Annotated in this window: 55 protein-coding genes and 1 tRNA gene (2 of these 56 cut by a window edge); 40 read left to right on the top strand and 16 right to left on the bottom strand. The window is 64.0% G+C overall.

Annotated features, from left to right (window positions below; genetic code table 11):
* From V7D81_RS01485 to V7D81_RS01475, 3 genes are all read right to left on the bottom strand, one after another.
* Positions 1–49, bottom strand: partial view of a PepSY-associated TM helix domain-containing protein gene (locus V7D81_RS01485; protein ID WP_324314010.1) — the 5' portion only. 1,190 nt of this gene lie to the left of the window's left edge; only the first 49 of its 1,239 coding nucleotides appear in the window; its start codon is at positions 47–49; the stop codon falls past the left edge of the window.
* A gap of 16 nt (positions 50–65) precedes the next feature.
* A complete protein-coding gene (locus V7D81_RS01480) occupies positions 66–2,231 on the bottom strand; it encodes a TonB-dependent receptor (RefSeq protein ID WP_324314009.1) in 2,166 nt (721 codons plus the stop codon).
* Between the two features lie 179 nt (positions 2,232–2,410).
* Positions 2,411–2,497 (bottom strand) — tRNA-Leu (locus V7D81_RS01475).
* Between the two features lie 189 nt (positions 2,498–2,686).
* Here V7D81_RS01475 and V7D81_RS01470 point away from each other — a divergent pair.
* The 6 genes from V7D81_RS01470 to V7D81_RS01445 are packed head-to-tail and all read left to right on the top strand — an operon-like array spanning position 2,687 to position 8,228.
* Positions 2,687–3,307 carry an RNA polymerase sigma factor gene (locus V7D81_RS01470; RefSeq protein WP_324314008.1) on the top strand — a complete coding sequence of 207 codons (621 nt, stop codon included), beginning with the start codon at positions 2,687–2,689 and terminating at the stop codon, positions 3,305–3,307.
* A complete protein-coding gene (locus V7D81_RS01465) occupies positions 3,280–3,903 on the top strand; it encodes a hypothetical protein (RefSeq protein ID WP_324314007.1) in 624 nt (207 codons plus the stop codon). The genes V7D81_RS01470 and V7D81_RS01465 overlap by 28 nt, the downstream gene beginning before the upstream one ends.
* A 29-nt stretch (positions 3,904–3,932) precedes the next feature.
* On the top strand, positions 3,933–4,961 hold the full coding sequence (locus V7D81_RS01460; RefSeq protein WP_324314006.1) for a PDZ domain-containing protein: 1,029 nt from the start codon (positions 3,933–3,935) through the stop codon (positions 4,959–4,961).
* Positions 4,962–5,005: 44 nt separating this feature from the next.
* On the top strand, positions 5,006–6,025 hold the full coding sequence (queA, locus tag V7D81_RS01455; protein WP_324314004.1) for a tRNA preQ1(34) S-adenosylmethionine ribosyltransferase-isomerase QueA: 1,020 nt from the start codon (positions 5,006–5,008) through the stop codon (positions 6,023–6,025).
* Positions 6,022–7,161, top strand: coding sequence for a tRNA guanosine(34) transglycosylase Tgt (tgt, locus tag V7D81_RS01450; protein ID WP_324314002.1), 1,140 nt, complete (start codon positions 6,022–6,024; stop codon positions 7,159–7,161). Before queA ends, tgt begins: the two co-directional genes overlap by 4 nt.
* Positions 7,161–8,228 carry an AI-2E family transporter gene (locus V7D81_RS01445; protein ID WP_324314000.1) on the top strand — a complete coding sequence of 356 codons (1,068 nt, stop codon included), beginning with the start codon at positions 7,161–7,163 and terminating at the stop codon, positions 8,226–8,228. Before tgt ends, V7D81_RS01445 begins: the two co-directional genes overlap by 1 nt.
* A gap of 156 nt (positions 8,229–8,384) precedes the next feature.
* Here the strand turns inward: V7D81_RS01445 and V7D81_RS01440 are convergent, their stop codons facing one another.
* On the bottom strand, positions 8,385–9,665 hold the full coding sequence (locus V7D81_RS01440) for a hemolysin family protein (RefSeq protein ID WP_324313999.1): 1,281 nt from the start codon (positions 9,663–9,665) through the stop codon (positions 8,385–8,387).
* A gap of 172 nt (positions 9,666–9,837) precedes the next feature.
* Here V7D81_RS01440 and yajC point away from each other — a divergent pair, with 172 nt between their 5' ends.
* The 5 genes from yajC (at position 9,838) to V7D81_RS01415 (ending at position 14,940) form a co-directional block, all read left to right on the top strand.
* Positions 9,838–10,167 (top strand): preprotein translocase subunit YajC, encoded by a 330-nt coding sequence (gene yajC, locus V7D81_RS01435; RefSeq protein ID WP_324313997.1) that lies wholly within the window; start codon positions 9,838–9,840, stop codon positions 10,165–10,167.
* 32 nt (positions 10,168–10,199) lie between these two features.
* A complete protein-coding gene (secD, locus tag V7D81_RS01430) occupies positions 10,200–12,056 on the top strand; it encodes a protein translocase subunit SecD (protein WP_324313996.1) in 1,857 nt (618 codons plus the stop codon).
* 12 nt (positions 12,057–12,068) lie between these two features.
* The gene (secF, locus tag V7D81_RS01425) at positions 12,069–13,004 is read left to right on the top strand and encodes a protein translocase subunit SecF (protein WP_324313995.1); all 936 of its coding nucleotides are present in this window, start codon (positions 12,069–12,071) and stop codon (positions 13,002–13,004) included.
* Between the two features lie 85 nt (positions 13,005–13,089).
* The gene (locus tag V7D81_RS01420) at positions 13,090–14,049 is read left to right on the top strand and encodes a TerC family protein (RefSeq protein ID WP_324313994.1); all 960 of its coding nucleotides are present in this window, start codon (positions 13,090–13,092) and stop codon (positions 14,047–14,049) included.
* 129 nt (positions 14,050–14,178) lie between these two features.
* Positions 14,179–14,940 carry a TerC family protein gene (locus tag V7D81_RS01415; protein WP_324313993.1) on the top strand — a complete coding sequence of 254 codons (762 nt, stop codon included), beginning with the start codon at positions 14,179–14,181 and terminating at the stop codon, positions 14,938–14,940.
* A gap of 144 nt (positions 14,941–15,084) precedes the next feature.
* Here V7D81_RS01415 and V7D81_RS01410 read toward each other — a convergent pair whose 3' ends face one another.
* Both V7D81_RS01410 and V7D81_RS01405 read right to left on the bottom strand, forming a co-directional pair.
* Complete coding sequence (locus tag V7D81_RS01410; protein ID WP_324313992.1) at positions 15,085–16,563, bottom strand: amino acid permease; 1,479 nt, start codon at positions 16,561–16,563, stop codon at positions 15,085–15,087.
* 78 nt (positions 16,564–16,641) lie between these two features.
* Positions 16,642–17,451: an inositol monophosphatase family protein gene (locus tag V7D81_RS01405; protein WP_324313991.1), complete on the bottom strand. Its 810-nt coding sequence runs from the start codon at positions 17,449–17,451 to the stop codon at positions 16,642–16,644.
* A gap of 74 nt (positions 17,452–17,525) precedes the next feature.
* Between V7D81_RS01405 and V7D81_RS01400 the strand changes: the two genes are divergently transcribed.
* The 13 genes from V7D81_RS01400 (at position 17,526) to metX (ending at position 29,590) form a co-directional block, all read left to right on the top strand.
* Positions 17,526–18,275: an RNA methyltransferase gene (locus V7D81_RS01400; RefSeq protein WP_324313990.1), complete on the top strand. Its 750-nt coding sequence runs from the start codon at positions 17,526–17,528 to the stop codon at positions 18,273–18,275.
* Positions 18,275–19,435 (top strand): cysteine desulfurase family protein, encoded by a 1,161-nt coding sequence (locus V7D81_RS01395; protein WP_324313989.1) that lies wholly within the window; start codon positions 18,275–18,277, stop codon positions 19,433–19,435. Before V7D81_RS01400 ends, V7D81_RS01395 begins: the two co-directional genes overlap by 1 nt.
* The gene (locus V7D81_RS01390) at positions 19,435–19,809 is read left to right on the top strand and encodes an iron-sulfur cluster assembly scaffold protein (RefSeq protein ID WP_324313988.1); all 375 of its coding nucleotides are present in this window, start codon (positions 19,435–19,437) and stop codon (positions 19,807–19,809) included. Before V7D81_RS01395 ends, V7D81_RS01390 begins: the two co-directional genes overlap by 1 nt.
* Positions 19,810–19,910: 101 nt before the next feature.
* Positions 19,911–20,234 carry an iron-sulfur cluster assembly protein IscA gene (gene iscA / locus V7D81_RS01385; protein ID WP_324313987.1) on the top strand — a complete coding sequence of 108 codons (324 nt, stop codon included), beginning with the start codon at positions 19,911–19,913 and terminating at the stop codon, positions 20,232–20,234.
* Positions 20,235–20,533: 299 nt separating this feature from the next.
* Positions 20,534–20,965: a nucleoside-diphosphate kinase gene (gene ndk, locus V7D81_RS01380; RefSeq protein ID WP_324313985.1), complete on the top strand. Its 432-nt coding sequence runs from the start codon at positions 20,534–20,536 to the stop codon at positions 20,963–20,965.
* A 56-nt stretch (positions 20,966–21,021) separates the two neighbouring features.
* Complete coding sequence (rlmN, locus tag V7D81_RS01375; RefSeq protein ID WP_324313983.1) at positions 21,022–22,170, top strand: 23S rRNA (adenine(2503)-C(2))-methyltransferase RlmN; 1,149 nt, start codon at positions 21,022–21,024, stop codon at positions 22,168–22,170.
* Positions 22,170–22,928: a type IV pilus biogenesis/stability protein PilW gene (gene pilW / locus V7D81_RS01370; protein WP_324313981.1), complete on the top strand. Its 759-nt coding sequence runs from the start codon at positions 22,170–22,172 to the stop codon at positions 22,926–22,928. Before rlmN ends, pilW begins: the two co-directional genes overlap by 1 nt.
* A complete protein-coding gene (locus V7D81_RS01365) occupies positions 22,925–23,803 on the top strand; it encodes a RodZ domain-containing protein (RefSeq protein ID WP_324313980.1) in 879 nt (292 codons plus the stop codon). The genes pilW and V7D81_RS01365 overlap by 4 nt, the downstream gene beginning before the upstream one ends.
* A gap of 34 nt (positions 23,804–23,837) precedes the next feature.
* Entirely contained in the window at positions 23,838–25,151 is a 1,314-nt protein-coding gene (gene hisS, locus V7D81_RS01360) for a histidine--tRNA ligase (protein ID WP_324313979.1), read from the top strand.
* A gap of 71 nt (positions 25,152–25,222) precedes the next feature.
* The gene (locus V7D81_RS01355) at positions 25,223–25,885 is read left to right on the top strand and encodes a YfgM family protein (RefSeq protein ID WP_324313977.1); all 663 of its coding nucleotides are present in this window, start codon (positions 25,223–25,225) and stop codon (positions 25,883–25,885) included.
* Positions 25,882–27,090, top strand: a complete 1,209-nt coding sequence (bamB, locus tag V7D81_RS01350) for an outer membrane protein assembly factor BamB (RefSeq protein WP_324313975.1) — start codon at positions 25,882–25,884, stop codon at positions 27,088–27,090. Before V7D81_RS01355 ends, bamB begins: the two co-directional genes overlap by 4 nt.
* Before the next feature lie 4 nt (positions 27,091–27,094).
* A complete protein-coding gene (gene der / locus V7D81_RS01345) occupies positions 27,095–28,489 on the top strand; it encodes a ribosome biogenesis GTPase Der (RefSeq protein ID WP_324313974.1) in 1,395 nt (464 codons plus the stop codon).
* A gap of 3 nt (positions 28,490–28,492) precedes the next feature.
* Positions 28,493–29,590, top strand: a complete 1,098-nt coding sequence (gene metX / locus V7D81_RS01340) for a homoserine O-acetyltransferase MetX (RefSeq protein WP_324313973.1) — start codon at positions 28,493–28,495, stop codon at positions 29,588–29,590.
* Between the two features lie 6 nt (positions 29,591–29,596).
* Here metX and V7D81_RS01335 read toward each other — a convergent pair whose 3' ends face one another.
* Both V7D81_RS01335 and xseA read right to left on the bottom strand, forming a co-directional pair.
* Positions 29,597–30,421, bottom strand: coding sequence for a peptidoglycan DD-metalloendopeptidase family protein (locus tag V7D81_RS01335; protein WP_324313972.1), 825 nt, complete (start codon positions 30,419–30,421; stop codon positions 29,597–29,599).
* A 4-nt stretch (positions 30,422–30,425) separates the two neighbouring features.
* Positions 30,426–31,796 (bottom strand): exodeoxyribonuclease VII large subunit, encoded by a 1,371-nt coding sequence (gene xseA / locus V7D81_RS01330; protein WP_324313971.1) that lies wholly within the window; start codon positions 31,794–31,796, stop codon positions 30,426–30,428.
* A gap of 199 nt (positions 31,797–31,995) precedes the next feature.
* Between xseA and guaB the strand changes: the two genes are divergently transcribed.
* The 9 genes from guaB to V7D81_RS01285 all read left to right on the top strand — a co-directional run bounded on the left by guaB (position 31,996) and on the right by V7D81_RS01285 (position 42,431).
* Positions 31,996–33,465 (top strand): IMP dehydrogenase, encoded by a 1,470-nt coding sequence (gene guaB, locus V7D81_RS01325; RefSeq protein ID WP_324313969.1) that lies wholly within the window; start codon positions 31,996–31,998, stop codon positions 33,463–33,465.
* 109 nt (positions 33,466–33,574) lie between these two features.
* Positions 33,575–35,182: a glutamine-hydrolyzing GMP synthase gene (gene guaA, locus V7D81_RS01320; protein ID WP_324313968.1), complete on the top strand. Its 1,608-nt coding sequence runs from the start codon at positions 33,575–33,577 to the stop codon at positions 35,180–35,182.
* A gap of 112 nt (positions 35,183–35,294) precedes the next feature.
* A complete protein-coding gene (locus V7D81_RS01315) occupies positions 35,295–35,534 on the top strand; it encodes a type II toxin-antitoxin system Phd/YefM family antitoxin (protein WP_324313967.1) in 240 nt (79 codons plus the stop codon).
* On the top strand, positions 35,531–35,929 hold the full coding sequence (locus V7D81_RS01310) for a type II toxin-antitoxin system VapC family toxin (RefSeq protein WP_324313966.1): 399 nt from the start codon (positions 35,531–35,533) through the stop codon (positions 35,927–35,929). Before V7D81_RS01315 ends, V7D81_RS01310 begins: the two co-directional genes overlap by 4 nt.
* A 175-nt stretch (positions 35,930–36,104) precedes the next feature.
* A complete protein-coding gene (locus tag V7D81_RS01305) occupies positions 36,105–39,083 on the top strand; it encodes a TonB-dependent receptor plug domain-containing protein (RefSeq protein ID WP_324313965.1) in 2,979 nt (992 codons plus the stop codon).
* 10 nt (positions 39,084–39,093) lie between these two features.
* Entirely contained in the window at positions 39,094–39,981 is an 888-nt protein-coding gene (locus tag V7D81_RS01300; RefSeq protein WP_324313964.1) for a glycerophosphodiester phosphodiesterase family protein, read from the top strand.
* A gap of 111 nt (positions 39,982–40,092) precedes the next feature.
* Positions 40,093–40,404 carry a hypothetical protein gene (locus V7D81_RS01295; protein ID WP_324313963.1) on the top strand — a complete coding sequence of 104 codons (312 nt, stop codon included), beginning with the start codon at positions 40,093–40,095 and terminating at the stop codon, positions 40,402–40,404.
* Between the two features lie 19 nt (positions 40,405–40,423).
* Positions 40,424–42,103, top strand: a complete 1,680-nt coding sequence (locus V7D81_RS01290) for a PepSY-associated TM helix domain-containing protein (protein ID WP_324313962.1) — start codon at positions 40,424–40,426, stop codon at positions 42,101–42,103.
* Entirely contained in the window at positions 42,096–42,431 is a 336-nt protein-coding gene (locus tag V7D81_RS01285; RefSeq protein ID WP_324313961.1) for a DUF3325 domain-containing protein, read from the top strand. Before V7D81_RS01290 ends, V7D81_RS01285 begins: the two co-directional genes overlap by 8 nt.
* A gap of 17 nt (positions 42,432–42,448) precedes the next feature.
* On the opposite strand, the gene V7D81_RS01280 is transcribed toward V7D81_RS01285, so the two are convergent.
* The 3 genes from V7D81_RS01280 to V7D81_RS01270 form a co-directional block, all read right to left on the bottom strand.
* The gene (locus tag V7D81_RS01280) at positions 42,449–42,733 is read right to left on the bottom strand and encodes a hypothetical protein (RefSeq protein WP_324313960.1); all 285 of its coding nucleotides are present in this window, start codon (positions 42,731–42,733) and stop codon (positions 42,449–42,451) included.
* On the bottom strand, positions 42,730–43,149 hold the full coding sequence (locus tag V7D81_RS01275; RefSeq protein WP_324313958.1) for a putative toxin-antitoxin system toxin component, PIN family: 420 nt from the start codon (positions 43,147–43,149) through the stop codon (positions 42,730–42,732). The genes V7D81_RS01280 and V7D81_RS01275 overlap by 4 nt, the downstream gene beginning before the upstream one ends.
* A 98-nt stretch (positions 43,150–43,247) precedes the next feature.
* Positions 43,248–44,423, bottom strand: a complete 1,176-nt coding sequence (locus V7D81_RS01270) for an alpha/beta hydrolase-fold protein (RefSeq protein WP_324313956.1) — start codon at positions 44,421–44,423, stop codon at positions 43,248–43,250.
* 154 nt (positions 44,424–44,577) lie between these two features.
* On the opposite strand from V7D81_RS01270, the gene V7D81_RS01265 reads away from it, so the two are divergent.
* From V7D81_RS01265 to V7D81_RS01235, 7 genes are all read left to right on the top strand, one after another.
* Positions 44,578–45,228, top strand: a complete 651-nt coding sequence (locus tag V7D81_RS01265) for a DUF2975 domain-containing protein (protein ID WP_324313955.1) — start codon at positions 44,578–44,580, stop codon at positions 45,226–45,228.
* A gap of 20 nt (positions 45,229–45,248) precedes the next feature.
* Complete coding sequence (locus tag V7D81_RS01260) at positions 45,249–45,518, top strand: helix-turn-helix domain-containing protein (RefSeq protein ID WP_324313954.1); 270 nt, start codon at positions 45,249–45,251, stop codon at positions 45,516–45,518.
* A gap of 158 nt (positions 45,519–45,676) precedes the next feature.
* Positions 45,677–46,177 carry a tRNA adenosine(34) deaminase TadA gene (gene tadA, locus V7D81_RS01255; RefSeq protein ID WP_324313953.1) on the top strand — a complete coding sequence of 167 codons (501 nt, stop codon included), beginning with the start codon at positions 45,677–45,679 and terminating at the stop codon, positions 46,175–46,177.
* A 71-nt stretch (positions 46,178–46,248) separates the two neighbouring features.
* On the top strand, positions 46,249–46,491 hold the full coding sequence (locus tag V7D81_RS01250; RefSeq protein ID WP_324313952.1) for a DUF6364 family protein: 243 nt from the start codon (positions 46,249–46,251) through the stop codon (positions 46,489–46,491).
* Positions 46,481–46,924 (top strand): TA system VapC family ribonuclease toxin, encoded by a 444-nt coding sequence (locus V7D81_RS01245; protein WP_324313951.1) that lies wholly within the window; start codon positions 46,481–46,483, stop codon positions 46,922–46,924. Before V7D81_RS01250 ends, V7D81_RS01245 begins: the two co-directional genes overlap by 11 nt.
* 88 nt (positions 46,925–47,012) lie before the next feature.
* The gene (locus V7D81_RS01240; protein ID WP_324313950.1) at positions 47,013–49,283 is read left to right on the top strand and encodes a hypothetical protein; all 2,271 of its coding nucleotides are present in this window, start codon (positions 47,013–47,015) and stop codon (positions 49,281–49,283) included.
* The gene (locus tag V7D81_RS01235) at positions 49,280–50,509 is read left to right on the top strand and encodes an MFS transporter (protein WP_324313949.1); all 1,230 of its coding nucleotides are present in this window, start codon (positions 49,280–49,282) and stop codon (positions 50,507–50,509) included. Before V7D81_RS01240 ends, V7D81_RS01235 begins: the two co-directional genes overlap by 4 nt.
* Before the next feature lie 8 nt (positions 50,510–50,517).
* Here V7D81_RS01235 and V7D81_RS01230 read toward each other — a convergent pair whose 3' ends face one another.
* From V7D81_RS01230 to V7D81_RS01210, 5 genes are all read right to left on the bottom strand, one after another.
* Positions 50,518–52,068, bottom strand: a complete 1,551-nt coding sequence (locus V7D81_RS01230) for a DHA2 family efflux MFS transporter permease subunit (protein ID WP_324313948.1) — start codon at positions 52,066–52,068, stop codon at positions 50,518–50,520.
* Between the two features lie 12 nt (positions 52,069–52,080).
* A complete protein-coding gene (locus tag V7D81_RS01225) occupies positions 52,081–53,271 on the bottom strand; it encodes an HlyD family secretion protein (RefSeq protein ID WP_324313947.1) in 1,191 nt (396 codons plus the stop codon).
* A gap of 1 nt (position 53,272) precedes the next feature.
* A complete protein-coding gene (locus V7D81_RS01220; RefSeq protein ID WP_324313945.1) occupies positions 53,273–54,685 on the bottom strand; it encodes an efflux transporter outer membrane subunit in 1,413 nt (470 codons plus the stop codon).
* Positions 54,682–55,167 carry a MarR family winged helix-turn-helix transcriptional regulator gene (locus V7D81_RS01215; protein ID WP_324313944.1) on the bottom strand — a complete coding sequence of 162 codons (486 nt, stop codon included), beginning with the start codon at positions 55,165–55,167 and terminating at the stop codon, positions 54,682–54,684. Before V7D81_RS01215 ends, V7D81_RS01220 begins: the two co-directional genes overlap by 4 nt.
* A gap of 233 nt (positions 55,168–55,400) precedes the next feature.
* Positions 55,401–56,277: the 3' end of a GGDEF domain-containing protein gene (locus V7D81_RS01210; protein WP_324313943.1), read on the bottom strand. 935 nt of this gene lie beyond the right edge of the window; the window shows 877 of its 1,812 coding nt (coding positions 936–1,812); its start codon lies off the right edge, out of view; its stop codon occupies positions 55,401–55,403.

Here is a 56,277-nt window from a genome sequence, read left to right as displayed (position 1 = left end):
TCGACAGGCCGGCCCATCGATGCAGCAGCACCCACAGCGAACGCGTCATGCCGATCGGATGCGCGTCAGAAGTCCATGCTGGCGGACAGCTGGTAGGTTCGTGGCGTCATGAGAAAGAAGTTGTCCAGCGTCCCGCCGTCTTCATTGAAGACATTGTTGACGCCGCCGCGAAGCACGGCGGGCCTGTCCCACAGATGGAACGCGTAGCGAAGGCCGACGTCGACGAGCGTGAACCCAGGCGCCTTGCGCGTATTGGCGTCGTCGACGTAGGTCGATCCGCGACGCGAGACATCGCCCGTCACCGTCAGCCCGGAAACCGCGGGAACATCGGCTTCTGCCGACAGTGCGATCGAGAGCCGCGCCACGCCCGGCGCTTCATTGCCATCGAACGTGCCATCCTGGGTATCGATCAGCTTGGGCTCGAGATACTGCACGCCGCCATTCAATCGAACGATGCCGGCGAGTTCGCCGAAGACGTTGACTTCCATGCCGCGGTTGCGCTGCTTGCCGTTCACCGAAAAGACGTGCGTGACCGGATCCAGCAGGCCGCTGGGTCTGACGATCTGGAAGACGTCCGCCGTGGCGCCGAACTGTCCCCAGTCCACTTTCACGCCGGCCTCGGTCTGCCAGTTGCGGCTCGGAGAAAAGATCTCGCCGCGATTGATGGCCTCGTCGGGTGCGCTGGGGCCGCTTTCGAGCGATTCGATGTAGTTGCCGTAGATCGAGACACGATCGTATGGCTTGAACAGCACGGCCGCGGCCGGCGTGTAGGCCTTGTCGTCGTAGGCTTCGACGTAGGCGCCGCCCAGCGAAGCGTCGAAGTAACCCCAGGAGATGCGCTGCTGACGCACGCCCAGCGTGAGTTGCAGGCGATCCTCGAGCATCGCGAGCGTGTCGGCGAGCGCTATCGTCGGATTTTCGTTCCTGAATCCCTGATTCAGCGGGCCGTCCGCGTCGTCATAGTCCATGAAGAACAGATCGGTGGGCGGCGGCGGACGCGCCGGGTCGTACAGGTTGGAATGCACGGGAGCGACGCTGCCCTCCGCGCCATCGTAGATGCCGTACTGGGCGTTGCGTCCCTTGGCCTGCACGGCGCTGAAGACCAGTTCGTGTTCGATCGGCCCGGTGGTGAAGCGTGCGGTCAGCCCTGCCGTGAATGCGTAGGTATCGTCGACGGCGACGTAGTTCTGGAAGTACTCATCGAGCGTGCCGTCGGCATCGGTGATGACGCCGAAGGAGAGCAGCGCCCTGGCTTCCGAGTGCGCGCGGTTCGCCGAAGCGCGCAGCGTCAGGTGCTCATTGATGTCGTATTCCCCTCTGGCCACCACGTAACGCAGGCGCTGGTCGGAGAACGTGAACGGCTGTGCAAAGTTGCTGCCGAGACGGGGATTCTTCGGTAGCGGGAAGTCGCCGTCGATTCCTGCGGCCGTCGGCAATCCCCGGGTCTCGTAGCTGTCTTCGCCCAGATCCAGAAAGAGGCGGGCGCGGTCGGTGCGGTAGTCGAGCGCGACGGTTACCGTGTGACGATCTTCGTTCGCATCATCGATCGCGGTCTCGCCTTCCTGGGCGAAGGCATTGACGCGCATGCCGAACTGATCGGCGCTGCCGAAGCGTCGGCCGAGATCGCCGGAGATTCCGTACTGCGAGTGCGAGTCGTACTGCGTCGTCAGCGAAGTGACGGGCGTATCGGTGGCGCGCTTTGGTACGAGATTCAGCGCGCCGCCGATCGACAGACCGGACAGACTGACGCCGGAGAGCAGGGTGTTTGCGCCCTTGATCACTTCGACCCGCTCGATGCCGACCGAGGAGTTGCCGGCATAGGAAGGCAGCACGCCCGGGCCGCCATCGAAGCTGGAACTGGCGACGGTCGTACGCAGGCCGCGAATCAGGAAGCCCTGGTCGAAACTCGACGGGCTGTGCACCACCTGAACGGACGGATCGCGCTTGATGATGTCCGCCACGCGCGTGACCTGCTGATCGGCCATGGCCTGCGCGGTGAAGCTCGTGACATTGAAGGGTGTTTCGAAAATGTCGCGGCTGCCCAGCAGACCGAGTTCTGCGCCGCGTGCGACCTGTCCGCCGGCGTAGGGTTCGCTCACGTCGTCTTCGGTGGCTTCCACCCGCACTTTGGGCAGTACATCCGTTTTCCGTGAATCGTCGTCGGGGGATTGCGCAAGCGCGAGTGAACTCGCGCCGAATGCCAGGCCGAATGACAGCAAAACCGACTTCATCTGCATGCAATCTCACTCCGCAATGGGCCAGATACGCTGGAACCGGGCCGTGTCCACGGGGCCGCCCGGTTTCAGGGGGCGCGCAATCTAGCAAATAAGAGTGATTCGCATCTACAAAGATGCACGCGAGTGCGTGCGGGTCATCGATGGAAGACTGCGGATGTCCGCGGCAGGTGGCTTGGTGCCGGTAGAGGGAATCGAACCCACACTCTGTTGCCAGAAACGGATTTTGAGTCCGTCGCGTCTACCAGTTCCGCCATACCGGCACACGTGCAACCTGCATTCTTCGCGTCGGGAAACCAGGCAGTTTCCTCAGGAGAATCGGGACCTTGGCTGGGGAATGCCGGTCCGATCCGCAACGACGGGGCGCAGTATAAGGAGGCCGTAAGGCGCTAGCCAATTTTCTTTGCCGCGGCTGCGACCTTTTCTTCGCGTGTCGCATCTATACGCGCACGATGACGCAGTTCCAGGGAACGCAGATTTCGCCGGAGACGATCCGCGCCGCCGTCGATGGTGACGCGGCAGCGCATGAGTTCATCTACAGGCATTGCAGCCGGCCGGTCTATTCGCTGATACGCCGTCTGATTCCGAACGCTGCGACGGCCGACGACATCTTCCAGGACGTGTTCGTCGAAGTCCTGCGCAGCATCGGCAGCTACACGGGCGAAGGTGCTTTTGCAGGATGGGTGCGGACCATCGCGGTCAACAAGTGCCTGATGCATCTGCGCTCGCCGTGGCACCGCAGTCTGTTCTGGATCGATGCGGATGCCAGCGAAGATGATGCGAACTCGTTCGTGCCGATCGATCCGGCGCCGCGACCGGATGCGCAGGCGGCCGCGGCAGATCTGGAGCGCGCGCTCGCGACGTTGCCGGCGCTCTCACGCACGGTCGTGCTGCTGCACGACGTCGAAGGTTACAAGCACCACGAGATCGCCCGGATGCTCGGACGATCCACCGGTTTTTCCAAGTCGCAGCTCGCCCGCGCTCACATGCGCCTGCGCGGGCTGCTCGATCCGGGCCTGCCGAAATCGCAGGACGGGAGTCTGCAATGCACGCCGCTATCCACCAGCTGCTGAGCCTGCGCGACGGAGCGCCTGTTGATGCGCCGATCGCGCGTCACGTCGAACAGTGTGCGGAATGTTCCGCGGAGCTCGCGCGCCTGGAGCGTGTGCAGCAGCGATTGCAGTCGTTGCCGGCTATCGAGCCGCCTGCAGATGCGTGGCAGCGGATTGCGGATCGCGTTTCCGTGCCGGAAATACAGCGCCGCAGCCGCGTGTCGTGGGCCATTGCGGCGGCGATCGTCGTGGCGGTGGCGAGTGGACTCATCGTTCGCGAGGTTCGTGCGCCTGACGAGCCGTTGCCGGCCGTGCAATTGCAGACGCCGTCCGCGCCCGCGAAACCTGCGTCGATTTCGCTCGAGCAACTGGTGGCGCAATCGCAGGAACTCGACCAGATGCTGCAGTACCTGCCCGAGCGGCCTGTCGTGGAGCGAGTGGCGCTCGCGGCCACCCTCGACACGATCGAGGCGCGCGTGCAATGGCTCGACCAGCAGCTGTCCTACGACACCGATCTCGACGACGTGCGCGAGACGCAGTTGTGGCGCGAGCGGGTCGATCTGATGGATTCACTGGTGAAGGTGCGCTACGCGGAGGGCGCGCCGATGTCGTTCTGAATCGAATCATGACTTGCGGAGATCCGATCATGAAGAAAACAGCGGTGTGGCCGACGCGCGGATGGCTTGCAGCAGTGTCCTGCGTCCTGCTCGCCTGCGCAGCCCAGGCTGCGAGCGATGACGATGCGGCCGACAGGGCGCGTGCCGAGAACCGGCAGAAGCTGGAAGCTGCGCAGCGGCGGCTCGATGAAGCAGCGCGCGAAGTCGCGAACCTCAGCATGTCGAAGACGGGCGATGTGGAGAAGCATCTGGCGCGGGTGTTTCCGAAGGCCGTGCTGGGTCTCGTTGTGCCCGTTGGACGTGGCGATACGCGTGACGACGGCGCCGAAGTGCTCAGCGTCAGTCCGGGCGGCGGTGCGGCGGAGGCGGGATTGCGTGCGGGCGACATCCTGATGGAGATCAACGGCAAGCCCATGAAGCGTACGGGCGATCAGGGGCCGGGTGAGAAGGTGCGCGCCGCCGTGCTCGGATTGAATCCCGACGAAAAAGTCACGGTGAAATACCTGCGCGACGGCAAGCCAGCGACATCGATCGTCGTGGCGAAAGCGCCGTCCAACAGGCTGTTCAATTTCCAGATGGCCGAGCCCATGGCTCCGGGCCGGTTCGCGGGTGCATGGCCGCCCTTCGCGTTCAGGCGCGCCGACAGTCTCTTCGGTCAGGCCGAACTCGTCCCGCTGACGCCGAAGCTCGGTCAGTACTTCGGCACCGAGAAAGGCCTGCTGGTCGTGCGCGCACCGAGCGACACGCGCCTCAAGCTGGAAGAGGGCGACGTCATTCTCGACATCGACGGCCGCGTGCCTTCGAGTCCGTCGCATGCATTGCAGATCCTGACGTCGTACGAAGCGGGCGAGAAGCTCAAGCTCAATGTGCTGCGCATGAAGAAACGCATTACGTTCGACGTGACCATTCCCGAGGACGCTCAGCTACGGGGCTCGCGTGTCGCACCGCCTGCGGATGTCCTCATCCCGGTGCCGGCCATCGCGCCGGTACCAGCGGTGGAGGCGCCCGCGATGCGTCGCGAAATCCGGATCGGCAAACCCCGCGACGAGGCGGTGTAGTCCGACTTTCGCGCCGTCGGCCGGACTGTTACCGTGCGCGCCCCATGCGGCGCGCCGACTTTGCCTACGATCTTCCCGCGGAGCTGATTGCCCAGCGCCCGCCCGCGCAGCGCTCCGGCAGCCGTCTGCTGCGTCTTGCCCGCGACGCGCGCTGCGAGGACCTGCAGTTCACCGACTTCCCGGGGCTGCTGCGGGCCAACGATCTGCTCATATTCAATGACACCCGGGTCATCCCGGCGCGCGTCTTCGGGGTCAAGCCGACCGGCGGGCAGGTGGAAATCCTGCTCGAACGCATTCTCGACGGTCGACGCATTCTCGCGCACGTGCATGCGAGCAAGGCGCTGCGCGCCGAAGTGCCGGTGCTGTTGCAGGACGGCGCCGAAGCGCGGTTCGTCGCTCGACGCGACGACCTGTTCGAACTGGAACTCAACGTCGATCCGCTCGGGTTTTTCGAACGGCACGGTTCGATGCCGCTGCCACCTTATATAGAGCGATCCACCGAAGCCGACGACGCGACGCGCTACCAGACCATCTACGCGCGCGAATCGGGCGCCGTGGCCGCGCCGACCGCGGGACTGCATTTCGATGACGCCATCGTCGCGCGCTGTGCCGAAGTCGGCGCGCGAGCGGCGTATGTCACCTTGCACGTCGGCGCCGGTACGTTCCAGCCGATCCGGGTCGACGATCTCGACCGGCACAAGATGCATCGCGAGCGTGTGCAGGTGAGCGAGGAAGTCTGCGAAGCCGTCGCGCGGGCGCGGGCCGACGGCGGACGGGTCATTGCGGTCGGAACCACTGTCGTGCGCAGCCTGGAATCCGCCGCACAGGGCGGTTCGTTGCTGCCGTTTTCGGGGGAGACCCAGCTTTTCATCCGTCCCGGCTATCGCTTCAACGCGGTGGACGCATTGCTCACCAACTTCCACCTGCCCGAATCCACATTGTTGATGCTGGTGTGTGCCTTCGGCGGGTACGATGCCGTCATGAACGCCTATCGACATGCGGTCGCCCAGCGCTATCGTTTTTTCAGCTACGGCGATGCGATGTTCCTGGAGCGCGCCGCTTGAGTCTCAGGTTCGATCTGTTGAAGCGCGACGGGCGGGCGCGTCGCGGACGGCTCACGTTTCCGCGCGGCGCCGTCGAGACGCCGGTGTTCATGCCGGTGGGCACGTACGGCACCGTGAAAGCGATGACGCCCGAGGAACTCTCGGGGTTGGGCGCGCAGATCATTCTCGGCAACACCTTTCATCTCATGCTGCGGCCGGGCATGGACGTGATGCGGGCGCACGGCGGATTGCATCGCTTCATGCACTGGCAGGGTCCGATCCTCACGGACTCGGGCGGTTTCCAGGTCTTCAGTCTCGCGGCGATGCGCAAGATCACGGAGGAGGGCGCGCATTTCCGCTCGCCCGTGAATGGCGATCCCATCCTGCTGACGCCGGAGCGCTCGATGCAGGTGCAGCGCGATCTCGATTCCGACGTCGTCATGATCTTCGACGAATGCACGCCGTATCCGGCGACGGAAAGCGAAGCGCGGCGTTCGATGGAATTGTCATTGCGCTGGGCGGCGCGCAGCCGCGCGGAGTTCGATCGCCTGGAGAATCCGCATTCGCTGTTCGGCATCGTGCAGGGCGGCATGTACGACAGCCTGCGACTGGAATCGATCGCGGGGCTGACGCAGATCGGCTTCGATGGTTATGCGATCGGCGGCCTGGCGGTCGGCGAACCAAAGGCCGAACGCGAACGCGTGCTCGACACGATCGAGTCGTCATTGCCAGTCGATCGACCGCGCTACCTGATGGGCGTGGGCACGCCAGAAGACCTGGTCGAATGCGTGCGACGCGGCATCGACATGTTCGATTGCGTGATGCCGACGCGCAATGCGCGCAACGGTCATCTGTTCACCACCCACGGCGTCGTGCGGATCCGCAATGCCCGGTACGAAACCGATACGCGTCCGCTCGATGAATCCTGCGGCTGCTATACGTGTGCGAATTATTCGCGCTCGTACCTGCGGCATCTCGATCGCTGCGGCGAGATCCTGGCCGCCCGCCTCGGGACGATCCACAACCTCTACTACTATCTCTCGCTGATGCAATCGATCCGCGACGCCATCGAAGAGGCGCGCTTCGACGAATTCGCTCGCGAGTTTCATGCGCGGCGTAGCGCCGCTGCGGCTGTCGAAGCCGTCGAGGACCGCTGATGCTGGCCGATCTGCCTACCGCTCCCTGGTTCCGTCGCGTGCTGGTGTCCGGCCTGGTGCTGGGCATCGTACTGCTGACGTTCACCGTGCTGCAGCCCTTCATCGTGCCGCTGATCTGGGGCGCGATCCTGGCGTACGTGAGCTGGCCCATGCATCAGCGCATCATCCGCTGGTGCCGTGGGCGTGTCGGGCTGGCGTCGCTCATCACCACGCTGATCGTGACGATGGCCATCGTCGTGCCGATCGCCTGGCTGATCCTGATGCTGCGTGTCGAAGCCATCGGCGCTTACTCGACGGTGCAGAATTTCCTGGCGTCGAAGCCGACGCTACCCGACGCGATTCGCGATCTGCCCTGGGTCGGGCAGGTGCTGCAGGACACGTTGCAGCAGATGTCGGCCGATCCCAAGGCGCTGGGGCAGCGCTTCATGCTGGTGATGGAAGAGTCGCAGCTCGAAGTCACGCGCGTCATCGGCGGTGTCGGCCGCAACGTTGCCAAGCTGTTCTTTGCGGTGCTGTCGATGTTCTTTCTGTTGCGCGACGGTCCGCGATTGCTGCACGAGGCGCGATCCATTCTCGAGGGCATTCTCGGGCCGACCGTACGCGACTATCTCGATGCCGTCGGTTCGACGACGCAGGCGGTCGTGTACGCACTCATGCTCGGTGCGCTGGCGCAGGGTGTCGTGGCCGGTATCGGGTATGCCATTTTCGGCATCAAGGCGCCGGTGCTGATGGGCGCCGTCACGGTGCTCATCGCGCTGATTCCGTTCGGCGCGCCGATGGTCTGGGGATCGATGTCGATCTGGCTGATCGTCAGCGGCCATGTCTGGCCCGGCGTCGGCCTGATGCTGTGGGGCCTGGTGCTGGTGAGCTGGGTCGACAACATCGTACGGCCGCTGGTCATCTCGAATGCGACGCGCATGCCATTCCTGCTGGTCGTGTTCGGCGTGCTCGGCGGCGTGCTGGCCTTCGGCCTGGTGGGACTGTTCATCGGTCCGGTGCTGCTCGCCGTCTCGCTGGCGTTGTGGCGCGAGTGGCTGGAGCAGCACCAGAAGCCGATGCCGGATTAGTTCCAACGGCGTTGAGCGCCAGATGATTGAGTCGAGCCGGAGATCCACCAGCGAAGGGAGAAGGACAGGACGGGGGTTTCTGTAGGTCAGGCTTTAGCCTGACTTCCGAAAAGGAGGCCGGCTGAAGCCGGCCCCACAGTAAGAATCCCCATGGGACTAGCTTTTCAGCAGCACCTTGTCGATCCGCACGCCATCCATGTCCATGATCTCGATCCTGAGATCGCGCCAGGTGAGCGTATCGCCGGCCTTGGGAATGCGGCCGAGGCGGGCCAGGACGAATCCCGCGACGGTGTGATAGTCGCGGCCGACCATGTCGCGACGGCCGAGTTTCTGTTGCAGTTCTTCGATCGACAGATGCCCGTCGACGAGCCATGAGCCGTCGGCGCGCTGCAGGACTTCGGGCCGTTCGCGGCTGCCGAGTTCGGGCAGCTCGCCGGCAATCGCCTTGAGGATGTCGATCGGGGTCGTGATGCCTTCGATGTCGCCGTATTCGTCGGTGACGATGGCGAGATGCGTGCTCGATTTCTGGAACTGATCGAGCAGCTGCAGCACCGACAGCGAATCGGGAATGTGCAGCGGCGGCTGCAGGTCACGTTCCGCATCGAGCCGGCCGCGATGCACGACTTCGCTCAGATCGGCGAGCGAGATCATGCCGAGCAGGTTGTCGAGCTTGCCGCGTGCCACCAGGAAGCGCGCGTGACCGCTTTCCTTGGCCTGCTGCCACAGGGTTTCCAGCGGTTCTTCCAGGTCCAGCCAGATGACGTCCTGGCGCGGGATCATGATCGAGCCGACCTTGCGGTCGGCCAGCGCCATCACGCCTTCGAGCAGGCGTCGTTCTGACGCGAGAAACACGCCGGCATGCGTGCCTTCGGCGACCAGGGCGCGAACGTCGTCTTCGGTGACAGCGGCCTGCGACGCGGAGGAGACCGGCAGGATTCTCAGAACCAGATTGACCGAGCCCCGCAGCAGGCGCACCGGATACGCCATGATCTTTGCGAACACGCGCATGAACGGCGCGACGAACATGGCGAGTGATTCGGCGTGGGTCAGCGCAACGCGTTTGGGTACCAGCTCTCCGATGATGAGCGAGAAGAAAGTCACAAGTACCACGATGATGCCGAACGCTACGTCGTCGATTTCAATGTAGGGGATTGCGATGCCATAGCCCGTCAGCATCTGCGTGAGCCAGGACTGGAGCGCCGCGCCGCTGTACATGCCCGTCAGAATCCCGATCAGGGTTATTCCGATCTGGATCGCGGAGAGGAACGTGGTGGGGTCCTCGGTCAACGCAAGAGCCGACTTCGCGCCGGACCGTCCCTGTTCGGCGGCGGCCTGCAGGCGGGTGCGCTTCGCGGAGACGAGCGCCATTTCCGACAGCGCGAAGAACCCATTCAGGAGAATCAGCAGGAGAATGACGAGAATTTCACCGGTGGGCATTGAAGCGACCTGCGGGGTAACCCCATGGCCGGGCAGTGTACTCAAACGGGGGCACGGGGAGGGGAGGCGGGATTAGGGGCCGCGGGAGCCGTGTGTATAATGCGCCGCTCTTTGGGCCGGGCTGCCGCTGCGGGTCCCATTCAACTCTTCAGATCCTTACAGGGGACGCTAGATGGATTGGCTGATTTCAACCGCGCACGCGCAGGCTCAGGGTGCCCCGCAAGGCAGTGCCCTCATGCAGTTCCTGCCGTTGATCCTGATCTTCGTCGTCTTCTACTTCCTGTTGATCCGTCCCCAGACCAAGCGCGCCAAGGAGCATCGCGAGATGGTGGCCGCCCTTGAAGTGGGCGCGGAAGTCGTCACCAACGGCGGCATCCTCGGCAGGATCACCGCCGTCAGCGAGCAATTCCTGACCATCGAGATCGCGGATGGCGTCAATGTGAAAGTGCAGCGCCACACGGTCTCCCAGGTTCTTCCGAAAGGCACCCTCAAGAGCGCCTGAGCCCTTCGCGGGCCGGTTGCGAGATCGCGCGCATGTACCATTTCCCGAAGTGGAAGTACTGGCTGGTCATCATCGTGATGCTGGTCGGTATCCTGTTTTTCATTCCCAACCTCTACGGCGAAGGACCGGCGCTGCAGCTCTCGCGCAATGACCGGCAGGCCGTGCAGGACGCCGACATGGAGCAGCTGCGCGGCATCCTGCAGACCCACGGCATTCCGCTGGAGACGTCCCATCTCGAAAAGGATCGCGGCGTCCTGCGGTTTGCGACCCAGGATCAGCAGGCGCAGGCGCGCGAGGCGATCACCAAGGACGCCCCCGGCGAATTCCTGATCGCGCTGGCCAACGTGCCGCGCACGCCGGAACTGCTGCGCAAGATGGGCCTCAAGCCCATGAGCCTCGGTCTCGACCTGCGCGGCGGCGTGCACTTCGTGTACGAGGTGGACGTCGATGGCGCCGTGCAGATGGCGATGGAGCGCATCGACCGCGACGCGCGTGCGACGCTGCGCGATCAGCGCATTCCCTATGTCAGCGTGGCCACCGAAAACGACGTGGTCAGCGTCGTGCTGCGCAGCGCGAACGATCTGCAGGCAGCGATGGATGCGCTCAAGGCGCCGGACGGCTCGCTGACGCTGACCTCGCGCACGGGCGGCGAGGGCGCCACCATCGAAATGCGCATGACCCCGGCCGAGATCAAGCGCCGCCAGGACCAGGCGGTGCAGCAGAACATCACCACGCTGCGCAACCGCGTCGATGAACTCGGCGTCTCCGAGCCGGTGATCACGCGTCAGGCCATCAAGCGCATCGTCGTCGAACTGCCCGGCGTGTCCGATCCGAACGAAGCCATCCGCGTGCTCGGCGCCACGGCCACCGTCGAGTTCCGGCTGGTCGACGAGAACAACGATCCGTATGCGGCCGAACAGACCAAGCGCGTACCGATCGGCTCGAAGCTCTACAAGATGTCCGATGGCCGGCCGATCCTGCTGAAGCGCGACATCATCGCCACCGGCGATCAGCTCGCCGATGCCATGTCCGGCTTCGGCGAAGGCCAGCCCGAAGTCAACGTGACGCTCGACGCCCGCGGCGGTCAGGAAATGCTCAAGGCGACGCGCGAAAACGTCGGCCGGCGCATGGCGGTCGTGTACCTGGAAAAGAAATACCTCGCTGCCAATGAGCGCTGCGAAGGTCAGCGGCGCGGCGACGTCTGCACCGAAGAGCGCGTCATCAGCGCCGCCACCATCCAGAGCGTGCTGTCTTCGCGCTTCCGCATCACCGGCCTGCAGGCGAACGAGGCGCGCGAACTGGCGCTGTTGCTGCGCTCCGGCTCGCTGGCGGCGCCGCAGACCATCGTCGAGCAGCGTTCCGTCGGTCCGAGCCTCGGACAGGACAACATCGATCGCGGTCTGCGCGCGATGGCGATCGGCTTGGTGCTGACCTTCATCTTCATGGCGATCTACTACCGCGCCTTCGGCTGGGTGGCGAATGCCGTGCTGGCGGCGAACCTGATCCTGACGGTGGGCCTGCTGTCGATGCTGCAGGCATCGCTGTCGCTGCCGGGTATCGCGGCCGTCGTGTTCCATCTGGGTATCGCGGTCGACGCCAACATTCTTATTTATGAGCGTATCCGCGAAGAACTGCGCGCCGGCAATTCGCCGATGGCGGCGATCAATGCGGGCTTCGAACGCGCCTTCGCCACGATCGCCGACTCGAACGTGACTACGCTGATCGCCGGCGTCGTGCTGTTCGCCTTCGGTACCGGCACGATCCGCAGCTTCGCCATCGTCATGACGCTGGGCATTCTGACTTCATTGTTCACGTCGATCGTCGGCAGCCGCGCGCTGGTCCACTTCATCTGGGGTCGTCGGCCGCGCCTGACGCACCTGTCGATTTAAAGGGCTGCCGTCATGGAATTCTTTCACCGGGTCACGTCCTATCCCTTCATGCACACGCGGCGTCGCTGGTACGCCGTGTCGATCGCCGCGTGCGTCGGGTCGGTCATCCTGCTGTTCTGGCATGGCCTGAACTTCGGCATCGACTTCACCGGCGGCGTGGTCATGGAGTTCGGCTTCCCGCAGAAGGCGAATATCGAAGAGACGCGCGGCGTCGTGGAAGGGCTCGACTACTCGCATCCGCAGGTCCAGACCTTCGGCGACGATCGCACGCTGCTGGTGCGGCTGCTGCCGCAGGAGAACCAGGACGTCAATGAAGTCAGCAAGCGCGTGGAAGAGGCGCTGCGCAAGGTCGATCCGAACGTCGAACTGCGACGTACGGAAGTCGTCGGCCCGCAGGTCGGCGAGGAACTGACCAATCAGGGCGGCCTGGCCGTGCTGTTCACGTTCGTGCTGATCGGCATCTACACCTGGTTCCGCTTCCAGTGGAAGATGGGCGTCAGCGCCGTGATCGCGACCCTGCACGATCCGCTGCTCATCCTCGGCTTCTTTGCCGTCACCGGCATCACGTTCGATCTCGCCGTGCTCGCGGCCATCCTCGCCGTCATCGGCTATTCGCTGAACGATACCGTCGTGGTGTTCGATCGCGTGCGCGAGAATTTCCATTCGATGCGCAAGGCCACGGCCGAAGAGATCATGGATGCATCCATCAACCAGACGCTGTCGCGCACCGTCATCACCAGCGGCGCGACGCTGCTGGTCGTGGTCGTGCTGCTGATCGAAGGCGGCGAAACGCTGCGCGGTTTCTCCTGGGCGCTGACCATCGGCATCCTCGTCGGCACGTACTCGTCCATCTACGTCGCCGGCGCGCTGGCACTCGACATGAATCTGTCGGCACGCGACCTCATGCCGCCGCAGGAAAAAGACAAAGAAGTGGATGCGATGCCGTGAGTCGATGGCGTTCGTGCGCAATTTCTGCGTCGCCCTGCCGGATGCTTCCTGAACTTCCGTCGCCTCGTTACCTGGATCGCGCCCAATGAACTGGATCGTCTGGGCGGGGTTCTTCGCGATTTTCCTCGGTGTCCTGGTGCTCGACCTCAGCGTCCTGCACCGGGAATCGCGCACCATGAGCGTGCGTCAGGCGCTCGGCTGGACCGTCGTCTGGATCTGCGTCGCGATGTCGTTCGGCGGGCTGGTCTACGGCGTCTACGAGCATCACTGGTTCGGCTGGAATCCCGGATCCACCGCGACGAGCGGCGCCGAGGCGTGGCTGCAGTACGTGACCGGCTACCTGCTGGAATGGTCGCTGTCGGTCGACAACATCTTCGTCATCGCCGTGATCTTCACGTTCATGAAGATCCCGGCGCAGTACCAGTATCGCGTGCTGTTCTGGGGCATCGTCGGCGCCATCGTGTTGCGCGGCGTCATGATCGCGGCGGGCGCGGCGCTGATTCACGCGTTCGACTGGATGTTCTACGTGTTCGGCGCGATCCTGCTGCTGTCGGCGGCACGCATGCTCAAGAGCGATGACGAGTTCGATCCGTCGACCAGCGTGCTGGTGAAGATCGCCCGTCGCGTCTATCCGCTCACGGACCGCCTCGATGGCGATCGCTTCTTCACCATGGAGAATGGCGCACGGGCCGCGACCCCGCTGTTCGTGACGCTGCTGCTGGTGGACTTTGCCGACGTCGTCTTCGCGGTCGATTCGATTCCCGCCATTTTCGCGGTGACGCAGGATCCGTTCCTGGTCTTCACTTCCAATGCCTTCGCCATCCTCGGCCTGCGTGCCCTGTACTTCGCCATCGCCGGCCTGATGGTCATGTTCCGCTACATCAAGTACAGCCTGATCGCCATCCTCGCCTTCGTCGGCGTGAAGATGATGCTGCACCACCATGTGCTGATCCCGCATGCGCTGTCGCTGGGGATCATCGTCGGCTTCCTGCTGCTGGGCATTCTCGCTTCGGTGTGGGTTTCGCGGCGGGAACAGTCAGCCTAGCAAGAGGCGAGAGCCGCGAAAGACCGCATGAAAGATCAAGGAAGAGCCATTTCTTCCGACTCGTTTTCTGCTTCTTTTATGCGGTCTTTTGCGGCTTCTCCTCTTAATCCATCCTTCTGGAGAACTTGAATGGAGATGTTGTCCGATCCGCAGGTCTGGCTGGCGTTCGTCACGCTGACCGCGCTCGAGATCGTCCTCGGCATCGACAACATCATCTTCATTTCCATCCTGGTCGGGCGGCTGCCGGCCGCGCAGCGCGCGAGAGGACGGACGATCGGCCTGGCGCTGGCGATGATCACGCGCATCCTGCTGCTGCTGTCGATCACCTGGGTGATGAGTCTCTCGGCCGACCTGTTCAGCGTCCTGGGCATGGGCATTTCCGGGCGTGACGTGATCCTGATCGGCGGCGGTCTGTTCCTGCTCGCCAAGAGCACGCTGGAGATCCATCACGGACTGGAAGGCGACGAAGAGGGCGACGACGAGAAGAAAGGTGTGGCCCGCGCAACCTTCACCAGCGTGATCCTGCAGATCGCCGTCATCGACATCGTGTTCTCGCTCGACTCGGTCATCACCGCGGTCGGCATGGCCGATCACGTCGAAGTGATGATTGCCGCAGTGATCGTGGCCGTCCTGATGATGATGTTCCTGGCCGGCCCGATCAGCGATTTCGTCGATCGTCACCCCACCATCAAGATGCTGGCGCTGTCCTTCCTGATCCTGATCGGCATGGCGCTGATCGGCGAAGGTTTCGAATTCCACATTCCCAAGGGCTACATCTACTTCGCGATGGCCTTCTCGGTGGCGGTCGAGATGCTCAACATCCGCATGCGCAGCAAGCAGACTGCAGCCGATCCGGTGAAGCTCAGGAAGAAGATCGAGGGGGAAGAGTAGGACACGGAGCCGGAGATCAAGAAAGAAGAGTTTCCACGGGGAGGAATGGGGACACGGGGAGCACGGGGATAAGAGAAGAAAATTCTCTGTTCCGAGACCCTGTGTTCCCCGTGTCCCCCGTGGAAATCATTTCTTCTCTCTGAATTATCCCTTCGCCAGCTTGCTGTGATGCCGGCTGTACACGAAGTAGATGATGAAGCCCACGACGATCCACACGCTCATCCACAGCCAGTTGTCGAGGAAGGCGCGGAAGAACAGGTACAGGCACGCGGCTGCGCCGAGCGGGCAGATGAGCCAGGCGAACGGCACGCGGAACGGACGCGGCAGATCGGGCTTGGTATAGCGCAGGACCAGGACGCCGATGCACACCGTTGCGAAGGCCAGCAGCGTGCCCATCGACACCAGATCGCCCAGCACGTCGAGCGGCAGCAGTCCGGCGAGCAGCGCAGCAACGGCGCCGACGAAGATGGTGCCCAGGTACGGCGTCTGGAAGCGCGGGTGGACGCGTCCGAAGAAATTGCCGATCAGCCCGTCGCGCGACATCGCGTAGAACACGCGCGTCTGGCCGATCATCATCACCAGGATCACCGAACTCAGGCCGGCAATGGCACCGATCTCGACGAACAGCTTCAGCCAGGTGAGATCGGGATAGGTTTCGAGCGCGGTGGCGACGGGCTTGGCCGTGCCGAGCAGGTGATACGGCATGATGCCGGTCAGCACGCCCGACACCACGATGTACACGATCGTGCAGAGGATGAGCGATCCCAGGATGCCGATCGGCATGTCGCGCTGCGGATTCTTCGCTTCGGAGGCGGCCGTCGAGACCGCATCGAAACCGATGTAGGCAAAGAACACGACGGTGGCGCCGCGGATCACGCCGTCCATACCGAACTTGCCCGGGCCTTCCGCCGGCGGAATGAACGGCTGCCAGTTGTCGGGATTCACGTGCTTGATCGCGAACACCACGAACAGAAAGATCACGGTGAGCTTGATCGCAACGATGATGGAATTGACGAAGGCCGACTGCGAAATGCCGCGGTAGCAGAGCGAGGCGATGGCAACGACGATCATGATGGCCGGGATGTTGATGATGCCGCCGGTCGACACCAGCGTGTGCTGCGTGTATCGCAGCGGCGCATTGGCCAGCGCATCCGGCAGGGCAATCGATGTTCCCAGGTAGCCGCTGATCGATTGCAGCAGGCCATTGAAATAACCGCCCCAGCCGACGGCGACGGTGGCGACGGCCACCAGGTATTCCAGCACCAGCATCCAGCCGATGAACCACGCGACCAGTTCACCGAGCGTTGCATACGCATAGGAATAGGCGCTGCCGGAGACGGGCAGCATCGACGAGAACTCGGCGTAGCAGAGACCGGCGAGTGCGCAGGCAAAGCCGGCGATGACGAAGCTCAGGGTGATTGCAGGTCCGGCATGATTGGCCGCGGCCTGGCCCGTCATCACGAAAATGCCGGCGCCGATGACGGCGCCGATGCCCAGCAATACCAGTTGTCGTGCAGTGAGTGCGCGCTTGAGCGTCTGTGCGCCCGGTTGTGCAGGATCAGCCGGTTCCCCGGCATCCACGTGCGGATCGTTGCTTACGATTTTCGTTCTGAACAGATCCACGCGTTGACTCCTCCCCGGCGTCTCAGGCGCCAGACTCTAGCGGAGCAGTTGCGCAAAAGCGAGGCAGTACAGTCGGGCTCAGGCACGCATCGATTCGGGGATGTGCGGGCCGAGCAGGCTGAGCAGCGGCGTATACACTTTGGGTGTGCCGGCGATGATGTTCGGCTGCAGCTTGTATTCGTCGCCGCTCAGCGTGCCGATCATGCCGCCGGCTTCGGTGATCAGCAGCGAGCCCGCCGCCGTATCCCAGGGCGAGAGGCCGATTTCCCAGAACGCATCGAGTCGGCCCGCGGCCACGTAGGCAAGATCCAGCGCGGCCGAACCGGGTCGGCGAATGCCGGCGGTCTGCTGCATCACGGCTTTCATCATCGCCATGTAGTTGTCGAGCCAGTGCAGGTTCTGGCGATACGGAAAGCCCGTGCCGACGAGGGCGCCTTCGAGTCCGATGTGGCTGCTGACGCGGATCTTGCGGCCGTCGAGCTGTGCGCCTTCGCCGCGCGATGTGGTGAAGAGTTCCTGGCGCAGCGGATCGTAAACGACGCCGTGTTCGATGCGGCCGCGACGCTGCACGGCGATCGATACCGCGAACTGCGGAAAGCCGTGCAGGAAGTTGGTGGTGCCGTCGAGCGGATCGATGATCCAGACGAATTCGTCGCTACCGCCGCGACCATCGCTCGCGCCGCTTTCTTCGGCGAGTACGGCGTGGTCGGGATAGTGCTTGCGGATGGTTTCGATGATGTCGCGTTCGGAGGCCAGGTCGATCTCGGACACGAAATCGTTCTGGCCCTTGCGCTGCACGTCGAGGCGATGGAGGCGATTCATGCCGCGGACGATGATTTCACCGGCACGACGGGCGGCGCGAATGGCGATATTGAGCAGGGGCTGCATGGAAACCTCGACGGGCAGGGAATGGCAAAGAGCGGGAAGCCGTGGCGGCTTCGAGGGCGGGTAGAATACCACTCATGCCTACCCGTATCGTCCTCGTCGAACCGCAGCATCCCGGCAATATCGGCGCCGTGGCGCGTGCCATGAAAAACATGGGATTGACCGAGCTGCACCTGGTGAAGCCCGCACTGTTTCCGCATCAGGAAGCGATTGCGCGCGCTTCCGGTGCAGATGACGTTCTGAGCGCAGCGCAGGTGCACGACAGCTTCGGTGAGGCAATTGCTGACTGCGGGCTCATCGTTGGCACGAGTGCACGTCAGCGTCATCTGCCATGGGAACTCGTCGAACCGCGCGATTGCAGTGCGCAGATCGTGCAGGCCTCGCGCACGGAAACGGCGGCCATCGTCTTCGGTGCCGAGCGCACGGGTCTCACCAATGCCGAACTCGAGCGCTGCAACTTGCTCATGACGATTCCCACGGCACCCGGTTACAGCTCGCTGAATCTCGCGATGGCAGTGCAGGTGGTTGCCTACGAACTGTGGCTGGCGAGCCGGCCCGGCGCGCCGCCGCCGCCCGAGCGCGACGTGCCGCTCGCGCCGGCTGAAGACGTGGCGCGGTTCTACGTTCATTTCGAACAGGTGCTGGAAGAGATCGATTTCAAGGACCGCACCGGCGGCGGTCATCTGATGGCGCGCGTCCGCCGCCTGTTCAACCGGGCACAGCTCGATCAGAACGAAGTGAACATTCTTCGCGGCGTGCTGACGGCGGTGCAGGCGCGGCGGCGTTCGGCCGGGCCGCGCAACGCGGCAAGACAGCAGGAATCCTGATGCTCGAGCTGCCGATCTATCTCGACAACGCGGCGACCACGCCGGTCGATCCGCGCGTCGTCGATGGCATGATCGACTGTCTGCGCAATGTGCAGGGCAATCCCTCGTCGATGAGTCACGACTTCGGGCGCCGTGCCCGCGCACTCGTGGAGCGGGCGAGGGCACAGGTGGCGACTGCGATCGGCGCGCGGCCCGAATGCATCGTCTGGACATCCGGTGCGACCGAGTCCGACAACTTCGCGATCATGGGCGCGGCGCGTTTTCATGCGGATCGCGGCCGGCACATCGTCTCGGCGAAGACCGAACACAAGGCGGTGCTCGATGCATTGAAGCAGCTCGAGCGCGAGGGCTTCGCCGTCACGTATCTGAAGCCCGATGCCGGCGGCATCGTGAAGGCGGAGCAGGTGGCGGAAGCGCTGCGGCCCGACACGGTGCTGGTGTCGATCATGCACGTGAACAACGAGACCGGCGTCATCAACGACGTCGCCGCGATCGGCAGGCTGTGTCGCGAGCGCGGTGTGCTGTTTCACTGCGATGCGGCGCAGAGCGTGGGCAAGGTGCCGGTCGATGTGACGACGCTGAATGTCGATCTGCTCTCGCTCAACGCCCACAAGGTTCATGGGCCGAAAGGGGTGGGCGCGCTGTATGTGCGTCGTACGCCGCCGCTGGGATTGCGACCGCTGCTGGTCGGCGGCGGACAGGAAGGCGGGTTGCGTTCCGGCACGCTCGCTACTCACCAGATCGTCGGCATGGGACTGACGTTTTCACTGGCGACGAACGAAATGGATCGCGACATGGCGCGCATGCGAGCCCAGCGCGACCGGCTGTGGCAGGGCATCGCCGCGGTCGGCGAGGTCGACGTGAATGGCGACGTCGAACGGCGTGCCGCGAACATCCTCAACGTGACCTTTCGCGGCGTCGAAGGCGAGAGCCTGCAATTCGCGCTGCGACGGCTCGCCGTGTCGGCCGGTGCCGCCTGTTCGTCCGCCTCCGAGGAAGCGTCGTACGTACTGCGCGCGCTGGGTCGAACCGATCAGGAAGCCCAGAGTTCGCTGCGGTTCAGTCTGGGCCGTTTCACGACGGACGCCGACATCGATACCGCGATCGCCGAAGTGCAGCGCGAAGTCCCGCGACTGCGACAGATCGCCCGGCGCGCGTGATGACCATCTATTCCGCGCAGGTAGTCGAGCATTTCGATGCCCCGCGGAATGCCGGCCGGCTCGCGACGGCGCCGGACGTCGTCGAGGCCGAAGCGGGCAGTCGCTCGCAGGGAACCCAGTTCCATTTCAGTGCACGTATTGCGGGCAATGCGCTGGCCGCGGTGCACTTCGAGGCTTACGGCTGTCCACACTGCATCGCGGCAGCTTCCTGGCTGACGCAGCGTCTGCGCGGCGCGTCGGTCGATGCGCTGGAACGCTGGAGCTGGCGCGAAGTGGCGGAGGCGCTGGCCGTTCCCGCCGAAAAACGCGGACACCTGCTGACGCTGGAAGACGCTGTGCGCCGGTTGGCAGCAGCCTGGCGCCGGCATGGCTAGGATGAAGGCGTGAGGTCATGCCGGATTGGCATGCCGTTCGCACTTGACTTGAATGCTTCGTCCCTCAACTCTTCCGGACACAGTTTCAACCCGCTACTGCCATGTCCATTTCGCTGACTACCGCCGCTGCCGATCGTGTCCGCACCTTCCTGACCCGTCGCGGTCATGGCCTGGGCCTGCGCCTGGGCGTGAAGAAGACCGGATGCTCGGGGTTCGCCTACGTCGTCAACTACGCCGATGATCTCGGTGCGAATGACGTGGTGTTCGAGGACCAGGGCGTGAAGGTGATCGTCGACCGCGACAGCCTGGGCTTCATCGACGGTACCCAAGTCGACTTCGTGAAGCAGGGCCTCAACGAGGCCTTCCGTTTCCGCAATCCCAATGTGAAAGGGGAGTGCGGGTGTGGGGAAAGCTTTACTGTTTGAAGGCGACTGGCGACTGGCGACTGGCGACTGGCTGCTGGTTACTGGCCAGAAGTAAGGAATGGCTGACTGCTGTGTTGGCCAGCAGCCAGCAGCCAGTCGCCAGTCGCCAGTCGCCGGCCTGCGGCCGCCGCCGCCTAACCCCTCGTCCCCATTCATTTTCTTGCCCGCTCCCACCTCGGCGGGTAGACTTCGCCGCGCGCAAATCCGGCCCCTGCTCACCACCACGCGCACCGCCTTGTCGGGGCTGCCCTAATTCATTGTTTCAGCGGCTGATTTCCAGCCTAGAGGATGACGATTCCATGGCGCTCGAACGCACTCTTTCGATTGTCAAACCCGACGGTGTCCAGAAGAACGTGATCGGCGAGGTCTACCGCCGGTTCGAGCAGGCCGGTCTGAAGATCGTCGGCGCCCGTATGCTGCACCTGACCCAGGCCCAGGCCGAGGGTTTCTATGCCGTTCACCGCGAACGCCCCTTCTTCAAGGACCTGGTCAAGTTCATGACCTCCGGTCCGGTCATGGTCCAGGTGCTCGAAGGCGAGAACGCCGTCGCCAGGAACCGTGAGCTGATGGGCGCCACCGACCCGAAGAAGGCCGACAAGGGCACGATCCGCGCCGATCTGGCCAGCGGCATCGAGGAAAACGTCGCCCACGGCTCCGACAGCGCCGAGAACGCGAAGGTCGAAATCGCGTACTTCTTCGCCGCCGCCGACCTCTGCCCGCGGACGCGCTGAGAACCGATCGGCCGGGCGGCAGTCATATCGACCTCCGCCCGGCTCTCCGCATCGCCATGAACGCCGCCTCGCCCAAGACCAATCTGCTCGGCCTGACCCGGCCCGAGCTGGAAGCGTTCATCGCACAGATGGGCGAGAAACCTTTCCGCGCCCGCCAGTTGCTCAAGTGGCTGTACAAACGCGCGGAAAGCGATTTCGACCAGATGACCGATCTCGCGAAGTCCTTTCGCGAACGCCTGAAGGAAGTCGCGGAAGTCCGCACGCCCGAGATCCGCATGACCCAGGTGTCCGCCGACGGTACCCGCAAGTGGCTGCTGTCGATGGAGTCGCTGCGCGGCAAGGCGAAGGAGGGCGATCCGATCGATGCCAGCCAGGCCATCGAGATGGTGTTCATCCCCGAACCCGGCCGCGGCACCTTGTGCATTTCCAGCCAGCTCGGCTGCGCGATGGATTGCACGTTCTGCTCGACCGCGCAGCAGGGGTTCAATCGCAACCTGAGCGTCGCCGAGATCGTCGGCCAGGTGTGGCTCGCCAACAAGGAACTCGGCTACGAGCCCGGCGGCAATCGCGTCGTCACCAACATCGTCTTCATGGGCATGGGCGAGCCGCTGGCGAACTATCGCAATGTCGTGCCGGCCACCGAGATCCTGATGGACGATCTGGGGTTCGACATTTCCCGGCGTCGCGTCACCGTGAGCACTTCGGGCCTCGTGCCGCAGATGCTGAAGCTTGCCGAAGAAACCAACTGCGCGCTGGCCGTGTCGCTGCACGCGCCGAACGACGAGTTGCGCGACGAACTCGTGCCGATCAACCGCAAACACAAGATCGCCGAACTGCTGGATGCGTGCTGGCAGTACGTGAACAAGCAGAACGCCCGCAGCATCACGTTCGAATACGTGATGCTCGATGGCGTCAACGACAAGCCCGAACACGCCTTCGAGCTGGTGCGCCTGCTGCAGGGCCGCCCCGCCAAGGTCAATCTCATCCCGTTCAATCCGTTCCCGGGAACGCAGTACAAGCGTTCCACGCCCGCGGCGATCGAACGCTTCCGCGACATCTGCAATTCGCACGGCGTGATCGCGACGACCCGTCGCACCCGCGGCGATGACATCGATGCCGCGTGTGGCCAGCTGGTCGGACGCGTGCGGGACAGGACGACGGTTCGACTTGGCTCCAAACTCATTTCCGTGGCGGTGCAGACGTGATGAGAGCGTTCCTGGTCCTGGCGATGACGATCGGTGTTGCGGCTTGTGCGAGCAGCAATCAGAAACCATTGTCCAAGCCGCAGCCGGAGCGTGCATCCGACATCAATCTGGAACTGGGCGTCGACTATTTCCGCAAGGGCAACCTGGCGGCGGCCAAGGAAAAGATCGATCGCGCCGTCGAGCAGAATCCGCGCAATGCGAAGGCGCAGGCAGCCGCCGGGCTGCTGTACGACCGGCTCAATGAGCCGCGCAAGAGCGCGGCCCACATGGACAAGGCCGTTTCGCTCGATCCCAACAACCCTGACATCCTGAACAACTACGCCGTCATGCTGTGCAAGCGCGGCGAGCATGCGAAGGGCGAGAAGTATTTCGTGCGTGCCGCGGAGAATCCGCTCTACAAGACGCCCGAAGTGGCCTATCTGAATGCCGGCAACTGCGCCCGCGCCGCCAACGATCTGAAGAATGCCGAAGTCCATTTCCGCAAGGCATTGACGGTGCGGCCGCGCTTCCAGGAAGCGCTCTACCAGATGGCGGATCTCGAGTTCCAGAACAAGAGTTATCTGTCGGCCCGCGGCTTCGTCGAGCGGTTCCTCGCCGCTGGCAAGAGCACGCCGTCCGTGCTGTGGCTGGGCGTGCAGATCGAAAACGCGCTCGGCAATGCGACGGCTGCGAACAACTACGGTCAACGGCTGAAGCTGGAATACCCCAGCGCCGCCGAGACCCGCCAGTTGCTCGAATCGGAGCGGAAGCCGGGATGAGCATGGAGACGGGCGGTGCGGCCCAGGAGCTCAATCCGGAACCGGCGGCATCGAATCAATCTGCGCCGCTCACGCCCGGCGAACTGCTGAGGACGGCGCGCGCCGAACGCAACGTGTCGGTGCAGCAGATCGCCGACGACATGCACCTGGACGTCCCGGTCGTCGAGGCCCTCGAATCCAACAACTTCGCCTTGCTCGGTCCGCCGGTCTATTCGCGCGGGCATCTGCGGAAATACGCGGCGCTGGTCGGTCTGTCGCCCGACGTCGTGATCTCGCACTACGAGATGATGAACGACGTTCCCATCGTCCCCGAACCCGTTCCGGTGAGCGTGACCGCGCCGCCGCCCGAGCGCAGGTCCCAGCGCGTTTCGCTGCTCGTGGTCGCCGGCATCGTCGTTGTGGTCGCGGGGCTTTCGATCGTGGGATGGCTGGCGAACCGCCCGGCCTCGGAATCCAGCCGGGCAAGCGAATCCCAGGCCGTGAATGTCGCGCCGGCACCGGAGCAGGATCTGCCCGACGATCCGGGCGAACCGCCGCCTGCCGAGGCTGAGGTCGAAGGCAATGCACCGCCCGCTGCAGCTGCGCCTGCCGCCGAAACTCCCGTGGCGAACGCGGGGAATGATGTAACAATGCGCCTGCGTTTTCTGGAACCTTCCTGGGTGGAAATCTACGACGCCACCGAACGCCGGCTCATGTTCGGCATCGGTCAGGCCGGTCAGACCAGCACGCTCGCAGGCAAGCCGCCGCTGCGGGTGACGTTGGGACTGGCTTCGGCGGTGTCCATGGAAGTGAATGACCGATCGGTTCCGGTCCCGCGTCGGGCAGGCAAGGACGCTGCGCGATTCACCGTCGCGGCGGATGGTTCGGTCCGCTAGTCCGGTACATCAGGTTCAGTCGAAAGTTTTTGCGATGACGTCCAACCAAACCCAGTCTGTCGGCAATGTCGCGTCGCCCCAGGCGATCCAGCCCGTCCGCGGCATGAACGACGTTCTGCCGGCGGATGCTGCCGCCTGGCAGCGGCTCGAATCGATCGCGCGCGAACTGTTCGCCTCGTACGCGTATCAGGAAATCCGCGTGCCGATCGTCGAGCACACCGGCCTGTTCAAACGCTCCATCGGCGAGTTCACCGATATCGTGCAGAAGGAAATGTTCACCTTCGACGATCCGAGCGGCGACTCGCTCACGCTGCGCCCCGAAGCCACCGCGGGCATCGTGCGCGCCATGATTTCCAATGGTCTGCTGCACAACCAGAAGCAGCGCGTGTGGTGTGCGGGCCCGATGTTCCGTCACGAGAAGCCGCAGCGCGGCCGCTTCCGTCAGTTTTATCAGCTCGACGTCGAGGCCTTCGGCTACGCCGGCCCCGACATCGACGCCGAACTCATCATGCTCAGCAGCCGTCTGCTCAGGAAGGTCGGCATCGAGCGTGTCGAACTGAACCTGAATTCGCTCGGCACGCCGGCCTCGCGTCGCGTGCATCGGGAGAAGCTCGTGAATTACTTTTCGGCGCACAAGGCGAAGCTCGATGCGGACAGCCTGCGCCGGCTCGAAGGCAATCCGCTGCGCATCCTCGACAGCAAGAATCCCGAGCTGAAAGACATCATCGCCGGTGCGCCGCTGCTGACGGAGTATCTGGATCAGGAGTCGAAGCAGCACTTCGACGGCCTGTGCCGGCACCTCGATGCAGTCGGCATCAAGTACGTACTCAATCCGCTGCTGGTGCGCGGTCTGGACTACTACAGCCACACCGTGTTCGAGTGGGTCACCAACGAACTCGGTTCGCAGGGCGCCGTCTGTTCCGGCGGCCGCTACGACGGACTCGTCACACAGCTCGGCGGCGAGCCGACCCCGGCGGTCGGCTGGGCGCTCGGTCAGGAACGCATCGTCGAACTGCTGCGGGTGCAGGGCGTGAACGCGGATGCCAATGCGCCGCACGTCTACTTCGTCATTGCCGGCGCGCAGGCGGAAGCGCACGGCCTGGCGCTGGCGGAAAAGCTGCGCGACAGCGTCCCGGGCGTGCGTATCGAGGCTCATTGCGGCGGCGGCAGTTTCAAGTCCCAGATGAAGCGGGCGGACAAGAGCGGCGCGGCCTTTGCGCTGATTCTCGGCGATTCGGAAACCGAACGCCGTGTCGCTGGTCTGAAGTCGCTGCGGGTCGAGCAGCCGCAGGTCGAACTGGCGTGGGATCAGCTGGCCGCGGAACTGCAGAACAGATTGGCGGGATGATCGAGCGAGCGGACGGTTCCGGTCGCAGATCCGGTTTCACACATCAAATTCATTCATAAACAGAAGTTCCTATGGTCGACGAACTCTTATCCGACAACGAACGCGAAGAAGCGCTGCGCGAATGGTGGCGCGACAACTGGGCCTGGATCCTGGGCGGCATCGTGCTCGGCATCGCGCTGCTCGTCGGCTGGAATTACTGGGGCACCTACCAGGTGAAGCAGGCCGAGGCCGCCGCGCACCTGTACGGCGATGTCGAAGCCGCATTGCTGAGCGGCGATTCGGCCAAGGCGGAAGAGGCGCTCAAGACGCTGACCTCGCAGTTCGATTCGTCGCCCTATGCGGCGCAGGCGCGGCTCGCCGTCGCCAAACTGCATACCGACGCAGGCCGGTACACCGATGCCGAAGCATTGCTGCGTCAGGTCGCGAGCGGCTCGAAGGACAAGGAACTCGCGGATCTGGCGAAGCTGCGCGTCGCCCGACTGCTGATCCAGCAGGGCAAGCATGACGAGGCCGTGAAGCTGCTCGAGCCGCTGACGGCCGGCGGCTTCGGTGCCGAAGCGCGCGAGATCCGCGGCGACGCGTTGTTTGCGAAGGGTGACAGGGAAGGGGCGCGCGCCGAGTATGCCGCCGCGCTCGCGGACACCGATGCGGCGATCGATCGTTCCATGGTCGAGTTGAAACTCCAGGACGTCGGCGGCGTCGTGCCGGCGGCCGCAGCACAGGGCACCCCATGATTCAGGCACTCCGAGATCGGCAATGGACGGCATTTCGCTGGACGCGTCCGCTGATCCTGCTGGCCGCGCTGGTGGGCGTGGCCGCGTGCGACAAGGACAAGGATCCCGATCCGCCGGCCGAACTCACTGACATCGTCGCGACCTACAAGGTCGATCAGTTGTGGAGCGTCGGCCTGGGCGGCGACTCTGAAAATCTGCGCCTGGCCCTGCGGCCGCTGGTTGCCGAAGGCGTCGTCTACGCCGCCTCGCACGATGGCGAAGTGGTGGCACTCGATGCGACGAACGGTCGCAACAAGTGGTCCGTGAAGACCAAGCTGCCGCTGGCTGCCGGCCCCGACGTGGGCGCGGGGCTGGTGATTCTCGGTTCCAGCGACGGCGATGTGATCGCGCTGGATGCGGCGACGGGACAGCAGCGCTGGCGCAAGGCGATCAACAGCGAGGTCCTGGCACGTCCGGCCATCGTCAATGATCTGGTCATCGTGCGTACTGTCGACGGGCATCTCGAAGGCCTGTCGCTGACCGACGGTGCGACACGCTGGGCCGTCGACGAACAGGTGCCGCGGCTCACGCTGCGCGGTACCGCATCGCCGGTGGTGGCGGGCGATCGTGTCATTGCCGGCTTCGACAACGGTCGCGTCCTCGCCGTCGATGTCCGCAACGGCGATGTGCTCTGGGATGCCATCGTCAATGCACCGCATGGCCGCACGGAACTCGAGCGCCTGTCGGACATCGATTCGCCCGTGCACGTGTCGGGCGACGACATTTTCGTGGTCGGTTTCCAGGGGCGCGTCGCGATGCTGGCGCTGGATTCCGGCCAGATCTGGTGGGCGCGCGATGCATCGAGCTATCGCGGCTTCAGCATGGACGACGACAACATCTACCTGACCAACTCGGACGGCGTCATCGTGGCCATGAAGCGCAACGACGGCGCTGTGGTGTGGGAGCAGAACAGGCTGCGTCGTCGCGGCCTCACGGCGCCGACGATCGACGGCGACTCGCTGCTGGTCGGCGACTTCGAAGGTTACGTGCACTGGCTCGACAAGGCGACGGGTGAGATCGTCGCGCGGCACAAGACGGACGGCGAGCGCATCTCCAATGCGGCGACGGCCGCCGATGGCCGGACTTTCGTGCAGACCGATTCCGGCAAGCTGATCGCCTTCAAGTCCACTCCGAAAGTCGTCCGCTCGGCCGACGCGGCAGAATGACCTCATGCTTCCCGTCATCGCGCTCGTCGGCCGGCCGAACGTCGGGAAGTCGACGCTGTTCAATGTTCTGACCCGCAGCCGCGACGCCCTCGTCGCGGACCTGCCCGGACTCACGCGCGATCGCAATTACGGCTACGGCCGGCTCGGGCCGATTCCCTATCTCGTCGTCGATACCGGCGGCCTGGTCGTCAATGCCGAAGGCATCGAGGAACTCATGGCGAAGCAGACGCTGCGCGCCATCGAGGAAGCAGACCGTGTGCTGTTCCTGCTCGATGCGCGCGAGGGCTGCGCGCATTCGGATCATTTCATCGCGCAGACGCTGCGCAAGCTCGGCAAGGACGTCGTGCTGGTCGCCAACAAGTCGGAAGGAATCGACAGCGCCACCGCCGGCGCCGATTTCCATCAGCTCGGGCTCGGCGAGCCGCTGACGATTTCTGCTGCGCACGGCGATGGCATGAAGGCATTGCTGGATTGCGCGCTGGCGGGTTTCACGGTGGCGCACGGCACGGGAGCCGTCGAAGAGCAGGGCATCCGCGTTGCCGTGATCGGCCGGCCCAACGTCGGCAAGTCGACGTTGATCAACCGGCTGCTGGGCGAAGATCGCCTGATTGCCTTCGACCAGCCCGGAACGACGCGCGATGCCGTGTTCGTGCCCTTCGAGCGTGATGGCAGGCAGTACACGCTGATCGATACCGCCGGTGTGCGCCGCCGTTCACGGGTCGAAGAAGCCATCGAGAAATTCAGCATCGTGAAGACACTGCAGGCCGTCGACGACGCGCATGTCGTCATCGGTGTCATCGATGCGCACGACACGGTCGCGGAACAGGATGCAAGCCTGTTCGGACTCGTCGCGGAGCGGGGCAGGGCGCTGCTGATCGCGGTCAACAAGTGGGATGGCATTCCCATGGACAAGCGCAACGAAATCCGCACCGGTATCGACCTGCGTCTGCCGTTCCTGGATTTCGCGCCGGTGCACTTCATTTCGGCGCTGCACGGCACGGGCGTGGGCGAACTCATGCGCGATGTGGGCAAGGCCTATGCTGCGTCGATGCGCGATCTGGCGACACCCGACCTGACACGCGTTCTCGAAGCCGCCATGCAGCAGCATCAGCCGCCGCTGATCCGCGGCCGGCGCATCAAGCTGCGCTATGCGCATCAGGGCGGCAAGAATCCGCCGATCATCGTGATCCACGGCAACCAGGTGCAGCACGTTCCGGAGGCCTACAAGCGCTATCTGTCGAATGTCTTCCGCAAGCACTTCCACCTCGAAGGCACGCCGGTACGGGTCGAATTCCGTTCGGACGAAAATCCCTTCAAGGGCAAGCGCAACGCGCTGACGCCGCGACAGGTGCAGAAGCGCAAGCGGCTGATGAAGAAGGTGAAGAGTCGGAAGGGTTAGGGTATGGCGACAGCACGAAAAATCCTCAAGCTCGACAAGCCGTTCGACATGCGACGCGGCGGCACGCTGCAGGACGTGCAGGTTGCCTACGAGACCTGGGGCGATCTGGCGTTCTGCGCCGACAATGCCATCCTGATCTTCACCGGCCTGTCGCCCTCGGCGCACGCCGCGTCGTCGACGGAAGATCCGTCGCCCGGCTGGTGGGAAGACATGATCGGACCAGGCCGGCCGATCGATACCCGCCGCTTCTTCGTCATCTGCATCAATTCGCTCGGCAGTCCGTACGGCTCGACGTCGCCGGCTTCGATCAATCCCGCGACCGGCAAACCCTATCGCCTGACGTTCCCGGTACTGACGGTCGAGGACATCGCTCGCGCAGGACACGAGGTCGCCGTGCATCTGGGCGTGAAGAAGCTCGCATCGGTCATCGGACCGTCGCTCGGCGGCATGACCGTGCTGGCGTACTGCGCGCTGTTTCCCAACGAAGCCCGCAGCGTCGTGTCGATCTCGGGCGCGGCGCGCTCGCTGCCGTTCTCGATTGCATTGCGTTCTTTGCAGCGGGAAATCATTCGCCGTGATCCCGCGTGGGACGAAGGCAACTACACGGCCGATGCCATGCCCGTCACGGGCATGCGACTGGCGCGCAAGCTGGGCATGATCACGTACCGGTCAGCCAAGGAATGGCAGATCCGCTTCGGCAGGGAACGTGCGAATGCCGAGGCCAAACCCGGCGATCCGTTCGGCATCGACTTCGAAGTCGAGTCGTACCTGGAGAATCACGCCATCAAGTTCACCGGCCAGTACGACCCGAACTGCTATCTCTACGTGTCGCGCGCCATGGATCTGTTCGACCTCGCCGATCACGGCGGGACGGTTGCGGATGCGCTCAAACGATTCACCGTCGAGCGTGCGCTGATCATGGGTGTGGAGACCGATCTGCTGTTTCCCATCGAACAGCAGCTGGAACTCGCGGATGGCCTGCGAACGGAAGGCCGCGACGTGCAGTTCGCGCGACTGCCCTCTCTGCAGGGGCACGATGCCTTCCTGGCCGACATGGATCGCTTCAGGCCGGCGATCGATGAGTTCCTGAAGCGGCTCTGAGTTTCGCTACTTCTCGTTTTCCAGGAACAACGCCGGATCGACCATCGCGCGATTCAGCGCCACGCCCCAGTGCAGATGCGGCCCGGTGACACGACCCGTGGCGCCGACCTTGCCGATCAGCTGACCCGCGGTCACCTTGTCGCCGACCTTCACGGCGAGGCTGTCGAGGTGGCAGTACATCGTCACGAGACCGAAGCCGTGGTCGATGTAGAGCGTATTGCCGTTGAAGAAAAAGTCGTCGGCCTCGACGACGGTGCCGTCCGCGGGCGACTGGATCGGCGTGCCAGTGGCAGCAGCGATGTCCATTCCCGAGTGAGGATTGCGCGGCTGGCCGTTGAAGATGCGGCGCGAGCCATAGGAATCCGATCGCACGCCGGCGACCGGCGACAGCAGCGTCAGTGAGGCCGTGCCGCTCGTCGTGAACTTCGACAGCGCGGCACTCGAGCGTTCCTGCTCCTGCGCGATGCGTTTCAGATCCTCCGGATTCGGATCGACCTGGCGCTGATTCTTGATGGTGAGTTTCTGCGTTCGATACTGCTTGTCGGTGATGTCGAACGACACTTCGCTCTTGCCTGTCCCGGTAAAGACCTGCAGTTTCTGCGGGCCCGGTTTCACAGCGAGCGGGATTCCCACCACCGCGACCCAGGCGTCGTCGCGTCGAATGACTGCGGTCTGATAATCGCCGTACATGACGCGCGGCGCAGCGCCAGCGCCAGGAACGGTGACGAACGCGATGCCGCCCGGAACGCGCGCTTCGCGGGGCAGGGCGCTGGCGAGCGCGGTCGAGGCGATGAATGTCAGCGCGGCGAATAGCAGTCGGAAACCTTTCAATGGACTATTCCTTCGATTCGATCAGCGTTTGTTCGACGCGGGCCCGGATGCGCCCGGTCGCAAGGCGCGCCTGGATTTCCTGACCCGTTGCGAGGTTGCGGGCGTCGGTTACTACATGTCCCTGCGCATCGCTCACGATCGCATAGCCCCGCTGCAGCGTGGCCAGCGGGCTGATCGCATCCAGCGTTCCCGCCGCGACTCTCAGTTGAGTCTTGAGATATTCCAGGCGTCGATGCAGCGCCGATCCGAGCGATGTATGCGCAACCTGCAATCGGCCTTTCACCGCAGCGAGTCGCACGGCCGGCGACGCATGACGCAGGTGTGCCGCCTGCTGCGCAACGATGGCGCGACGATGTCGCAACTGTTGCCGCAGCGCGCGTGTCAGACGCTGTTCGAGTTCATCGAGTCGCTGCGCCCGCTGGCGCAGTTCGATACCGGGATGACGCTGCGCTAGACGTCGGTGCAGCCAGTCGAGCTTGTTGCGACGGCTCGCCAGTGAGCGGCCGAATGCAGCCGACAGCCGTCGCGAGTTCAGCGTCAGGTGCCGCAGCCATTCATTGCAATCGGGGGCGGCGAGTTCAGCGGCGCCCGAAGGCGTGGGAGCGCGCTGATCGGCGACGAAGTCCGCGATGGTGAAATCGACTTCGTGACCGACGCCGCTGATCAGCGGAATGCTGCACGCGGCAATCGCACGCGCCACGATCTCTTCGTTGAAGGCCCACAGATCTTCGAGCGAGCCGCCGCCGCGCGCCAGGATCAGCACATCGCATTCGGCACGTGCCGACGCTCTGCGAATGGCCGCGGCAATCTGCGGCGCCGCTACGGCGCCCTGCACGGCGACCGGGTAGAGCAGCACGGGGACCGAACAGAAACGGCGGCGCAGGATATGCAGCACGTCGCGAATCGCGGCGCCGGTCGGTGAGGAAATCACGCCGATCCGTCGCGGCAGCCGCGGAATTGGCTTCTTGCGTTCGACCGCGAACAGGCCTTCCGCGGCCAGTGTCGTCTTGAGTTCGTCGAACCGTCTGCGCAGCAGACCTTCGCCGGCTTCTTCGATGTGATCGACCAGGAACTGATAATCGCCGCGCGGTTCGTACAGGCTGACCCGGCCTCGCAGCAGTACATGCTGGCCGTCGCGCGGACTGAACCGGGCGAGCAGGTTGCGCTGCCGGAACATGGCGCAGCGCAGTTGCGCCGAGTCGTCCTTGATCGAGAAATACCAGTGTCCGGACGAGGGGCGGGAGAGGTTCGACATCTCGCCCTCGATCCACAATGCTGAAAAACCGCGTTCCAGCATCATCCGGGCTTCGCGATTCAGGCGGGAGGGGGTATAGACGTCGCGTTCGGGCTGCAACGGCGTGAACAGATCGGACATTTCGGGAAGGCTACAGGCTACGGGCTACAGGCGACAGCCGGCGAAGCCCGAGTACGGCCAGATGCATGACGGGATGCGCGAAGCGAATCGCTCTGGCTGTGCCCCGTTGCCTGTAGCCTGTGGCCTTTTTCCGGTTTACCGGACCCCGGCCGCGGCGTACAATGGCGCGCTTTCATCGACAGGCCGTGGGCAAAGCACCATGCGTATTCTCGAGGAAGCGCTCACCTTCGACGACGTCCTTCTCGTACCGGCATATTCCGAGATTCTGCCGCGCGACGTCGATCTCAGTACCCAGCTCACCCGCTCCATCCGTCTCAATGTGCCGATGCTGTCGGCGGCGATGGATACCGTCACCGAGGCACGGCTCGCGATTACCGTCGCGCAGGAAGGCGGCCTGGGTGTCATTCACAAGAACCTGACCGCAGCCCAGCAGGCCGCCGAAGTCGCACGCGTGAAACGCTACGAATCGGGCGTGCTGCGCGATCCCATCACCGTCGGGCCCGAAACCTCGGTGCGCAAGGTGATGGAACTGTCGAGGCAGCACGGCTTTTCCGGCTTCCCCGTCGTCCAGGGCAAGAAGGTGGTCGGCATCGTCACCAACCGCGACCTGCGTTTCGAATCGCGTCTCGACGTGCCGGTCAGCGAAGTGATGACGCCGCGCGATCGCCTCGTGACCGTCGATGAGAATGCGACGCTCGCCGAAGGCAAGGCGCTCATGCACAAGCACAAGCTCGAGCGCGTGCTGGTGGTCAACAAGGATTTCGAGCTGCGCGGACTCATCACGGTCAAGGACATCACCAAGCAGACGACTTTCCCGAATGCTGCGCGCGACGCTCAGGGCAAGTTGCGCGTCGGAGCGGCGGTTGGCGTCGCCGAAGGCACGGAAGAGCGCGTCGAGCTGCTGGTGAAGGCCGGTGTCGATGCCATCGTCGTCGATACGGCGCACGGTCACAGCAAGGGCGTGATCGAGCGCGTGCGCTGGGTGAAGCAGAACTATCCGCAGGTCGAGGTCATCGGCGGCAACGTCGCGACCGGCGCCGCGGCCAGGGCGCTGGTCGAAGCAGGTGCCGATGCTGTGAAAGTCGGCATTGGTCCCGGGTCAATCTGCACGACGCGCATCGTCACCGGCGTCGGCGTGCCGCAGATCTATGCGATCAGCGAAGTGTCGGCGGCATTGAAAGGCAGCGGCGTGCCGCTGATCGCCGATGGCGGTGTGCGCTTCTCCGGCGATCTCGCCAAGGCCATCGCCGCGGGTGCCGACACGGTCATGATGGGCGGCAGCTTCGCCGGCACCGAAGAAGCACCCGGCGAAACGATCCTGTACCAGGGGCGCACGTACAAGAGCTATCGCGGCATGGGCTCGCTGGGTGCCATGCAGCAGGGCTCGGCCGATCGCTATTTCCAGGAAAACACCGGCAACAATCCGAACACCGCCAAGCTCGTGCCGGAAGGCATCGAAGGCCAGGTGCCCTACAAGGGCTCCGTCGTCGCCGTGATGTTCCAGATGGCCGGCGGCCTGCGCGCCTCGATGCACTACTGCGGATGTTCGACCATCAAGGAAATGCACCAGAAGGCGCAGTTCGTGAAGATTTCGTCGGCGGGCATGCGCGAAAGCCACGTGCATGACGTGACGATCACCAAGGAAGCGCCGAACTATCGAGTCAGCTAACGGGCTACAGGCTACGGGCGACAGGCGACAGCCAGAATCAAGAGCGACCGATTCTGACTGTGGCCTGTAGCCTGTCGCCCGTAGCCTCCCCAATCCGAGGCCCCTTCGCTTGAACTCATCGCCGACATCGACTTCTGCCTCACTCCCGGACATCCACGCACATCGCATCCTGATTCTCGATTTCGGCGCCCAGTACACGCAGCTCATTGCGCGTCGCGTCCGTGAGAGCGGGGTCTATTGCGAAATCCATCCGTGGGATATGTCGGATGATGACGTCCGCAAATTCCAGGCACGCGGCGTGATTCTGTCGGGCGGCCCGGAGTCGGTCACCGATGCACAGCCGCCGGCGTCGCCACAGTCGGTGTTCGAACTGGGCGTTCCGGTGCTGGGCATCTGCTATGGCATGCAGACGATGGCGAAGCAACTGGGCGGTCGGGTCAGCGCTTCGAATCATCGCGAGTTCGGCTACGCGCAGGTCACGACGTCTGCGCCGTCGCGGCTGCTCGATGGTCTGCGCGATCACACCGATGAACAGGGCAGGGCACTGCTCGACGTCTGGATGAGTCACGGTGATCGCGTCGAAGAACTTCCCGACGGCTTCGTCGCCACCGCTTTCACCAGCAGCATCCCGCTCGCCGCGATGGCCGACGAATCGCGCCAGTTCTACGGCGTGCAGTTCCATCCAGAAGTGACGCACACCCTGCAGGGCACGCAACTGCTCGAACGCTTCGTGCGCGAGATCTGCGGCTGCGACGCGCGCTGGAGCGCGGGTAACATCATCGCCGATTCGATCGCCCGCATCCGCGAGCAGGTCGGCAGCGATCATGTGCTGCTCGGCCTGTCGGGCGGCGTGGATTCCTCGGTGGTCGGCGCGCTGTTGCACAAGGCCATCGGCAAGCAGCTCACCTGCGTATTCGTCGATCACGGTCTGCTGCGCCTGCATGAAGGCGATCAGGTCATGGAGACGTTCGCGAAACACATGGGCGTGCGCGTGATTCGCGTCGACGCGGAAGAACGGTTCCTGAAAGAACTCAAGGGCGAAACCGATCCCGAGCGCAAGCGCAAGATCATCGGCCGCCTCTTCGTCGAAGTGTTCGAAGAAGAGTCGGCGAAGCTGCAGGGCACTCGCTGGCTGGCGCAGGGCACGATCTATCCCGACGTCATCGAATCGGCAGGCTCCAAGACCGGCAAGGCGCATGTGATCAAGAGCCATCACAACGTCGGCGGCCTGCCGGAGAAAATGAATCTCAAGCTGCTCGAACCGCTGCGCGAACTGTTCAAGGACGAAGTGCGCCGCCTCGGCGTCGAACTCGGCCTGCCGCGCGAGATGGTGTATCGCCATCCGTTCCCGGGTCCCGGACTCGCAGTGCGTATTCTCGGTGAAGTGACCAAGCCATACGCGGATCTGCTGCGCAAGGCGGATGCAATCTTCATCGAGGAACTGCGCAGCCACGATCTCTACGACCGTACCAGCCAGGCGTTCGCGGTCTTCCTGCCGGTGAAGTCGGTGGCAGTGATGGGCGATGGCCGTCGCTACGACTACGTCATCGCGCTGCGATGTGTCGAAACCATCGACTTCATGACGGCCCGCTGGTCGCGTCTGCCCTACGAATTCCTCGATCTCGTGGCCCGCCGGGTCATCAATGAAGTGCAGGGTATCTCCCGCGTTACGTACGACATCTCCGGCAAGCCGCCGGCGACGATTGAGTGGGAATAACTATTTGCTTGTCATCGTGCCGTCTCCCGCCGGCCGGTGAATATTGACGGGGCCTACGTGAGGAGCGTACAGTTAATCTGTACAGATATATGTACAGACGGAGTGTGCGCTGGTGTCCGACGTGAATGTCACCGATCTCCGACAGAATCTTCCCGCGTATCTCGAGCGCGCGCGACGTGGTGAGCGCATCCGGGTCACCTCCAGGGGAGAGGTGATCGCGGAGATTTCTCCTCCTAAAGCCACGCAGCACGAAGTCGAGACGATCCGCTCGCAGTTGCGCGGCTCGGTGGTGCATTACGAGTTGCCCATGGAGTCCGCATATGACCCGAAGGAGTGGTCAGCCAACCAATGATCGTGCTCGATACACACGTTCTGGTGTGGTGGGTCTCCGGGGAGACGAAGAATTTTTCGCGCAAGGCGCGCCAGTTGCTTGAACAGCACGGCAGGCGCAACGAACTGCTCATCTCGTCCATCTCGATCTTCGAGATCGTTACGCTCGAGCGTCGCGGCCGGCTGCGCTTCAATGTTTCGGCTTCGGCATGGCTCGACCAGGTGCGACGACTCCCCGAGTATCGCATCGAACCGCTGACGGACGACATTGCTGAGCGGGCCGGTCAATTCGGCGATGTCTTTCCCGGGGATCCCGCTGACAGGCTGATTGCGGCGACCGCGCTGGTGCACGGCGTACCGCTCATGACGCATGACGAAAGGCTACAGCGCATCGAGCACCTCACGACGGTTTGGTGATCCGCGGCCTCGAGCAGTGTCCGTGTGTTTCATTCCAATCGACGCACGATCAGCGCTGCACGCGCGAGGCAGTCATGCGCAGGGGTTCTTCATAAGTTCTTAATATTCGCTCTCTAGCATGCGGCGCTCGTTTTGGTCCGCTGACCAAATTCCAACAACGAGGATTTGCCGCCCCATGCGTTCGATTCGACTTGCCGTTGCGCTGTCTCTTGCCTGTACCGTGGCCAATGCAGCCACTACTGCCGATGCTCCCGACGAGCAGGTGCTGGAAGCCGTGATCGTAACCGGCTCGCGCATCGCGCGTCCCGAGCTGGAGTCGGCCATGCCCATCAACGTGATCAGCATGGACCAGATGAAGGACTTCGGTCGCCTGAGCGTGTACGACGCGCTGGTGCTGAATCCCGCCGTGGGTCCGGGTCTCGGCGAGTTCAACTCCGGCGGCACGGAATACGACAAGGGCGTGGCCAACATCAATCTTCGTCAGCTGGGCACGAACCGTTCGCTGGTCGTCGTCGATGGCCATCGCTGGGTATCCGGCGGCGCGCGCATTGCGGCGGTGGATCTGAACACGATTCCCTCGGCGCTGATCGATCGCATCGAGACGGTGACCGGCGGCGCGGCGGCCATCTACGGCGCCGACGCAGTGACGGGCGCGATCAACGTGATCATGAAGAAGAAGGTCGAGCGTTCCGAGGTGTCCCTGATCAGCGGAATTTCCGACCAGAGCGACGCCTCGCAGACGCAGTTCTCGGCGGTGACCGGTTTCAGCTTCGCCGACGATCGCGCGAACGTGGTGCTCGGCGGCAACTTCACGAAGACCGATCCGGTGATGCTGGTGGACCGTCATCCCGACTACTACACCTACATCGCCAATCCGGCCAACACCGGCCCGAACGACGGCATCCCGGACAATATCCTCGGCACCTATCGGCAGTTCTATCGTTCGCACTATCCGACGTTCTGCATCCAGAACAACGGCACGGCGGGCTGCAACAACAGCAGCATCAGGGACGGCAACTGGTACCAGCTCATCGGCAACCAGGTCGTCAACATTCCCAAGAACTATTACACCGTGGTCACCGGCGGCGAGACCGGGCAGCAGAACTGGACGGGTCCTGCCGATTACGACACCGGCACCGGCCTGTTCGACAATCTCTACCAGCGCGACAAGTCGGAGAAGGGTTCCTTCTACGGCAATCTCGAATTCCAGCTCACGCCGGACATCACCTGGAACACCACGCTGGGTTACGCCTACGCGAAGAACAGCGGCGTGGCCCAGTGGCCGGAGTATCGCGACGATGTGCGCCCGACCAACTGGTGGGCCATCAACGGCGTCGGCACCACGGGCGAAATCGCGCGCCTGACCGACCCGTACCTGCCGGAGTCGCTGCGCAGTTTCATGCTCGCCAACTCGCTGACCTCGATTCCGCTCGACCGTCACTACCTGAACCTGCCGGCGCCGACGCAGATCGACACGCGCCATTCCTACACCGTCGGTACGGACCTCGCCGGACCGCTCACGGAACGCATCGACTGGAATGCCTACGCGCGCTACGGCCAGGTGACCGACGACATCGACACCATCAACATGGTCGGCGCGCAGCAGTGGCGCTATTCGCGCAATGCGGTGCTGCTGGACGGGCAGGTCGTGTGCGCCGACGCCGCGGCGCGCGCCGCGGGTTGTGTGCCGTTCAATTACTACACCACCGATGCGCCCAGCCAGGCGTGGAACGACTACGCGCTGTTCACGCGCCATGAAAAGACGGAGAACTCGCTGCTCAGCGCCGGTGCCGGTCTCAGCGGCAGCGTACTGACCTGGTGGGCGGGCGACGTATCGGTGGCCGCGGGCGTGGAATGGCGCGAGGAAAAGCTGCGCACGCGGGACGATCCCGACACCACGAAGCTCGCCAACATCGTCTTCTCGCCGGGCAACGACAATGCGCTGCATCCGGCCATGGATGCCAGTCGCAAGGTTTCCGAGGCCTATGCAGAAGTGGTGGTGCCGTTGCTGAAGGACCTGCCGGTCGCGCGCAAGCTGCAGGTGGAAGGCGCGTACCGCTATTCGGACTACAGCGACAATGCGAGCACCGATACCTGGAAGTACGGCCTGACCTGGGCGCCGGTCCAGGGCGTGACCCTGCGAGGCGTGAAGTCATACAGCACGCGCGTGCCGAACTTCGGCGAGCTGTACGCGCCGATCAATACGATCACGCTCGGTCACATCAGCGATCCCTGCCAGGCCTCGTTCATCCTTCAGGATTCGGACCGTGCGGCCAACTGCGCGGCGACGGTGCCGGGCTGGACGGGCCCGCTGCCGAATCCGAATCTCAACGCGCCGCGCTACACGACCGGCGGCAACCCGGACCTGGAACCGGAAACGTCGGATTCCTACACCTACGGCATCGTCCTGCAGCCGGCCTTCCTGCCGGGACTCGACGTGACGGCCGACTACTGGAACATCCGCATCGACGACGTCATCACCTCGCTGTCGTACACGAACATCATGAATTCCTGCGTCAACGCCAGCGGCGGGCCGGACATGGGCTACTGCCAGTTCGTGCATCGCTTCACCGATACCACGGCCGATCACAACATCGGCGAGGTGAACCTGGTGCAGTCGCAGTACGCCAACCTTGCGGGCCGCGACGTGCGCGGCATCGACTACAGCGCACGCTATGGTTTCCTGCTGGGTGCCGGCAAGGCGCGCATCGGCTTCAACGGCACGCGTCTGCTCGAACAGACCACCATCTCGCAGGTGGGCGCCAACGGCACCGATTCTGCCGGCGCCTGGAATTACCCGCACTTCCACGGCACCCTGACGCTGGGCTACGACATCGGCGCGTTCGCCTTCGGCGTGAACACCACGTTCATCAGCAAGAGCCGTTTCAGCGCCACCGACCAGTCGGATGAAACGCGCCAGAGGCCGTATGTGCCCGCGTATTTCAAACACGACGTGAACTTCGCCTGGCGCGCGACGGAAGCACTGACCGCGTCGCTGGGCGTCAAGAACGTCACCGACAACTTCGTCGACCACCCCGCGCTGCAGGTGAACGTCACCACGACGCCGCACCTGAGCGAAGGCGGTCCGTCCTCCGCGGCGTACTACGACATGATCGGCCGCTACTACTTCGCCACCGTGAAGTACGGCTTCTGAGTAACGCGTCGTGAAAAGCGGGGTGATGGCAATCCTGACGGCAAGCCTGCTGCTGGCTTCGTGCGCGAGCACGCACGAAGCCGGCCCGCGCAAGGGGCCGCTGGTCGTCGCGCATCGCGGCGGTGCGCTGCTGTGGCCGGAGAACACGCTGCCGGCATTTCGCGAAGCCATCGCCGCCGGCGTGGACGTGCTCGAGTTCGACATGGTGCTGACGGCGGACGACCGCGTTCTCGTCAGCCACGATCCGGACGTGAATCCGCAGTTCTGTCTGTCGGGGCCGCAGGGCGTTGCGCCCGGGCCGGTGCGTGCCATGACGCTCGCGCAGGCGCAGGACTTCGATTGCGGCTCGCGGCATCGGGCGATCTATCCCACGCAGAAGCCAATTCCCGGCACGCGCATGCCGTCGCTGGAGGAGGTGCTGGAGGCGACGCGGGACAGCAAGGTGCAATATTTCGCCGAGATGAAGATGCCGAAGCCGCAGGCGGCCGACCAGGTCGACCCCGATCTGTTCGCCGCCCGCGTCCTTGCGGTCATTGAACGGTACGGTGTCGCCGATCGCGTCATCCTGCAGTCCTTCGATTTCAGGACGCTGGATGCCGCGCATCGCCTCGACCCGCGCATCCCCACCTGTCTGCTGGGCCTGCAGAATGAAAGCGCGGTGAAGATCCTCGAGCAGATCCGCCAGCACCGCGCGAGCTGCGTCGTGCTGCGCCGGAACCAGGTGGACGCCGCCGATTTCGCCACCCTGAAGCAGGCCGGCGTGACCGTCTTGTCGGAAGTCGTGGACACGGCCGAGGAATGGCAGGCCTACGTCGGGCTCGGCGTCGACGGCCTGTTCACCAACGATCCGGTGGGTGCCATCGAATTCCTGAAGCAGGCGGGCCTGCGCCCTCAGTGAGAGTCCAACGCTTCCGATTCCGGGGTTGCGGCCCCGATCGGGGAGGTCCTATTATCGAGAACGATTTTCATTTGAGATGACCTCCGCCCGGCTCTGGAGGCCTGCAACACCATGGCTGCATCCGCTTCCACCACTGCCCCCACTGCGCTGCAGGTCATTTCCCGCATCGCCGCCAGTTTTCTCGGCGGCTGGCTGTTCGTCTGGGGGCTGACGGTATTCGGCATTTCCTTCGGCGTCTGGGCGGGCGCGGACTACCACCAGATGGAGTCCCTCATGTACCTGCTGGCGTTCGTGGTCTTCCTCGTTGTGTTCCTCTGGGCCTATGCAGCTGCCAGCCTGAAACGTGTCTGGTACGTGCTCGCCGGGGGCGGCGCGCTGATGACGGCCGCGGCCTGGTTGCTCATTCCGTCGCTGACCGCCTGAGTCCGGCCGGAGACTGCTGATGTTTTCATCGTTCCGCCTCTCCATGACCTGGATGCACACGTGGGTGGGCCTGGTGCTCGGCTACGTGCTGATGGTCTGTTTCTTCTTCGGCGCCCTGTCGGTGTTCGATCGCGAGATCGATCGCTGGGCCATTCCGGAGACGCGCTTCGAGCCGCAGACCCTGCCGTCCTACGACACGATGCTGCGGCCGATCTTCGAGCAGATGCAGCCGAGCAGGGAATCGCTGGAAGAGGCGAGTGCGCGCATCGGCGGCAAGACGCCGGAGTTCACTCCGGCGGCCGGCTTCGGCGCCTACACCACGCATCGCGATCCGGTGCTGGAGCTGTATTCGGAATATCACGTCACCAACAATCCGGCCGATCCGCACGATCATGTCTACGGCTACGCGACCATCGATCCGCGTACCGGTCGCCAGTTGCCGGACGACCAGCTCAAGATCGGCAGCGAATTCTTCTATCCGCTGCACTTCAGCCTGCATTTCGAATGGCTCGACATCGGCTACTGGCTCGTCGGCATCGCTGCGCTGGTGATGCTGGCCGCGCTGGTCAGCGGCGTGGTGATCCATCGCAAGATCTTCCGCGAGTTCTTCACGTTCCGTCCGAACAAGCAGACCCAGCGCAGTGCGCTCGATCTGCACAACCTCACCGGTGTGGTCGGACTGCCGTTCCATTTCTTCTTCGCACTGACGGGCCTGATCGTGTTCGCCGGCATCTATTTTCCGGTGGGGCACACGATGCTCGAGCCCGTGCATGAACTGCACGAGCAGCGCGAGGCTGCCGCGAAGGGCCTGGCGTTCGATCCGGCGGGTGTGCCGGCGCCGATTGCATCGGTCGATGCGATGGTCGAGGAAGCGAAACGTCGCTGGGCCGCCCGCGACATGAGCGGCGAAGTGGGCTACCTGGGCGTCACGCACGTCGGCGACGCCAACAGCTACGTCAGCGTCTACCGCGCCGGTACGGATCGCGTGACGCTGACGGGGCAGGGCATTCACTTCAACGCCACGACCGGCGCGGTCATTCTCGAAGAGCCGTCACCTTCGGCGGTCGAAGGCATTACCGACTTCATGACCGGCCTGCACCTGCAGCACTTCCGGCACTGGATGCTGCGCTGGCTGTATGTGATGGGCGGTCTCGCCGGCTGCGCCTGCATCGCGACCGGCTTCATCTTCTTCGTCGAGAAGCGCAAGCGGCAGCATGCCAAGGCCGGCGTCAGCGGCGCACGCTGGGCGGATGCGATGGCCGTGACGGCAGTGACGGGAATGGTGATCGCGGCGGTCGCCATACTGGTCGGCAATCGCCTGTTGCCGGCCGGGCTTGCCGATCGCGGCGTCTGGGAAGAGCGCATCTTCTGGTTCGCGTGGCTCGCGGCGTTGCTGCATGCGGCCTGGCGCAGCGCGCCGGTGCAGCAGGCGCGCATCGCACCCGCGTGGCGCGAACAATGCTGGGCGATCGCAGTGCTGGCAGTCGCCGCCGTGCTGCTGAACTGGATCACGACCGGCGATCACCTGATCAGGACCATCGGCGAAGGCTACTGGCCCGTGGCAGGCGTGGATCTCTCGCTGCTGGTGAGCGCCGCGATTGCCGCATTCGCGGCCCGCAAGCTGCGGCTGCGCGAACTGACCGCGACGCAACCCGCCGGGAGAACCGTGGATACCGCAGCGGAAGCTGCACATGCGTGACCCGCTGTTGCTCGCTGCCGGATTGCTGATCTGCATTGCCGGTTTCGCCTGGCTTGCCCTGGCGATGGACGTCCACTGGCAGCAGGTGCGTGCAGACGCCTCGCCCGCACGCTCCACCAAACGCAGCCTGCGCATCCTGGGCGGTGTCGCCATCGCCGTTTCGCTGTGGCTGTGCCTGGCGGTCGATCACGCCACGATGGCGTCGCTCGTGTGGTTCATGACCCTGACCGCGTCCGCCCTCACGGTTGCGTTCACGCTGACGTGGCGACCGCGCCTGCTCGGTCCGCTGGTGTTCTGGATTCGTCCGGCGGCGCAGCGGCTGGATTAAATCGCGACGCCCCAAAATCAACCGTGCTTACGCTCACTCTTGCGACGAAGCGATTCTCGCCGCTCGTCGCCAGTTGTGGGAGATTGCCCACCCTTGCGGCTCATGATGGCGTCGAACGCCTTGAGATCGGCACGATTGCGCCGTGCCTCGAAAAAGGCCACGGCATCCAGAGCAGATAGCTTCTCGGCAACGGCCATCGTCACGAACTGATTGATGCTGGTGCCGTCTTCCTTGCTGGCTCGTTCGACAGCAGCCCGGAGGGAACGCGGCAGCCGCAACGGGTATGTGGATGGGGCCTTCATTGCACTTTCCTCAACGCTTCCGATGGAAGCCACAGCTTGATTCCGAAACGCGCCGGCACGAGACCGAAATCGCGGCGATTGAACGTAACCAATGCATCGGCGCCGCCATTCACCGCCGCTTCGAGAACCATTTCGTCGCCGGGATCCCGCAACTGGGGTCGCCAGAGATAATGCGTCACGACGGGCTCGACGAAAATCGCCAGCGCATCCAGAAATTGCTGAACCTGTCGCACTGTCAGACCGGCGGCACGGCGATGTTCCGGATCGAGACATGTGGCCTCGTACTCTACGAATAGTGGCACGCTTACCAACAGAGTGATCGCCTCGCGCCGGGCCAGGCGAAGCAACTCGGCTGAGGCGCCGGCTGGACTGCGCATGCCAGCCGTTACGACATCAGTATCGAGCACGTACCTCATGCGCTGGATGATATCACCAGCGATATCATATCGAAAAGCACGTGACCGACGCCCCTGGCGACTTCCCTGACGACCAGGGGCTTCTGATTTCATGACGCCTATTCGCCGATTCTCGGCGCGGACATGTCTCTTCCGTACTGATGCAGCACGAGGTGCGAAACGTTGCCTGCGCCGTCCTTCACGAAGGTGACCTGCGCATCGACCACTTTGAAGAAGAATTCGGTTTCGGATTCCGGAAAGAGTTCGAACTCGGCCTGGCCTGTCAGTCGCACGAACAGATGACTGTTCTCGGCCGTCAACTTTGCGATCAGATTCGGTGCAAGTTGAAAGCTGCCCGCGTAACGCTGGATGAGTTGCGGATCGAGGGTAATCGCCTTTCGCGTCGCAGCAAGCGGTGTGGTCGGCGGCAACAGGAACGGCAACGCCGTATGCGCAATCGAGAAATACGACGTTCCGTGGTTCAGATCCTGAAAGGTGTGTTGACGCACGACAAAAGTCGAACCCGCACCGGACAGCGCAGCGGCGAGCGGCAGCGCCCGAGTAAGCTGCAGATCGTCCGGCGCCGACGTGATGAACACGCGTCGTCCTTCTCCCTGGGGCGCTATCGTTTTCGCTTTGTCGAGGATCGATAGATCGTTGGCGAGCGAGGGACTGCCGATCAAATAGCCTGCAAAAGCGTGTGGTTTGTTGACGAGCACGGTGGCGGCGAAGAGGCCGCCTAGCGAGTGGCCAAACAGCACGGCCTGCTGCGGGTCCAGTGGATAGCGAGCTTCAAGGAAAGGGCGCAGATCTTCGACGATGAATGCCTCGAACGCCGCGCCGCCATCGCCCGCTGGGCGTGTGTCGCCGCTTTTTCGTTCGATATGTACGTGGATCAGATCGATCTCGCGCGGGCCGATGTGGATGCCGCTCTCGTTTGGATAGCCGATGGCGATTACGTACGTCGGCGCCACGATTCCGAACGCAGTAAGCAGACGCGCAGTAGGCCCGATGAGATCGTAGCCGCCATCAAGCGCGTAGATTGCCGGAAATTTCTGGTCAGGCGGCGTGGACGCATCAACGGATTGAATGCCGGGCGGTCCCGGACGCGTCACTTCGATCAGGAAGTCGCGACCTGCGCGCTCAGAATGCAGGACATATCGATCGGTCCGGACTTGTAACGCGGGACCGGTTGATACGATCTTCAGATTCGGTGATGACGTTGCTGCATGCGCTGCAACCGAAGCAAGGATCGATCCGATGCAGGTCAATGCCAGAAGAAGGCGGGGGTGCATGCGTAGTCTCCGGGCGTCCTGCGAACGTACATGGCGTGGTCGACTGAATATCGATCTTTAATTATCGTATATCAATAATTATTGATTGACAATCGCATGGTCGTGGCTATTCTTGTTCGCTGCGTTCATTCACCGATCCGCTACGAGAGCAGGCATGAGTACGAAAGCAGAATCACGGTTATCCGCGATAAAGAGATTCAGCGGCGCAGCGAAACGGCTGTGCGGGATGTACATGGGCGCCATTGGTCTCTGGCTGGCCGCGTGGCTATCGATCATTGCATTTGCCCCGACCTCGGGCAGTTGGGGTTTGAATGTGGGAAGCGCCTCGTCGATCTGGAGCATCGGCATTGGTTTGGGTCGCGTTGAACCGGGCGACGCTCTCTATCGCAGGGTCTCCATCGATCAGATCGTCAGTGCCGAGTCCAAAATTCTGCTCGGTCTTGTTGTGCTGCTTTATTTCGCGTGGCTGCTGAAGTTTACGTATCACATGTTCAAGCTTTTCGGTAACTATGCGAGGGGCGATATCTTTGCCCCAGACAACATCCGCCAGATCCGGCAGATCGGAGTCACTACATTGCTCGGATTCGCAGCGCAGTTCTTGCCGGCCTTGTTCGCCTATTTGCTGGTGCAGGCGGGTCCGCAGCCATGGTTACCGCCAGTGGACGTGAATGTCGGTTCTTTTGGCTCGTTCTGGCCCCTGTATGCGGGCGTCGTTATCATTTTTGTTTCCTGGGTGATGGACGTCGGCCGGGAGATTCGCGATGAAAATCGAGAGCTGGAAGCCGAGCAGGCATTGGTGATCTAGTTTGATTTGAGAGTGAGTACATGCCGATCGTTGTCAATCTCGATGTCATGCTGGCGCGTAGAAAGATGCGGCTCAATGAGCTGGCCGACCGCATCGGCATCACGCCACAGAATCTTTCCGTGTTGAAAACCGGCAGGGCGCGCGCCATCCGATTCGGCACGTTGGAAAAACTGTGCGAGATCCTGGAATGCCAGCCCGGCGATCTCTTCGCGTATGAACAACCTTCGACCAGGCAGCCGGCCCATGGTGTGTCGAATTTGTCGAAAGCAAGGGCCCGGCGTGCGGGATAGCGCTGTGTCAGGTCGTTGGTCAGGGGAGTATGAACATCATCACGAGTTCTCGTCGTGATGTCCGCCTAGTTGTCGGAGCGAGGTCATTGCATGAAAGCCGTTCGCTTCCCTCGCTGGACCGTGCAAGAGCCAGTACGGAATCCGCTATCCTCCCGCGCATGAATCAGCCGGACCCGTCTTTCACCCCGATCGCCGAGATCGACGCCCACTGGATGCGTCATGCGATCCGGCTCGCGCAGATGGCGCAGGCAGCAGGCGAGGTTCCCGTGGGCGCAGTCATCGTCAAGGACGGCAACCTGCTGGCGGAAGGCTGGAACCGGCCCATCAGCACCAGCGATCCGACCGCCCACGCAGAAATGATTGCACTGCGCGCCGCTGCCCAGAACATCGGCAATTACCGCCTGCTCGACACGACGCTCTACGTAACGCTGGAGCCGTGTGCGATGTGCGCCAGTGCGATGGTGCATGCCCGCGTGAAGCGGCTGGTCTATGCCGCCACCGATCCGCGGGCGGGCGCGGCAGGGTCGGTCTTCAACATCGTGCAGCACGCTGCACTCAACCATCGGCTGGACATGACGACTGGTGTACTCGCCGGGGAATGCAGCGGATTGCTGCGGTCGTTTTTCGCGGCGCGCCGTCAGGTTAGAGAGAACGTCTGAATCTACCCACGCCATGAGCGTGAAAATGCGCCTGCTTGCTTTCGAAATACAGAAATCTGTAGCATCGATCCATGAAGACAACACTCGACATCAACGACCAGTTGCTGGCCGACGCCAAGGCACTTGCGGCGCAGCAGCGCACCAGTCTGACTCGCGTGATCGAGGAGGGCCTGGAACTGCGCCTTCGAAGTCAGGCGGCGCCTCAGCGCGGCAAGCTCCGCCTTCCTGTATTCAAGGGGCGTGGAGGTCTGGCGACCGGAGTCGACCCGCTGAGCAACAAGGCGATGTTGGCAGCATTGGGCGATGACGCCTGACGTCAATGTCCTCGTCGCTGCGTCGCGCAGCGACCATCCCCACCACTCGATCGCGCGCAGGTGGCTGGAACAGGCCGCCTCTGCTGCGGCTTCTGGCAGCACTTTGGTCTTGATGCCAATGGTGATCGCCAGCTTCCTGCGTCTGGTGAGCAGCCCCAGGATCTTCCCGGAACCGACTCCCGTCGAGGACGCTGTCGCCTTTATCGATGCGCTGCTTGCCGCTCAAGGTGTTCGCCTCGCGGAGCTGGGGGCCGAGTGGCCGCGTCTGAGACAGCTTTGCGTTGAGAAGCAGCTCAAGGGCAATGCCATTCCGGATGCCTGGCTGGCCGCTGCAACCATTCATCTTGGCGAACACCTGGTGAGTTTCGATCGGGACTTCAGGAAGTTGATCGGCAGGTCGCAGTTCACGTTGCTCGTAGCGGATGCCGGGTAATCAACATCTATCGCGCTCCATGGTCCTCAAGCCGTTCTTCCATCGGTCGGGCTGATGGCAAAGCGGTGACCTTGGCAGACATCCGCTCATGGATCAGCGCGTGACGAACTACTATGACGACCTGTTCGCTCGGTTGATTGGCGACGGTGTCGCGCAGCGGATCGCCGTCGAGCGAATCGCGACTGCTTATCTTGACGGAAAGCCTGTACGCACTGGCAAGAAGAAGGCCACGAAGAAGGAACGGGACAGCCTCTTCTGGGCGAGCGATGTCGTGAAGAGCTGCCAGCCCGACGTGTGGGGTGGCGAGGCGATGTTGCTCGCCCTGGTGCGATATTTCGGGCAGGAGTTCGTGACTACCGATGGATTGGTGACGCGGATTGCGCGCGAGACGCCCGAGGTGCTGGTCCACGCGGTCAGACGCTCCGGGCTCGTCTTGAAATCGCACTCGCCACGGCGAATTGAACTGGACCAGGCCGCGATCGAGAACGAAGCAGTCGCCGAGCTGTGTCGGATGCTCGATCTGTTCGCCCAGGCGCACCACGAACGGGTCGCGGTCCTGGACGCGCAGAAGGCGCAGCTGGCGGGGTTGTCGGTCTTCGATCTCCTGCTCTACGCGAGCCTCTACGCCTTCGAAGTGCTCGTTCCGAGGGACTTCGATGTCAAGGCGTCCGCACTGCCCTCCGGAGTGGATGTTCAGGTCGCCTGGGATGCACTCAGCGATCTGCTTGCGTGGAAGCTCGCAGGGACCAGCAGTTCGTCACTGAAGCTGACGGACGACGGCATCGGAAGGTCGCTTGCGCGGCATCTTCGACCGGTTCTCTTCGAATCCGGCACGGCCGGCGCGGGCGAAGCCCTGCGGAATCTGCACGCCTTTCACGCGCTGATGGACGCGCAGATCGAGTTGAACGAGTTCATCTCCAGGTCCGCTGACGCATTCAGCTACGACGACGGTGTTCGGTTCGAGAGGCGTGGCGATCGGCTCGAGATCGTCGAGGTGGATCCGGCCGCACGGGAGGCGTGGCAACGCGACGGGCTGAAGCTCGGGCGCCTGCATGGATACTGGTTCCACCGCGCGGTCGACACCTACGTCGAGCAGGTGGCCGCCGATCAGGCCGCATGGATGATCGGTCGAGCGGAGAACGCGGAGGCCAACCGGCTGGCCTGGCTGCGGGCTCTGCAAGCGCAGCTTCGACTGCGTGAGGCGTACGGTGTCGCCGACACGGTGACGTCCGACGCCGGAGACACGGTCGATCTCTTCCGCGCGCTGCTGTCGCTCGACCTGATGTCCGCCTTCTTCCTGCGGGACTTCCTGGCCGCCTTCGCCGAACGTGTCGATGCTTCGGGCGACTGGATCGTCGCGTTGCAGCGTCTGGCCATGGATGGCCTTCGCGACGGGCTCCAGAACCGACTGCCGCTCACCTGGTCGGGTCGGGACTCCAAGGTGTCCAAGATCACCGGGTGGACCGTCACGAAGTCGCAGCCGGGAGGCGATCCGCGGATGGCGTCCGCGATCCTGGACTTCTGGACGCATGACATGGTCGCGACGGCGGAACGGCTGCAGCGCAATGAGCCAGGTCTTCATCCCCATCTGTTCGAGCGGCCGGTCCTCAAGTTCGGGGCGACGCTGGTGCAGTTGCCGTGGGTCGTCGGCGTGCAGAACAACAGCACGGCTGCGATCAACAACCTGAGGCGGCTCGGCGCGCGCCGCGGGCAGGCGCGGGACGAGGCGCAACGGATCGAAGCAGGGATCGCCAGACTGCTCGAGGAGCGCGGGTTCAGGACGCTGCTCAACTGGGCGCCGCCGCGCAACGCGGAGGACGCTGGCGAAGTGGATCTGATCGCCACCTTCGACGGGCATCTCTTCATCATCGAGGTGAAGTCGACGTTCATGCGACGATCCCAGCGCGATGCCTGGCTGCACGCCACCACTGCGCTTCGCAAAGCCGGTCAGCAGCTTCGGCGCAAGGCAGAAGCGGTGTTGCTGGCCATCTCTTCCGACGTGGGGTTTCGCACGCAGCTGGGTTGGGCCGAGGGCCTGATTCCGACCCGGCAACACGTGTGGATCGCCGACACGTGCATCGAATGCGACCACCAGCGGTTCGGCGGCTTTCTGAAGATCTCCATCGAAGAGCTGCTCATTGCACTGCGTGATGATCGGCACCTGTTGAACGATCCTGGACGACCGCCCGCCGGGAACGGTGGAGTCAGCGAGGTGCCTGAAGTGGATGCAGATGCGCCTGGCGCGAGTCTGTACCCCGAAGGCTTCAATGCCGAACGCTTTGTCGAGGTGATCGAGACCGAGGCAGTTTGGGATGTGTATCCTGCGCAGCCTTCGAAAGCCCTGCAGACTTCCGGATGACCGCGCCTCACCTCGCCCTGTCGGGCGAACACGATTTCATTCGCTACCTGGTGGCGCGCTGCCTGTCGACGCTGGCGGTGCAGATGCAGACGGTCGCCGTCGGCTGGCAGGTCTACGCGATGACGCGCGATCCGCTGCACCTCGGGCTCATCGGGCTGTCGCAGTTCCTGCCTTTCGTGGTGCTGATCCTGCCGGCGGGTCACGTCGCCGACTTCAACGACCGGCGCCGCATCCTGACGGGCTGCTACCTGCTGAACATGGTTTCGGCGCTGTGCCTGCTGCTGCTGTCGCTGCGCAGCGCAGGCAACGTCAACCTGATCTTCGCGGTCATGACCCTGCTGGGCATCACGCGCGCGTTCGCCATGCCGGCGTCTCAGGCGCTGCTGCCCAATCTGGTGAAGCCGGAAATCTATCCGCGGGCGCTGGCGGTCAATCAATCCGTCTTCCAGGTGTCGACCATCGTCGGTCCGACGCTCGGCGGCCTGCTGTATCTCGCCGGCGCTCCGGTCGTCTTCGGTACGGTGGCCGGGCTGCTGTGCATCTCGACGCTGCTGCTCTCGCGATTGCGCACCGGCGGTCGCGCGGAGCGCAGCGGTGCACGCGGCGTCACGCTGCAGTCGCTGTTGTCGGGCCTGAGGTTCGTGAAGTCGAAACCCGTCGTGCTCGGGGCGATCTCGCTCGATCTGTTTGCGGTGCTGTTCGGCGGCGCGACGGCACTGCTGCCGGTCTATGCGCAGGACATCCTGCACACCAATTCCGTTGGCCTGGGACTGTTGCGCACGGCGCCGGCGATCGGCGCCATGATCTGCGCGCTGATGCTGGCGACGCGGCCGCTGACCCGGCACGTCGGCCGCTGGCTGTTCGGTGGCGTCGGTGCATTCGGTGTCGCAACCATCGTCTTCGGTCTGTCGACGAGTCTCGCGCTGTCCTGCGTCGCGCTGATCGTGCTCGGTGCGGGAGACATGGTGAGCGTGTACCTGCGGCACCTGCTGGTGCAGCTGGAAACGCCGGACGAGATCCGCGGCCGGGTCAGCGCGGTGAATGCCGTATTCGTCGGCGCGTCGAACGAACTGGGAGAGTTCGAATCGGGAATCACGGCAGCGTGGTTCGGCACGGTGCGCGCCGTCGTGATCGGCGGCATCGCGACGTTGACGGTCGCCGCACTGTGGATGCGCCTGTTCCCGCAGCTGCGCCACATGGACGAGCTGCCGCGGCCGGCCAAGTAGCCGAGTAATCAGTCGGCCGCGACCGGTCCGGCCGACCCCTGCGGTCGTCGGGTGAACCACACCAGTACCGCCATCAGCACGCACAGCCAGCCGCACAGCCAGAAGTAGTCGAGCATCGACATCAGATAGGCCTGCCCCGACAGCGTGTGGGTGATAGCGCCGAGCGACTGCTCCTCGCTGAAACCCAGGCCCTGCATCGCCTCGACCGATTGCTGCAGGCGCGGATCGAACACGCTGGTGGCTTCGGCCAACCGTGTCTGGTGCAGCGCTGCATGACGATCCCAGAACGTGGTGATGATCGAGGTGGCGAAGGCGCCGGCGGTGATGCGCATGAAATTCGACAGGCCGGATGCGGCGGGGATCTGCGCCGGCGGCACGCCCTCCAGCACGATGCTCAACACCGCGATGAAGAACATCGACATGCCGATACCCTGCACCAGCAGCGGCATGACGAATGCGGCGAAGCTCGCATCGGCCGTGTAGTTCGCGCGCATGAAATAGGAGATTCCGAACGCGACGAATGACACCGAGGCGAACATGCGCGGATCGAAGCGATCGAGGTAACGGCCGACTAGCGGCGAGACGAGCACGGCCACGACGCCGCTCGGCGCCGCGACCAGTCCGGCCCAGGTGGCGGTGTAGCCGATCCAGCTCTGCAGCCACAGCGGTTGAATCACCACCGCGCCGAAGAAGATCGCATAGCCGACGCACATCACGACGACGCCGAGCGCGAAATTGGGCCGGCGGAACAGCGACAGATCGATGATGGGATGCTTCTCGCCCAGCTCCCAGATGATGAAGGCGATGAAGCCGACGCCGGCGATGATGGCTTCGGCCACGATCAGCGGCGAGGAGAACCAGTCCTGATCCTTGCCGGTATCGAGCATGAGCTGCAGCGCGCCGACCCACATGACCAGCAGCGACAGGCCGACGATGTCGATCGGCAGCTTGCGGGTCGGCGTCTCGCGATGCTTCAGTCCCTGCCAGCACACGCCGGCACAAAGCAGCCCCACCGGTACGTTGATGAAGAAGATCCACGGCCAGGAATAGTTGTCGGAGATGTGGCCGCCGAGGATCGGCCCCGCGATCGGCGCCACCAGCGTGGTCATCGACCACAAGGCCAGCGCCGCGCCTTTGCGCTCGGCCGGAAAGATCGACAGCAGCAACGCCTGCGAGCCCGGCACCATCGGGCCGGAAACCAGGCCCTGCAGCACGCGGAACGCGACCAGGCTCGACAGGCTCCACGCAATGCCGCACAGGAACGAAGCGATCGTGAACATCACCACCGCGGCGACGAAGACCTTGACCACGCCGAAGCGCTGCATCAGCCAGCCGGTAAGGGGCACGGAGATGCCGTTCGCCACTGCGAACGAAGTGATCACCCACGTACCCTGATCGGTCGACACGCCGAGATTGCCGGCGATGGTCGGGATCGACACGTTCGCAATGGTCGTGTCGAGCACCTGCATGAACGTGCCCAGCGCCAGTGCGGAGGCGATGAGCGACCGCGAGCCTTCGGCCAGCGGTGCAGGAACGGCGGCGGAGCTGGCTGCGCTCACGTGACGGCTCGATCAGGGCCGGGCGAGGCGTGCAGTCGCGCGCGAATCGCCGGCATTGGCAGCAATGATCTCGGCGATGCGTGCCGCAGCAGCGTCGTCATCGTCGCCGCCCGCGATCTGTTGCGGCGAACGGCGCACCTGCGTCGCCAGCAATGCACCCGAGATGTCGTGCAGATCGATGCGCGCATGCATCGACAGGCCAACGCGCAGCGGATTGGCGGCGAGTTCCTGCGGATCGAGCGCGATGCGGATCGGCACGCGCTGGACGATCTTGATCCAGTTGCCGCTGGCATTCTGTGCCGGCAGCAGGGCGAAGGCGCTGCCGCTGCCTGCACTCAGGCCCGCGACCTTGCCCTGGTAGACGACATCGCGACCATAGACATCGGCGCGCAGTTCGACCGGCTGGCCGACGCGGATGTGCCGCAGCTGCACTTCCTTGAAGTTGGCGTCGACCCAGGCATCGTCGAGTCCGACGACGGCGAGCAGCGGCGCGCCCGGCGCGATGCGCGCGCCGATCTGCACGCTGCGGCGTGCGACGGTGCCGGTGATCGGCGCGACGATGCGCGTACGCTTGAGCGCTAGCGCCGACTCGCGCACTTTTGCGGACGCCGCGAGCACCTGCGGATGATCCTGCAGTGTCGTGTTGTCGATGCGTGCCTGGATGGTCTGCAGCGATTCACGCGAGGCGTTCAGCGCGGCGGAGAGCTGGTCGACCTGGTCGTGTGCGTGCTGCAGTTCTTCTGCCGAGACCGCGCCATCGGCGGCGATCTTTTCGCGGCGCGCGAGGTTGGCTTTCGCCGCCGTGAGCTGCAGCTGGCGTTCGCGGATCTGCGAGCGCAAGCCGTCGGCCTGCGAATACAGGCCGCGCACTTCGCGCACCGTGCGCGCGAGTTCTGCTTCGGCCTGGGCCATGGCGACTTCGGCATCGGCGCGATCGAGTTCGATCAGCAGCTGGCCTTTCTCGACGTGCTGTGTGTCGTCGACATGAATGGCGGTGACGGTGCCGGCGACTTCGCTCGTGATGGGAACGATGTCGGAGGCGACGTAGGCGTCGTCCGTTTCCTCGAAATAGCGGGCGTGCAGCCACCAGTAGGCTGTGTAGCCGACGGCCGCGACGGCCACCAGGGCGGCCAGTGCGAGCAGTCGCTGGCGGCGTTTGTCGTTGGCAGGAGCGGCGGGTTCCACGGGTTCGGGCGAGTTCATCTCAGATGTCTCCAGAGGCCGGCGCAGCGGGATCGAAGCTGCCGCCGAGCATCAACAACAGGTTCACGCGACTGAGCAGCCGGTTCGAATTCAGGATCACGAGATCGCGCCGGGCATCGAGCACGCGGCTTTCGGCGTCGAGCACGACGAGCTGCGTCGACAGGCCAGCCTCGTAGCGCTTCTGCGCGAGGTCATAGGCGGCGCCCGCCGCGTCCAGGGTCTGCTGGGCCTGGTCGATCTGCTGCGTGAAGTAGTCGCCCAGGCTGATCTGATCGGAGGTTTCGCGAATGGCTGCGAGTACCGTTTCGTTGTAGCCCGCGATCGAGGCATCGAGGTCGGCCGTCGCGCCCTTGTAGTTCGCGCGCAATCGCCTGGCGTCGAAAATCGGCAGGTGCAGGGCGGGGCCGGCGCCGTAGATGAGGCTGCCGCCGTCGACCAGCTTGTCGAGGCCGATGGCCTGCGTGCCGACGAAGGCTTTCAGATTGACGTTCGGGTAGAACTCGGCGTGCGCGGCTTCGCGACCCGCGGTGGCTGCATCGACGCGTGTGCGGGCTGCGAGAACATCTGGTCGATGCGCCAGCAGATCGGCGGGCAGGTGGTCCGGCAGCGACAGGCCGGCATCGAGCGTCAGTTTCGGACGGCTGATCTGTGCGTAGCGATCGGCGCCGTGGCCGGTCAGTTCGGCCAGCCGGTGCAACGCGACGTCGCGCTCGCCTTCGGCCTGCAGCCGTGCATTGCGCGCCTGAGGCAGCGTCGCTTCGGCGATCTTGATTTCCATCTGCGTATCCAGCCCCGCGGACACGCGCTGGCGGGTCAGATCGAGCAGGTGCTGGCGCTGGATCTCGAGACGAGTCGCGATGTCGATCATTTCCCAGGCGCGGTGCAGATCGAGATAGGTCTGCGTGATCGCGCCGGCGAGCGCGAGGCGGGCTGCAGCGACGTCGAGCTGGCTCGCGGCCAACTGCGCATTCGCCTGTGAAATGAGCGCGGACTGTCTGCCCCAGAAGTCCAGGTCCCAGCTCATGTTGGCCGTGGCCTGGCCGACCCAGTAGTTGTTACCGCCGTACGGCGGCGGGATGTAGAAGTGTTCCGAGAAACGCTGATACGTCTCGTCGGCATCGAACGTGAAGCGCGGCTGCCGCTCGCTGCCCGCGGCATCGCTTTGTGCCTGCGCCGATCGCACGCGCGCCAATGTCTGCGCCAGGGTCGGCGAGCCCCGCAGGGCTTCTTCGATCAGCGCGTCGAGCTGCGGATCGCCCAGCGCCGTCCACCACCGGGCGTCGGCGGGCGCGATGCTGTCGCCATCGAGACCGAGCGATTCCGTCGCGACGGGCGCGGTCGCCGGATCTTCGACCTGCGGAAATACGCAGCCGCCCAGGGCGAACGCTGCCGCCAGGGTCCAGGCGATTCTCATGATGCATCGTCCCCGGCCGGCGGCCGCTCGTAGGCTTTCAGGTTGTCCATGAGCTTGCTCAGCAGGCGTACCAGCTCGGCGAACTCCGTCTTGCTGAAGTCGCCGAGAATGTTGTTGAGGTTGTCGACGATGGGCGGCAGCAGTTCCGTCACCTTGCGTCGTCCGGCCGCCGTCAGTTCGAGATTGACGACTCGCCGGTCGGCTTCGCTGCGCTTGCGCTCGATGAAGCCGCGCGTCTCGAGCTGATCGAGCAGGCGGGTGAGGGCGCCGTTGTCGTAACGCATCTGCCGGCACAGATTGCTCGCCGTCACGGCGGTGCCTTCCTTGAGTTTGAGCAGCACCAGCCACTGGACGAAGCTCAGGTCGTGCCCGGCCAGCGCCGCGGCGCCGGCGTCATGCATCAGCGAATGAGACATCTTCAGCAGGTAGCCGAGACTGCGCGACGCCTGGAACGTCTTTACATCGAAGTGTTTGACCGACATTGCCGAAGATAATTATTGCTTGGGCAGGTATTGCCGAGGCAGAGGGTGCCGAGGCAGGGGCAGGTTGTCAATCGGCGATCGCCAGAATCAGGGGTTTTCCGGATGGGGGTTTTCTGTAGGTCAGGCTTCAGCCTGACTTCCGAAAAGTTTCTGTAGGTCAGGCTTCAGCCTGACTTCCGAAAAGAGGCCGGCTGAAGCCGGCCCCACAGGGCAGAAAAATCCTCCAGCCCGACCTACGGCTGCAGGCCGCTCTTGCGGCTGGCTTCCCAGGCGCCCGTATCGGCCGACCACAGGCCGTGGGTGAGATTGACGCCGTTCCGGCCGCTGTTCTTGATCTGGTACATGGCGGCGTCGGCCTGCGACAGGAGCTGGTCGAGCATGCGTTCCGGATCCTGCATCGGGCTGGTGGGCTCGCCCAGGACGATCAGGCCGATGCTGACGCTGATGCTCAGGCGGCGCGCGTCGCGGCCTTCGACGGCGATGGCGGCAATGGCCGTGCGCAGGCGTTCGACCAGCGCCAGCGCCGCTTCCGCCGTGGTGCGCGGCATGAGCACGACGAACTCCTCGCCGCCGTAGCGGCACACGAGATCGCTGACGCGACTGTTGCTGCGCACCGCGTCGGCGATGGCGCGCAGCACTTCGTCGCCCACGGCGTGACCGTGCTGATCGTTGATGGCCTTGAAATGGTCGACGTCGAACAGCACCAGCGCGATGGGTTCGCGGTGACGCATGGCCTGCGCCACCGTCTGCATGGCCTGGCTCATGAACGCGCGCCGGTTGAGCAGTCCGGTGAGATGGTCCTCGTGGGCGAACTGCAGCAGCCGCTCCCGGCTTGCTTCGAGTTCGCGCGTGCGCTCGGCGACCTTCTGTTCCAGCGAGTGCTGCAGATGCAGCAGTTCCTGTCGTTGTCGCCAGACGCGGATCGTGTACACGCCGAGCGCCGAGACGGCGAAGATGCTCAGTCCCCACTGCGCCGTGCGTCCCGTCCAGGGAATGAAGCCGTGCGCACTCGCCATGTCGACGAGCAGCGCAACGAAGATCGCGAACAGGCCGCCGACGGTGAGGCAGCCTTCGGGCGTCACCGGCCGCAGGCGCAGCACACCCTCGATC

Origin of the sequence: Povalibacter sp. (assembly GCF_036735925.1) — a bacterium.
In the GTDB taxonomy this organism is placed as follows: domain Bacteria; phylum Pseudomonadota; class Gammaproteobacteria; order Steroidobacterales; family Steroidobacteraceae; genus Steroidobacter.
This window is presented reverse-complemented; position numbering and strand designations above follow the sequence as displayed.

What these genes read in the sequence shown, in the direction of transcription:
- V7D81_RS01480 (WP_324314009.1), bottom strand. Translation starts at nt 2,231, where the DNA reads ATGAAGTCGGTTTTGCTGTCATTCGGCCTGGCATTCGGCGCGAGTTCA.
- V7D81_RS01470 (WP_324314008.1), top strand. Translation starts at nt 2,687, where the DNA reads ATGACGCAGTTCCAGGGAACGCAGATTTCGCCGGAGACGATCCGCGCC.
- V7D81_RS01465 (WP_324314007.1), top strand. Translation starts at nt 3,280, where the DNA reads ATGCACGCCGCTATCCACCAGCTGCTGAGCCTGCGCGACGGAGCGCCT.
- V7D81_RS01460 (WP_324314006.1), top strand. Translation starts at nt 3,933, where the DNA reads ATGAAGAAAACAGCGGTGTGGCCGACGCGCGGATGGCTTGCAGCAGTG.
- queA (WP_324314004.1), top strand. Translation starts at nt 5,006, where the DNA reads ATGCGGCGCGCCGACTTTGCCTACGATCTTCCCGCGGAGCTGATTGCC.
- V7D81_RS01445 (WP_324314000.1), top strand. Translation starts at nt 7,161, where the DNA reads ATGCTGGCCGATCTGCCTACCGCTCCCTGGTTCCGTCGCGTGCTGGTG.
- V7D81_RS01440 (WP_324313999.1), bottom strand. Translation starts at nt 9,665, where the DNA reads ATGCCCACCGGTGAAATTCTCGTCATTCTCCTGCTGATTCTCCTGAAT.
- yajC (WP_324313997.1), top strand. Translation starts at nt 9,838, where the DNA reads ATGGATTGGCTGATTTCAACCGCGCACGCGCAGGCTCAGGGTGCCCCG.
- secD (WP_324313996.1), top strand. Translation starts at nt 10,200, where the DNA reads ATGTACCATTTCCCGAAGTGGAAGTACTGGCTGGTCATCATCGTGATG.
- secF (WP_324313995.1), top strand. Translation starts at nt 12,069, where the DNA reads ATGGAATTCTTTCACCGGGTCACGTCCTATCCCTTCATGCACACGCGG.
- V7D81_RS01420 (WP_324313994.1), top strand. Translation starts at nt 13,090, where the DNA reads ATGAACTGGATCGTCTGGGCGGGGTTCTTCGCGATTTTCCTCGGTGTC.
- V7D81_RS01415 (WP_324313993.1), top strand. Translation starts at nt 14,179, where the DNA reads ATGGAGATGTTGTCCGATCCGCAGGTCTGGCTGGCGTTCGTCACGCTG.
- V7D81_RS01405 (WP_324313991.1), bottom strand. Translation starts at nt 17,451, where the DNA reads ATGCAGCCCCTGCTCAATATCGCCATTCGCGCCGCCCGTCGTGCCGGT.
- V7D81_RS01400 (WP_324313990.1), top strand. Translation starts at nt 17,526, where the DNA reads ATGCCTACCCGTATCGTCCTCGTCGAACCGCAGCATCCCGGCAATATC.
- V7D81_RS01395 (WP_324313989.1), top strand. Translation starts at nt 18,275, where the DNA reads ATGCTCGAGCTGCCGATCTATCTCGACAACGCGGCGACCACGCCGGTC.
- V7D81_RS01390 (WP_324313988.1), top strand. Translation starts at nt 19,435, where the DNA reads ATGACCATCTATTCCGCGCAGGTAGTCGAGCATTTCGATGCCCCGCGG.
- iscA (WP_324313987.1), top strand. Translation starts at nt 19,911, where the DNA reads ATGTCCATTTCGCTGACTACCGCCGCTGCCGATCGTGTCCGCACCTTC.
- ndk (WP_324313985.1), top strand. Translation starts at nt 20,534, where the DNA reads ATGGCGCTCGAACGCACTCTTTCGATTGTCAAACCCGACGGTGTCCAG.
- rlmN (WP_324313983.1), top strand. Translation starts at nt 21,022, where the DNA reads ATGAACGCCGCCTCGCCCAAGACCAATCTGCTCGGCCTGACCCGGCCC.
- pilW (WP_324313981.1), top strand. Translation starts at nt 22,170, where the DNA reads ATGAGAGCGTTCCTGGTCCTGGCGATGACGATCGGTGTTGCGGCTTGT.
- V7D81_RS01365 (WP_324313980.1), top strand. Translation starts at nt 22,925, where the DNA reads ATGAGCATGGAGACGGGCGGTGCGGCCCAGGAGCTCAATCCGGAACCG.
- hisS (WP_324313979.1), top strand. Translation starts at nt 23,838, where the DNA reads ATGACGTCCAACCAAACCCAGTCTGTCGGCAATGTCGCGTCGCCCCAG.
- V7D81_RS01355 (WP_324313977.1), top strand. Translation starts at nt 25,223, where the DNA reads ATGGTCGACGAACTCTTATCCGACAACGAACGCGAAGAAGCGCTGCGC.
- bamB (WP_324313975.1), top strand. Translation starts at nt 25,882, where the DNA reads ATGATTCAGGCACTCCGAGATCGGCAATGGACGGCATTTCGCTGGACG.
- der (WP_324313974.1), top strand. Translation starts at nt 27,095, where the DNA reads ATGCTTCCCGTCATCGCGCTCGTCGGCCGGCCGAACGTCGGGAAGTCG.
- metX (WP_324313973.1), top strand. Translation starts at nt 28,493, where the DNA reads ATGGCGACAGCACGAAAAATCCTCAAGCTCGACAAGCCGTTCGACATG.
- xseA (WP_324313971.1), bottom strand. Translation starts at nt 31,796, where the DNA reads ATGTCCGATCTGTTCACGCCGTTGCAGCCCGAACGCGACGTCTATACC.
- guaB (WP_324313969.1), top strand. Translation starts at nt 31,996, where the DNA reads ATGCGTATTCTCGAGGAAGCGCTCACCTTCGACGACGTCCTTCTCGTA.
- V7D81_RS01310 (WP_324313966.1), top strand. Translation starts at nt 35,531, where the DNA reads ATGATCGTGCTCGATACACACGTTCTGGTGTGGTGGGTCTCCGGGGAG.
- V7D81_RS01305 (WP_324313965.1), top strand. Translation starts at nt 36,105, where the DNA reads ATGCGTTCGATTCGACTTGCCGTTGCGCTGTCTCTTGCCTGTACCGTG.
- V7D81_RS01295 (WP_324313963.1), top strand. Translation starts at nt 40,093, where the DNA reads ATGGCTGCATCCGCTTCCACCACTGCCCCCACTGCGCTGCAGGTCATT.
- V7D81_RS01290 (WP_324313962.1), top strand. Translation starts at nt 40,424, where the DNA reads ATGTTTTCATCGTTCCGCCTCTCCATGACCTGGATGCACACGTGGGTG.
- V7D81_RS01285 (WP_324313961.1), top strand. Translation starts at nt 42,096, where the DNA reads ATGCGTGACCCGCTGTTGCTCGCTGCCGGATTGCTGATCTGCATTGCC.
- V7D81_RS01280 (WP_324313960.1), bottom strand. Translation starts at nt 42,733, where the DNA reads ATGAAGGCCCCATCCACATACCCGTTGCGGCTGCCGCGTTCCCTCCGG.
- V7D81_RS01275 (WP_324313958.1), bottom strand. Translation starts at nt 43,149, where the DNA reads ATGAGGTACGTGCTCGATACTGATGTCGTAACGGCTGGCATGCGCAGT.
- V7D81_RS01270 (WP_324313956.1), bottom strand. Translation starts at nt 44,423, where the DNA reads ATGCACCCCCGCCTTCTTCTGGCATTGACCTGCATCGGATCGATCCTT.
- V7D81_RS01265 (WP_324313955.1), top strand. Translation starts at nt 44,578, where the DNA reads ATGAGTACGAAAGCAGAATCACGGTTATCCGCGATAAAGAGATTCAGC.
- V7D81_RS01260 (WP_324313954.1), top strand. Translation starts at nt 45,249, where the DNA reads ATGCCGATCGTTGTCAATCTCGATGTCATGCTGGCGCGTAGAAAGATG.
- tadA (WP_324313953.1), top strand. Translation starts at nt 45,677, where the DNA reads ATGAATCAGCCGGACCCGTCTTTCACCCCGATCGCCGAGATCGACGCC.
- V7D81_RS01250 (WP_324313952.1), top strand. Translation starts at nt 46,249, where the DNA reads ATGAAGACAACACTCGACATCAACGACCAGTTGCTGGCCGACGCCAAG.
- V7D81_RS01245 (WP_324313951.1), top strand. Translation starts at nt 46,481, where the DNA reads ATGACGCCTGACGTCAATGTCCTCGTCGCTGCGTCGCGCAGCGACCAT.
- V7D81_RS01240 (WP_324313950.1), top strand. Translation starts at nt 47,013, where the DNA reads ATGGATCAGCGCGTGACGAACTACTATGACGACCTGTTCGCTCGGTTG.
- V7D81_RS01235 (WP_324313949.1), top strand. Translation starts at nt 49,280, where the DNA reads ATGACCGCGCCTCACCTCGCCCTGTCGGGCGAACACGATTTCATTCGC.
- V7D81_RS01225 (WP_324313947.1), bottom strand. Translation starts at nt 53,271, where the DNA reads ATGAACTCGCCCGAACCCGTGGAACCCGCCGCTCCTGCCAACGACAAA.
- V7D81_RS01220 (WP_324313945.1), bottom strand. Translation starts at nt 54,685, where the DNA reads ATGAGAATCGCCTGGACCCTGGCGGCAGCGTTCGCCCTGGGCGGCTGC.
- V7D81_RS01215 (WP_324313944.1), bottom strand. Translation starts at nt 55,167, where the DNA reads ATGTCGGTCAAACACTTCGATGTAAAGACGTTCCAGGCGTCGCGCAGT.